General features: G+C 72.1%; 45 protein-coding genes (2 of these 45 cut by a window edge). 34 read left to right on the top strand and 11 right to left on the bottom strand.

Annotation, left to right across the window (positions count from 1 at the left end; genetic code table 11):
* Window positions 1-189 carry the 3' portion of an SDR family oxidoreductase gene (locus AB0947_RS02310; RefSeq protein WP_366748391.1) on the top strand. The gene continues 648 nt to the left of window position 1, outside the view, so only the last 189 of its 837 coding nucleotides appear in the window; its start codon lies off the left edge, out of view; it ends in the stop codon at window positions 187-189.
* Between the two features lie 199 nt (window positions 190-388).
* Here AB0947_RS02310 and AB0947_RS02305 read toward each other — a convergent pair whose 3' ends face one another.
* Window positions 389-1,537: an MAB_1171c family putative transporter gene (locus AB0947_RS02305; RefSeq protein WP_366748390.1), complete on the bottom strand. Its 1,149-nt coding sequence runs from the start codon at window positions 1,535-1,537 to the stop codon at window positions 389-391.
* Window positions 1,530-2,051 (bottom strand): regulator component, encoded by a 522-nt coding sequence (locus AB0947_RS02300; protein WP_366748389.1) that lies wholly within the window; start codon window positions 2,049-2,051, stop codon window positions 1,530-1,532. Before AB0947_RS02300 ends, AB0947_RS02305 begins: the two co-directional genes overlap by 8 nt.
* Window positions 2,052-2,359: 308 nt before the next feature.
* On the opposite strand from AB0947_RS02300, the gene miaB reads away from it, so the two are divergent.
* From miaB to AB0947_RS02285, 3 genes are all read left to right on the top strand, one after another.
* Entirely contained in the window at window positions 2,360-3,889 is a 1,530-nt protein-coding gene (gene miaB, locus AB0947_RS02295; protein ID WP_366748388.1) for a tRNA (N6-isopentenyl adenosine(37)-C2)-methylthiotransferase MiaB, read from the top strand.
* 74 nt (window positions 3,890-3,963) lie between these two features.
* Complete coding sequence (locus AB0947_RS02290) at window positions 3,964-4,233, top strand: hypothetical protein (protein ID WP_366748387.1); 270 nt, start codon at window positions 3,964-3,966, stop codon at window positions 4,231-4,233.
* 36 nt (window positions 4,234-4,269) lie between these two features.
* The gene (locus AB0947_RS02285; protein ID WP_366748386.1) at window positions 4,270-4,983 is read left to right on the top strand and encodes a class III extradiol dioxygenase subunit B-like domain-containing protein; all 714 of its coding nucleotides are present in this window, start codon (window positions 4,270-4,272) and stop codon (window positions 4,981-4,983) included.
* Window positions 4,984-5,121: 138 nt separating this feature from the next.
* On the opposite strand, the gene AB0947_RS02280 is transcribed toward AB0947_RS02285, so the two are convergent.
* Together AB0947_RS02280 and AB0947_RS02275 are read right to left on the bottom strand one after the other, a co-directional pair.
* The gene (locus AB0947_RS02280) at window positions 5,122-5,409 is read right to left on the bottom strand and encodes an antitoxin (RefSeq protein ID WP_366748385.1); all 288 of its coding nucleotides are present in this window, start codon (window positions 5,407-5,409) and stop codon (window positions 5,122-5,124) included.
* Window positions 5,410-5,433: 24 nt separating this feature from the next.
* Window positions 5,434-5,727, bottom strand: a complete 294-nt coding sequence (locus AB0947_RS02275; RefSeq protein WP_366748384.1) for a hypothetical protein — start codon at window positions 5,725-5,727, stop codon at window positions 5,434-5,436.
* 182 nt (window positions 5,728-5,909) lie between these two features.
* Here AB0947_RS02275 and miaA point away from each other — a divergent pair, with 182 nt between their 5' ends.
* From miaA to hflX, 6 genes are all read left to right on the top strand, one after another.
* Window positions 5,910-6,848, top strand: a complete 939-nt coding sequence (gene miaA, locus AB0947_RS02270; protein ID WP_366748383.1) for a tRNA (adenosine(37)-N6)-dimethylallyltransferase MiaA — start codon at window positions 5,910-5,912, stop codon at window positions 6,846-6,848.
* A 374-nt stretch (window positions 6,849-7,222) separates the two neighbouring features.
* A complete protein-coding gene (locus AB0947_RS02265) occupies window positions 7,223-7,657 on the top strand; it encodes a hypothetical protein (RefSeq protein WP_366748437.1) in 435 nt (144 codons plus the stop codon).
* Window positions 7,658-7,754: 97 nt separating this feature from the next.
* Entirely contained in the window at window positions 7,755-8,624 is an 870-nt protein-coding gene (gene dapF / locus AB0947_RS02260) for a diaminopimelate epimerase (RefSeq protein ID WP_366748382.1), read from the top strand.
* Window positions 8,625-8,810: 186 nt separating this feature from the next.
* Entirely contained in the window at window positions 8,811-11,246 is a 2,436-nt protein-coding gene (locus tag AB0947_RS02255) for an HD domain-containing protein (RefSeq protein WP_366748381.1), read from the top strand.
* 82 nt (window positions 11,247-11,328) lie between these two features.
* Window positions 11,329-12,852, top strand: a complete 1,524-nt coding sequence (locus tag AB0947_RS02250; protein WP_366748380.1) for a M1 family metallopeptidase — start codon at window positions 11,329-11,331, stop codon at window positions 12,850-12,852.
* A gap of 209 nt (window positions 12,853-13,061) precedes the next feature.
* Window positions 13,062-14,552 carry a GTPase HflX gene (gene hflX / locus AB0947_RS02245; RefSeq protein WP_366748379.1) on the top strand — a complete coding sequence of 497 codons (1,491 nt, stop codon included), beginning with the start codon at window positions 13,062-13,064 and terminating at the stop codon, window positions 14,550-14,552.
* Between the two features lie 64 nt (window positions 14,553-14,616).
* Here hflX and AB0947_RS02240 read toward each other — a convergent pair whose 3' ends face one another.
* Window positions 14,617-15,828 carry a hypothetical protein gene (locus AB0947_RS02240; RefSeq protein WP_366748378.1) on the bottom strand — a complete coding sequence of 404 codons (1,212 nt, stop codon included), beginning with the start codon at window positions 15,826-15,828 and terminating at the stop codon, window positions 14,617-14,619.
* Between the two features lie 460 nt (window positions 15,829-16,288).
* Here AB0947_RS02240 and AB0947_RS02235 point away from each other — a divergent pair, with 460 nt between their 5' ends.
* From AB0947_RS02235 to AB0947_RS02220, 4 genes are all read left to right on the top strand, one after another.
* Complete coding sequence (locus AB0947_RS02235) at window positions 16,289-17,785, top strand: diaminobutyrate--2-oxoglutarate transaminase family protein (protein ID WP_366748377.1); 1,497 nt, start codon at window positions 16,289-16,291, stop codon at window positions 17,783-17,785.
* Between the two features lie 217 nt (window positions 17,786-18,002).
* The gene (locus tag AB0947_RS02230) at window positions 18,003-20,099 is read left to right on the top strand and encodes an IucA/IucC family protein (RefSeq protein ID WP_366748376.1); all 2,097 of its coding nucleotides are present in this window, start codon (window positions 18,003-18,005) and stop codon (window positions 20,097-20,099) included.
* A gap of 106 nt (window positions 20,100-20,205) precedes the next feature.
* Window positions 20,206-20,976: a GNAT family N-acetyltransferase gene (locus AB0947_RS02225; RefSeq protein ID WP_366748375.1), complete on the top strand. Its 771-nt coding sequence runs from the start codon at window positions 20,206-20,208 to the stop codon at window positions 20,974-20,976.
* A gap of 376 nt (window positions 20,977-21,352) precedes the next feature.
* On the top strand, window positions 21,353-23,344 hold the full coding sequence (locus AB0947_RS02220) for an ATP-dependent DNA helicase (RefSeq protein ID WP_366748374.1): 1,992 nt from the start codon (window positions 21,353-21,355) through the stop codon (window positions 23,342-23,344).
* Between the two features lie 207 nt (window positions 23,345-23,551).
* On the opposite strand, the gene lexA is transcribed toward AB0947_RS02220, so the two are convergent.
* Entirely contained in the window at window positions 23,552-24,331 is a 780-nt protein-coding gene (lexA, locus tag AB0947_RS02215; protein WP_225808402.1) for a transcriptional repressor LexA, read from the bottom strand.
* Between the two features lie 563 nt (window positions 24,332-24,894).
* On the opposite strand from lexA, the gene nrdR reads away from it, so the two are divergent.
* Together nrdR and AB0947_RS02205 are read left to right on the top strand one after the other, a co-directional pair.
* Entirely contained in the window at window positions 24,895-25,446 is a 552-nt protein-coding gene (nrdR, locus tag AB0947_RS02210; protein ID WP_366748373.1) for a transcriptional regulator NrdR, read from the top strand.
* Between the two features lie 165 nt (window positions 25,447-25,611).
* Window positions 25,612-28,512 carry a vitamin B12-dependent ribonucleotide reductase gene (locus AB0947_RS02205; protein ID WP_366748372.1) on the top strand — a complete coding sequence of 967 codons (2,901 nt, stop codon included), beginning with the start codon at window positions 25,612-25,614 and terminating at the stop codon, window positions 28,510-28,512.
* Window positions 28,513-28,580: 68 nt separating this feature from the next.
* On the opposite strand, the gene AB0947_RS02200 is transcribed toward AB0947_RS02205, so the two are convergent.
* Window positions 28,581-29,114: a TerD family protein gene (locus AB0947_RS02200; RefSeq protein ID WP_366748371.1), complete on the bottom strand. Its 534-nt coding sequence runs from the start codon at window positions 29,112-29,114 to the stop codon at window positions 28,581-28,583.
* 155 nt (window positions 29,115-29,269) lie between these two features.
* Between AB0947_RS02200 and AB0947_RS02195 the strand changes: the two genes are divergently transcribed.
* From AB0947_RS02195 to AB0947_RS02185, 3 genes are all read left to right on the top strand, one after another.
* A complete protein-coding gene (locus AB0947_RS02195) occupies window positions 29,270-29,875 on the top strand; it encodes a YdbC family protein (protein WP_171152245.1) in 606 nt (201 codons plus the stop codon).
* Window positions 29,876-29,999: 124 nt separating this feature from the next.
* Complete coding sequence (locus AB0947_RS02190; protein ID WP_366748370.1) at window positions 30,000-30,659, top strand: histidine phosphatase family protein; 660 nt, start codon at window positions 30,000-30,002, stop codon at window positions 30,657-30,659.
* A gap of 12 nt (window positions 30,660-30,671) precedes the next feature.
* Entirely contained in the window at window positions 30,672-31,577 is a 906-nt protein-coding gene (locus AB0947_RS02185; RefSeq protein WP_366748369.1) for an ADP-ribosylglycohydrolase family protein, read from the top strand.
* Between the two features lie 399 nt (window positions 31,578-31,976).
* On the opposite strand, the gene AB0947_RS02180 is transcribed toward AB0947_RS02185, so the two are convergent.
* The gene (locus AB0947_RS02180) at window positions 31,977-33,485 is read right to left on the bottom strand and encodes an MFS transporter (protein ID WP_366748368.1); all 1,509 of its coding nucleotides are present in this window, start codon (window positions 33,483-33,485) and stop codon (window positions 31,977-31,979) included.
* A gap of 226 nt (window positions 33,486-33,711) precedes the next feature.
* On the opposite strand from AB0947_RS02180, the gene AB0947_RS02175 reads away from it, so the two are divergent.
* The 3 genes from AB0947_RS02175 (at window position 33,712) to AB0947_RS02165 (ending at window position 35,819) form a co-directional block, all read left to right on the top strand.
* The gene (locus AB0947_RS02175; RefSeq protein ID WP_366748367.1) at window positions 33,712-34,335 is read left to right on the top strand and encodes a TetR/AcrR family transcriptional regulator; all 624 of its coding nucleotides are present in this window, start codon (window positions 33,712-33,714) and stop codon (window positions 34,333-34,335) included.
* A gap of 81 nt (window positions 34,336-34,416) precedes the next feature.
* On the top strand, window positions 34,417-35,118 hold the full coding sequence (locus AB0947_RS02170; RefSeq protein ID WP_366748366.1) for a ribonuclease HII: 702 nt from the start codon (window positions 34,417-34,419) through the stop codon (window positions 35,116-35,118).
* A gap of 68 nt (window positions 35,119-35,186) precedes the next feature.
* Window positions 35,187-35,819, top strand: coding sequence for a hypothetical protein (locus AB0947_RS02165; protein ID WP_366748365.1), 633 nt, complete (start codon window positions 35,187-35,189; stop codon window positions 35,817-35,819).
* Window positions 35,820-36,337: 518 nt separating this feature from the next.
* Here AB0947_RS02165 and AB0947_RS02160 read toward each other — a convergent pair.
* Entirely contained in the window at window positions 36,338-36,958 is a 621-nt protein-coding gene (locus AB0947_RS02160; protein WP_366748364.1) for a hypothetical protein, read from the bottom strand.
* Between the two features lie 393 nt (window positions 36,959-37,351).
* The gene (locus AB0947_RS02155; protein WP_366748363.1) at window positions 37,352-39,517 is read right to left on the bottom strand and encodes a RecQ family ATP-dependent DNA helicase; all 2,166 of its coding nucleotides are present in this window, start codon (window positions 39,515-39,517) and stop codon (window positions 37,352-37,354) included.
* Between the two features lie 143 nt (window positions 39,518-39,660).
* Here AB0947_RS02155 and AB0947_RS02150 point away from each other — a divergent pair, with 143 nt between their 5' ends.
* From AB0947_RS02150 to AB0947_RS02120, 7 genes are all read left to right on the top strand, one after another.
* Window positions 39,661-41,223, top strand: coding sequence for a DUF4192 domain-containing protein (locus AB0947_RS02150; RefSeq protein ID WP_366748362.1), 1,563 nt, complete (start codon window positions 39,661-39,663; stop codon window positions 41,221-41,223).
* A 926-nt stretch (window positions 41,224-42,149) separates the two neighbouring features.
* Window positions 42,150-44,063 (top strand): glycogen debranching N-terminal domain-containing protein, encoded by a 1,914-nt coding sequence (locus AB0947_RS02145; RefSeq protein WP_366748436.1) that lies wholly within the window; start codon window positions 42,150-42,152, stop codon window positions 44,061-44,063.
* 152 nt (window positions 44,064-44,215) lie between these two features.
* Complete coding sequence (locus AB0947_RS02140) at window positions 44,216-44,974, top strand: NUDIX hydrolase (RefSeq protein WP_366748361.1); 759 nt, start codon at window positions 44,216-44,218, stop codon at window positions 44,972-44,974.
* A gap of 162 nt (window positions 44,975-45,136) precedes the next feature.
* Window positions 45,137-47,884: an ATP-binding cassette domain-containing protein gene (locus AB0947_RS02135; protein WP_366748360.1), complete on the top strand. Its 2,748-nt coding sequence runs from the start codon at window positions 45,137-45,139 to the stop codon at window positions 47,882-47,884.
* 165 nt (window positions 47,885-48,049) lie between these two features.
* Complete coding sequence (locus AB0947_RS02130; protein ID WP_366748359.1) at window positions 48,050-48,937, top strand: FadR/GntR family transcriptional regulator; 888 nt, start codon at window positions 48,050-48,052, stop codon at window positions 48,935-48,937.
* Window positions 48,938-49,370: 433 nt separating this feature from the next.
* Complete coding sequence (locus tag AB0947_RS02125) at window positions 49,371-50,912, top strand: RNA polymerase sigma factor (protein WP_366748358.1); 1,542 nt, start codon at window positions 49,371-49,373, stop codon at window positions 50,910-50,912.
* A gap of 121 nt (window positions 50,913-51,033) precedes the next feature.
* Entirely contained in the window at window positions 51,034-51,888 is an 855-nt protein-coding gene (locus AB0947_RS02120) for a serine protease (protein ID WP_366748357.1), read from the top strand.
* A 99-nt stretch (window positions 51,889-51,987) separates the two neighbouring features.
* Here the strand turns inward: AB0947_RS02120 and AB0947_RS02115 are convergent, their stop codons facing one another.
* The gene (locus tag AB0947_RS02115) at window positions 51,988-52,218 is read right to left on the bottom strand and encodes a hypothetical protein (RefSeq protein ID WP_366748356.1); all 231 of its coding nucleotides are present in this window, start codon (window positions 52,216-52,218) and stop codon (window positions 51,988-51,990) included.
* 442 nt (window positions 52,219-52,660) lie between these two features.
* Here AB0947_RS02115 and AB0947_RS02110 point away from each other — a divergent pair, with 442 nt between their 5' ends.
* The 5 genes from AB0947_RS02110 to AB0947_RS02090 all read left to right on the top strand — a co-directional run.
* Entirely contained in the window at window positions 52,661-54,784 is a 2,124-nt protein-coding gene (locus AB0947_RS02110) for a DNA topoisomerase IV subunit B (RefSeq protein ID WP_366748355.1), read from the top strand.
* Between the two features lie 315 nt (window positions 54,785-55,099).
* Window positions 55,100-55,666, top strand: a complete 567-nt coding sequence (locus AB0947_RS02105; RefSeq protein WP_366748354.1) for a DUF1453 domain-containing protein — start codon at window positions 55,100-55,102, stop codon at window positions 55,664-55,666.
* Window positions 55,663-56,814, top strand: coding sequence for a histidine kinase (locus AB0947_RS02100; RefSeq protein ID WP_366748353.1), 1,152 nt, complete (start codon window positions 55,663-55,665; stop codon window positions 56,812-56,814). Before AB0947_RS02105 ends, AB0947_RS02100 begins: the two co-directional genes overlap by 4 nt.
* On the top strand, window positions 56,811-57,506 hold the full coding sequence (locus AB0947_RS02095) for a response regulator transcription factor (protein WP_366748352.1): 696 nt from the start codon (window positions 56,811-56,813) through the stop codon (window positions 57,504-57,506). Before AB0947_RS02100 ends, AB0947_RS02095 begins: the two co-directional genes overlap by 4 nt.
* A gap of 69 nt (window positions 57,507-57,575) precedes the next feature.
* A protein-coding gene (locus AB0947_RS02090) for a DUF485 domain-containing protein (RefSeq protein WP_366748351.1) crosses the window boundary here: on the top strand, window positions 57,576-57,671 show its start. Its footprint extends 453 nt past the window's final position; 96 of the gene's 549 nt are visible here — the first part of the coding sequence; its start codon is at window positions 57,576-57,578; its stop codon lies beyond the right edge, outside the window.

Genomic DNA, 57,671 nt, shown 5'->3' with positions numbered 1-57,671 from the left:
GGGCGCCCGGGTGAGCCGCGCGAGGTGGCGGAGGCGATCGGCTGGCTGCTGTCCCCGGCGGCGTCGTACGTCAACGGCGCGGTGCTCACCGTGGACGGCGGCGCGACCGCCCTCGATCCGGGAACGCTCGCGTTCGACTACCGGATCACGCCCCGCGGCGGCGAGAACGACGCCGGGGCTGCCCGCTGAGCGGGCTCCAGCACGACGGGGTTTGTCGCTGCTGGGCGTCTTTCGGCGGGCTGTGGAGGCGTCGGTGCTGCCGGGCCGGTATGTCGGCGGGGCCGAGGGGCCTCGGCGCAGTCGGGCCGGCCTTCAGCAGGGCGGCCTGGCCCCGACGCCGCTCCGGCGTTCAGCATGGCCGGCCACGCTCCCGGCGGCCGGCCCGGCTTCAGCGCCGCTGGGCCGGCGGGGTCCGGTCGGGGCAGGGGAGCGCGCCGGTCATCGCGGGCCACATCCGGGCGATGCCGAGCAGTGTCCCGGTACTGCCGTGCGTCACCCCCGGCAGGGGCTGGGGATCGGCCGGTGGCACGCCCGCGAGGACGGCCCGCCGGGCCTGGTCCACGGCACCGGCGAGCGCGGCGGACGCCAGACGGTCGTCCGGTACCCCCGCCCGCCGGGCGTACCGGTACGCGCTCTCGTAGGCGTCCGGCCGCACGTACTGCTGGAGTGTCAGAAGGGCGTCGTACGTCTCGATGGTCTGCCGGTGTGCCTGCAGGGCTGGTGGGAGGCGCGGCCACAGCACCTCCTGGAGCCGGGACCGCCGCGGCCTGGCGAGGGCCACGTCGGGCACCGCCGTCACCAGGTCGCGCCACAGCGGCCACAGCCGCCAGACCGTCCGCAGCGCGCCGGCCGACCGGACGACGGCGCTCGCGCTGGGGACCAGCAGGGACGCCGCCCGCAGGAAGCCGTGCACACTCATGATCACGGTCAGGTAGGGGAGCAGGCGCGGGGCACGGTCGTAGAGGTGCCAGAGGTAGCCGGACCAGAAGGCGAGGGCGAGCACGCTGCCCGCCGCGAACAGACGCAGCGACCACACCAGATCGCGCTCGGCCGTCCGCAGGCTGTACCGCCAGCAGACCACGAGGGCGACGGCGTCACCGGCGAGATGGGCGGCGATGAGGATCAGCCAGTAGGCGGACGCGCCGGACGCGGGCCCCTGGGCGGACGCCGTCCCCCTTCCGACGTGCAGCAGGTCCAGGAGGAGCAACGAGACGAGGGCCGCCGTCATCCCCACCGCCACGTGGCGGCGCAGCCGCGGAGGACCGCTGGAGTCGACCACGAAGAGCAGGACCAGCCCCGCGCTGAGCACGCCGATCAGATTGCGGACGAGGGACACCGTGTGGACGTCGAGGCCGGCCGACGTGAGCGGGCCGACGATCCGGGGCTGGAAGAGGGTGATCGCGATGGTCGCCGCCAGCACGGTGAGCCAGAGTCCCCGCTGCTGGGAGTGGCGCAGTGCCGGCCGGGCCCGCCAGACGAGGGCGGACCACAGGGCGAGGACGCCGGCGAGTCCGGCCCTGGCCGCCAGCTCATCCACCGGCGTCGGCCGTCACCCCGAGGAACGCGCCGAGCCGGCCCACGGGCCCGGCGGCCCGGCCCGCGGTCCCGGCGCTCTGGATCAGGGTGGCGATCATCTCGGCTTCCTGTTCCTCGGTGTTCGTGTAGCTGGTCCTGGCCCTGAACCGGGTGACGCCATGCGGCTGGAGCCCGACCAGGAGGTCACCGGCCGGCTGCTCGCCGTCGTCCGTGAGGCTCCGGTGGTGGTCGCACAGCACGTGGCCGATCTCGTGGAGGATGATGTGCTCCCGGTGCAGCGGGGCGGTCCGGGCCTCGTAGAAGACGTAGTCGGCCTTGTCGGTGGCCATCCAGAGGCCGCAGGCCCCGGCGGCCGCCACCTCCTCGGGCAGCTCCCTCAGCACGAGGGGACGGCCCCGGAGTTCTTCCACCCGCTCGCGGACCGCGTCCAGGGACAGCGACCGGGGCACCCCGAGATCGCGCAGGATCGCGGTGCACCGGCGCCGTAGCGCGGTGTACTCGCCCGTTCTCCTCACCTGCCGTGTCACCCCGTTCGGGCGAGAAAGCACTTCCCTCACCAGCGGACAAACTGTGGCTCACACCTAAGCAGGTCGCGCGCCCTCTTGCACACGCCTGCCCGGAAAATCGGTCGCCCTTTGGCCTGAACCTTCTGCCGCGCCCGGCGGGTTCCCGGGCAGGCGGCCCCGCACACATGGGGTTTCTCCGGGACCGGCGCCGCGGGGACTCGGTGCGGACAGCCCGCCGGACCCCCGCGGGACCGGGCCCGGGACCGCCGGGCGGCAGGGCCGCCGTCGCCCCCTCCGGGACCGCCTACCCTTGACGCATGACCAGCAGCAGCGACCGGAGCCCGGCAGTGGACGTTCAAGGATCCAAGAGTTACGAAATCCGCACCTACGGGTGCCAGATGAACGTCCACGATTCCGAGCGATTGGCCGGGCTGCTCGAAGACGCCGGGTACGTGCGCGCCCCCGAGGGCTCGGACGGTGACGCCGACGTCGTCGTGTTCAACACCTGCGCGGTCCGGGAGAACGCCGACAACCGGCTCTACGGCAACCTCGGCCGGCTCGCGCCGAAGAAGGCCTCCCGCCCCGGCATGCAGATCGCGGTCGGCGGCTGTCTGGCGCAGAAGGACCGGGACACCATCGTGAAGAAGGCGCCCTGGGTGGACGTCGTCTTCGGCACGCACAACATCGGCAAGCTGCCCGTCCTGCTGGAGCGCGCCCGGGTCCAGGAGGAGGCGCAGGTCGAGATCGCCGAGTCCCTGGAGGCCTTCCCCTCCACGCTGCCGACCCGCCGCGAGAGCGCCTACGCGGCCTGGGTGTCGATCTCCGTCGGCTGCAACAACACGTGCACCTTCTGTATCGTCCCGGCCCTGCGCGGCAAGGAGAAGGACCGCCGCCCCGGCGACATCCTCGCCGAGATCGAGGCCCTGGTCGGCGAGGGCGTCTCCGAGATCACCCTGCTCGGCCAGAACGTCAACGCCTACGGCTCCGACATCGGCGACCGTGAGGCCTTCAGCAAGCTGTTGCGCGCCTGCGGGACCATCGAGGGCCTGGAGCGGGTCCGCTTCACCTCCCCCCACCCGCGCGACTTCACCGACGACGTCATCGCCGCCATGGCCGAGACGCCGAACGTGATGCCGCAGCTGCACATGCCGCTCCAGTCCGGCTCGGACACCGTCCTGAAGGCGATGCGCCGCTCGTACCGTCAGGACCGCTACCTGGGGATCATCGAGAAGGTGCGAGCGGCCATCCCGCACGCCGCGATCACCACCGACATCATCGTGGGCTTCCCCGGCGAGACCGAGGAGGACTTCGAGCAGACGCTGCACGTCGTCCGCGAGGCCCGCTTCGCGCAGGCCTTCACCTTCCAGTACTCCAAGCGCCCCGGCACGCCCGCCGCGACCATGGAGGGCCAGATCCCCAAGGAGGTCGTCCAGGCGCGCTACGAGCGGCTGGTCGCCCTCCAGGAAGAGATCTCCTGGGAGGAGAACAAGAAGCAGGTCGGCCGCACGCTGGAGCTGATGGTCGCGGAGGGCGAGGGCCGCAAGGACGGCGCCACCCACCGTCTCTCCGGCCGCGCCCCCGACAACCGCCTCGTCCACTTCACCAAGCCGGACCAGGAGGTGCGCCCCGGCGACGTCGTCACCGTCGAGGTCACGTACGCCGCCCCGCACCACCTCCTCGCCGAGGGCCCCGTCCTCGGGGTGCGCCGCACGCGCGCCGGGGACGCCTGGGAGAAGCGCACCGCCGCGGCGGCCGCCAAGCCGGCGGGCGTCATGCTCGGCCTGCCGAAGATCGGCGTCCCGGCGCCGATGCCGGCGGCCACGGCGAGCGCCTGCGGCTGCGACTGAGGTCCTGGCACACTGCGGGACGGGAGGGAGCGGCACGCTCCCGGCACACCGCGCGGGGCGGGAAGGAGCACCACGTGTTGCCGTACGGCGTCGAGTTCACCGAGCGGGCCGCCCGCGTGCGCGACAGCCTGCCCGCCGACCGGCGGGACGTGCTGGAGCGCGGACTGGCCATCCTGGTGTCCGACCCACGGCACAAGCTCTCCCACCCCGTCGGGGGTGACGAGGCGACGCGGGAGATCGCGCTCTCCCGCAACCTCTTCGTCGAGTACGTGATCAGCGACGGCAAGCTCGTGGTGCTGGTCCTGACGGTGATCGACCTGACGGACGTGCTGATCGAGGAGTGACACGCGCTCTCCGCTCGCGGGGTTACGCTGCCGATCATGCTTGTCGCCGCTGCAGCCTGCCCCTGCCCGCCCCTGCTCGTGCCCGAGGTCGCCGCGGGTGCCGCACCAGAACTGGACACCGCCCGCACCGCCTGCACGGACGCGCTCGGCGTGCTCGCCGCCGCCCGCCCCGACCTGCTGGTGGTCCTCGGCACCGCCGAGGAGGGCGGGCGCGGCCCGTTCCCGCAGGGCGCCCCGGGTACCTTCCGCGGTTTCGGGGTCGATCTGGACGTGCGCCTGGGGCCCGCCGGACACCCCGCCCCGGAGCGTCGCCTGCCGGTCTCCCTGGCCGTCGGCGCCTGGCTGCTGGAGCGGACCGGCTGGTCCGATGCCCCGATCGAGGGACTCGGTGTCGCGGACACGCTGGAGCCGGAGCGGTGCGCCGGGACCGGACGGGAGCTGGCCGGCCGGGCCGGACGGGTGGCCCTGCTGGTGATGGGGGACGGCAGCGCCTGCCGCTCGCTCAAGGCGCCGGGCTACCTGGACGAGCGGGCGGCACCCTTCGACGCGGAGGCCGCCCGGGCGCTCGGCGCGGCGGACCTGGCCGCCCTGCGCGCACTGGACCCGGCCCTGGCGCACGAACTGAAGGCCGCGGGCCGCGCCCCCTGGCAGATCCTGGCAGGCGCGGCCGAGGACGCGGACCTCACCGGGGCACTGCTGTACGAGGACGCGCCGTACGGCGTGGGGTACATGGTCGCGACCTGGTCCTGAGCTCGGGCCGAGGACCGGATCGCCGTACGCGCGCGTTAGGGAAGGCCGGCGCCCTCAAGAGGACAGCGCGCGCCCGGGGTGCCCCGCGGATCACGGGGCGCCCCGGGCGCGCGGTCACTCAGGACGACCGCCGGCTCGTCAGGAAGCCGGTGGCGGGCCCTCCGGGTGGGCCGGACGGGTCGGGGGCATGGTGTCGTGGGGCGCCGCCTCGGGGCCGCCCTTGTGCGCGAGGCGGTCCATCGCCTCCTTGGCCTTGCCCGTGCCCGCGTGGATCTTGTCGCTGTACTTGCCCTTGGTCCGTTCGTCGACGGCCTTCGCGGCCTTGTCGATCCCGTGCTGGACCTTGTCCCCGTGCTGCCGCGCGAGGTCCGACACCTTGTCCTTGGCCGGGCCCAGCTTGGCCTTCATGTTGTCCATCAGACCCATGGTCCACCTTCCCTCGCGGGACAATCACCTGTGGGCGCTGTCGCCGGCCTCGCTGTCGACGGCCCCGCCCGCGGACTGCTGCCAGGGGATCCCGGCGCCCTCGGACGCGTCGTCCGTGCCGGAGTCCCGGCGCGCGGTCCCGTCCTCCTGCTCGTCACCGGACGCGTCCTTCGCCTCCGCCGGCCCGGTTCCCGTCGCCTCGGCCGCCTCCGCCTGCTCCGCCTCGGCCCCTTCCGGCTCCGTGCCGGCGCCCGCCGCCGTGGCCGACGCCTCCGGAGCCGCCTTCGATCGGCCGAGAAGCCGTGCAAACACGCCCATGTCCACTCCATACGGTACTCGTGCGGGCGAATTCCCGCGTCACCCGGTGCGTAAGGTTGCGCCGCCCGGGTCACCGCCCCCAGCAGCCCGGCGGGCGGCACCTCGCACGGGCAACGACCCGGGACGTACGCCGTCACGTAACTCGTTCGAGACCTCACCGGGAGGTTTGCGAGACTGGTGCGGTGAGCAGTGCACCCCCCGCCCCCCGCGTCATCGCCGTCGTCGGTCCCACCGCGGCCGGAAAGTCCGATCTCGGCGTCTTCCTGGCCCAGCGGCTCGGCGGCGAGATCGTCAACGCCGACTCCATGCAGCTGTACCGAGGGATGGACATCGGTACCGCCAAGCTGACGCCCGAGGAACGCGGAGGCGTCCCGCACCACCTGCTGGACATCTGGGAGGTGACGGTCACCGCGTCGGTCGCCGAGTACCAGAGACTGGCCCGCGCGCGGATCGACGCACTGCTCGCCGAGGGCCGCTGGCCCATCCTGGTCGGCGGCTCCGGTCTGTACGTCCGTGGCGCCGTCGACAATCTGGAGTTCCCCGGCACCGACCCGGAGGTCCGGGCCCGCCTGGAGGAGGAGCTGGCGCTGCGCGGTTCGGGCGCGTTGCACGCCCGGCTGGCCGCCGCCGACCCGGAGGCCGCCCGCGCGATCCTGCCCGGCAACGGCCGCCGTATCGTCCGCGCCCTGGAAGTGATCGAGATCACCGGGCAGCCCTTCACGGCCAACCTGCCCGGTCACGACTCCGTCTACGACACCGTCCAGATCGGTGTCGACGTGGCTCGTCCGGAACTGGACGACCGCATCGCGCGGCGCGTCGACCGCATGTGGGAGGCGGGCCTCGTGGCGGAGGTGCGCGCACTGGAGGCGCAGGGCCTGCGCGAGGGGCGCACGGCGTCGCGCGCGCTCGGCTACCAGCAGGTGCTGGCGGCACTCGCCGGGGAGTGCACCGAAGCGGAAGCGCGGGCCGAGACCGTCCGTGCCACCAAGCGCTTCGCGCGCCGCCAGGATTCATGGTTCAGGCGCGATCCCCGGGTGCACTGGTTGAGTGGGGCCGCGGCGGACCGCCGGGAACTTCCGCAGCAGGCCCTGGCGTTGGTCGAACGACCGGTCACAGCCTGATCACGTCATGGCATCGGGATGCGCCGCCGGTCATCGCGGCCTCGGGCGCCGTGCCATCATCGAGCTTCGATCGACCAAGTGGAGCCTAGTTGGGAGGGCGCGTGGCGATGGAGGCCGGCCCTCGCGACACCGCACGAAGTGCCGAGCACGTCACCACAGAGAGTGACGAACCGGGCCGGAGCGGCCCCGACCCCGGTGAGGACCGTCCACGGGTGAACGGGCTTGCCGACGGACGGGCGTGCGACGGCGGCCTGCTCGACGCCGCCGCCTCCGACGACGGCCTCGGCGAGGGCTACCTGCGCGAGGACCACCTGACGGAGATCACCCTCTCCGACGACCGGCTTTCCGGGGCCGGTGGTCTCTCCGGCGACCGCCTGCCCGAGGACCCCCTGGCCGACGACGGGCCCGACGACACCGTGGGCGGGGTGACCGCCGACGGGCCGGCGCCCGAGGAGATGTACCCGGGCGGACCGGAGGTCGAGGTCGAGCTGCGCCCGCAGCGCCGGCTGCGCATCTGGCAGCTCGCCCCCATCGTGGGTCTGGCCGCCGTCGGCTCTCTGATGTTCGCCTTCCCGCTCGCCTTCGACTTCGGCGACAGCGGCGCGGTCATCGCCATGCTCGGGCTGCTGATCTGCTCCTGCGCGGCGGGCTGGGGCATGATGGCCGCCCGCCGGGTGGGCTACACCTGGCCCGGCCTGCCCCCGCGCGGCTCCGGCCACCGCCCCGACTGGCGGGTCGTGCTCGGGTACGTGCTCCTGGTGGTCGTGGTCGTCGTGCTCGCGGTGTGGCGGGTGGCGCGCCTGCGCTAGGGCCCGCGGGTGAAGCCGGGGCTGCCCGAAAGACCCCGCGGGTGAAGCCGGGCCCGCCCGAACGGGCGCTGTCGTACCCACCCCGTACGATCGAGGGATGAGCACACGGATCGCCTTCCTCAAGGGTCACGGCACCGAGAACGACTTTGTGATCGTCCCGGACCCCGAGAACGCCATCGAGCTGTCCCCGGCCGCCGTCGCCGCCCTGTGCGACCGCCGGGCGGGCCTCGGCGGCGACGGTGTGCTGCACGTCGTACGGTCCGCTGCTCACGCGGAGGCGCGGGGCATGGCCGCCGAGGCCGAGTGGTTCATGGACTACCGCAACGGCGACGGCTCGGTCGCCGAGATGTGCGGCAACGGCGTCCGTGTGTTCGCGCGCTACCTCCAGCACGCCGGACACGTCGCCGAAGGCGACCTCACCATCGCCACGCGCGCGGGCGTGAAGACCGTCCACATCGCGAAGGACGGCGACATCACCGTCGGCATGGGCCGCGCCCGCCTCCCCGAGGGAGACGTCACGGTCACCGTCGGTGAGCGCAGCTGGCCCGCGCGCAACGTGAACATGGGCAACCCGCACGCGGTGGCCTTCGTGGCCGACCTGGCGCACGCCGGCGACCTGTACACCGCGCCGCCGGTCAGCCCGGCGGCCGCCTACCCGGACGGCGTGAACGTCGAGTTCGTCGTCGACCGCGGCCCCCGCCACGTCGCCATGCGCGTGCACGAGCGCGGCTCCGGCGAGACCCGCTCGTGCGGCACGGGCGCGTGCGCCGTCGCCGTGGCCACCGCCCGGCGGGACGGCACCGACCCGGCCGTCACCGGCACCCCGGCGACGTACACCGTCGACGTGCCCGGGGGCCGCCTCGCCATCACCGAGCGGCCGGACGGCGAGATCGAGATGACCGGTCCCGCCGTGATCGTGGCCGAGGGCGAGATCGACGCCGAGTGGCTGGCTCACGCGTTCGGCTGACCCGCGACCCTAAACCTCGATTCCATCGCTCGAAAGGGTGATCCGTTTCACGCTCGGCGAGAGGCGGTCTGTCGCACGTGGTGGGCTCGGTAGCATCAAGCACCGGCACGGACGGGGGAACGTCGCCATCCCTGAGCCGCGTACGCCCTGGGGCCCCGTCCGCCGGTCCACGAGCCGGAGGTGCCCATGAGTGCGGAGGCCACGAATCCTGCGACCGCTGGCCCGGTAGCGCCCACAGCGCCACAAGCGCTCACAGCGTCCGTGGCGCCCGCGGCGGCGCGCAGGAAGTCCCGGCCCCGGATCGATCTGCGCCGACTGGGCCGGGCCGCGCTGCTCGGCCCCGCGGTCCGCGGCAAACTGCCCGACGCGATCAGCCATGTCGTGGAGGCGCACCGCGCCCACCATCCCGACGCCGACCTCGAACCCCTGCGCCGCGCCTACGTCCTGGCGGAGTCCTCGCACCGCGGCCAGATGCGCAAGAGCGGTGAGCCGTACATCACGCACCCGCTCGCCGTCACCCTGATCCTGGCCGAACTCGGTGCCGAGACCACCACGTTGACCGCGTCCCTGCTCCACGACACGGTCGAGGACACCGAGGTGACGCTGGATCAGGTGCGGGAACAGTTCGGGGAGGAGGTGCGTTACCTGGTCGACGGCGTCACGAAACTGGAGAAGGTCGACTACGGAGCCGCCGCCGAGCCGGAGACCTTCCGCAAGATGCTCGTCGCCACCGGCAACGACGTGCGCGTGATGTCGATCAAACTCGCCGACCGCCTGCACAACATGCGCACCCTCGGCGTGATGCGTCCCGAGAAGCAGGAGCGGATCGCCAAGGTCACCCGTGACGTCCTCATCCCGCTCGCCGAACGCCTCGGCGTACAGGCCCTGAAGACCGAGCTGGAGGACCTGGTCTTCGCCATCCTCCACCCCGGGGAGTACGAGCACACCAGAGAACTCATCGCGGAGAACGCCGCCCGCCCCGGCGACCCCCTCGCCGAGGTCGCCGACGAGGTGCGCGGGGTGCTGCGCGAGTCCGGCATCCCGGCCGAAGTCCTCATCCGTCCCCGGCACTTCGTCTCCGTCCACCGCGTGGCCCGCAAACGCGGACGGCTGCGCGGCGCCGACTTCGGCCGCCTGCTGGTGCTGGTGAACGAGGACGCGGACTGTTACGGCGTCCTCGGCGAACTCCACACGTGCATGACGCCGGTGGTGTCGGAGTTCAAGGACTTCATCGCCGTACCGAAGTTCAACCTCTACCAGTCCCTGCACACCGCCGTCGCCCGCCCAGACGGCCAGATGGTCGAAGTCCTCATCCGCACCCACCAGATGCACAAGGTGGCGGAGGCCGGTGTGGTGGCCCTCGGCAACCCGTACGCACCCGCCGCCGACCCTTCCGCGTCCGGCACTCCCGCGTCCGGCACCGCCCCGGCCGGCGCCCCGTCTTCGGGTGCCTCGTCTTCCGGCGTCCCGTCCTTTGGTGCCTCGGCCGACGGTGAGCGCGCCGATCCCACCCGCCCCGGCTGGCTCTCCCGCCTCCTCGACTGGCAGCGGGCCGCCCCCGACCCCGACACCTTCTGGTCCACCCTGCGCGAGGACCTCGCCCAGGACCGCGAGATCACCGTCTTCCGCCCCGACGGCGGCACGCTCGGCCTGCCCGAGGGCGCCACCTGCGTGGACGCCGCCTACGCGCAGTACGGCGAGGACGCGCACGCCTGCATCGGCGCCCGCGTCAACGGCCGGCTGGCCACCCTCAGCACGGTCCTGCGCGACGGTGACACGGTGCAGCTGCTGATGGGCCAGGACCCGGCCTCCGAACCCTCCCGCGAGTGGCTGGAGCACGCGCACACCCCGGCCGCCCGCATCGCCATCCAGCGCTGGCTGGCGACCCACCCCGCCGGCGGCACCGACCCGGCGGAGCCGGCCGGTCCGGGCGAGCCGGGCAGCACCCGCGCCGAGACCGCCCCCGAACCGGGCACGGCGCCGGCCCGGGCGGGGGAGACGTCTTCGACCGGCCCCGCAGCCACCACCGGCCGCCCAGACCCCTCCGCGGCCCACCGCGCCGAGCCGTCCGGCACCCGCGCCGCGGAACCCTCCGCCCGCCGCCCCGCAGCGGCTCCGGGGACCGCGCCGGCGCGCCCCGGCGACGGTGCCCCCGCCCCGCGCTTGCGGCGCGCCGACGTCCTCGTGGACCGGCCCGGTGCCGCGGCACGGCTCGCCGGGTGCTGCACACCCGTACCGCCGGACGAGATCACCGGGTTCGCGGTGCGCGGGGGAGTGGTGACCGTGCACCGCGTGGAGTGTGCGGCGGTGGCGCACATGAAGAGCCGGGGGCGCGCGGAGATCGGCGTGCGCTGGGGGGACACCGCCGAGTGCCGGGTCACCCTGGTCGCTGAATCGTTCGGCCGCCCCCATCTCCTCGCCGACCTCACCGAGGCGATCGCCTCGCAGGGCGTCGAGATCGTCTCCGCCACCGTCGAACCCCCCACCCAGCAGCAGGTGCGCCACACCTACACCCTCGAGTTGCCCGACGCGGCCCACCTGCCGGCCCTGATGCGCGCCATGCGGGACGTACCGGGGGTGTACGACGTGCGGAGGGCCCAGCACCAGCCGCGGGCGTCCTGACGACGGCGTCGGGCGCACCCGTTCGAGTGGGCCGGTCGCGCGTCGTCACCGTGGGGCGGGCGGCCACTGGTAGCGGTGGTCCATGCCGCTCACCCCCCGCTCCCGGCCCCGGACCGCCGTCACCCGGACCACGCCCAAGCCCTCCCGGCACCGGAAGGCGGCCCTGCTCGCCTCCGCCGTCTCCGTCTGCCTCCTGGCCGCCGCGGCGCCGCCCGAGCCGCTCGGCGTCGGCGACCGGCTCTTCCCCTACCTCGGCAACCCGGGCTACGACGTCGCCTCGTACGACCTGTCCCTCACCTACCCCGGCAGCAACGACAAGCCGCTCCAGGCCGTCACCACCATCGACGCCTGGACCACCGCCGACCTGCAGCGCCTCAACCTGGACTTCGCGCACGGCACCGTGCGGTCGGTCGAGGTCGACGGCCGCCCCGCGGACTTCACCAGCGCGGGCGAGGACCTGGTCGTCACCCCGGAGCACCCCCTGGCCGAGGGCAGCCGGACCCGGATCACCGTGCGCCACACCAGCGACCCCGTCTACGGCAAGGACCAGCAGGGCGGCTGGGTGCGCACCTCCGACGGCCTCGCCATGGCGAACCAGGCCGACGCCGCCCACCTGGTGTTCCCGTGCAACGACCACCCGTCCGACAAGGCGATGTTCACCTTCCGGATCACCGCTCCGAACGGCTACACCGCCGTCGCCAACGGCCTGCCCGCCGGCGCCGACCGGGTCGGCAACACCACCACCTGGACCTACCGCACCCAGCACCCCATGGCCACCGAACTCGCCCAGGTCTCGATCGGCCGCTCGGCCGTGCCGCGCCGCGAGGGCCCCCACGGCCTGCCCGTGCGTGACGTCGTACCCGCGAGCGACCGCAAGGTACTCGAACCGTGGCTCGCGAAGACGCCCGACCAGATCGCCTGGATGGAGAGCAAGGTCGGCCGCTACCCCTTCGAGACCTACGGCCTGCTCATGGCCCAGGCCTCCACGGGCTTCGAACTGGAGACACAGACCCTCTCGCTCTTCGAGAAGGACCTGTTCACCGAGCCCGCCTACCCCAAGTGGTACATCGAGTCGATCATGGTGCACGAGCTGTCCCACCAGTGGTTCGGGGACAGCGTCACCCCCCGCACCTGGTCCGACGTCTGGCTGAACGAGGGCCACGCCACCTGGTACGAGGCGCTGTACGCCGAGGAGACGGCGAACCGGCCGATGGAGGAGCGGATGAAGGCCGCCTACGGCGCCTCCGACCGCTGGCGCGAGGCCGGCGGCCCGCCCGCCCGGCCCAAGCCGCCCGCCCCGGGCCAGAAGATCAGCATCTTCCGGCCCAACATCTACGACGGCGCCGCCCTCGCCCTCTACGCCCTGCGCCAGGAGATCGGCCGGCCGGCCTTCGAGCGGCTGGAGCGGATCTGGGTCCGTGAGCACCAGGACGCCACCGCCACCACCGCCGACTTCGTCCGGCTGGCCTCGGCCATCGCGGGCCGCGACCTGAGCGGCTTCTTCAAGGCCTGGCTCTACGGCGAGAAGACCCCGCCGATGCCCGGCCACCCGGACTGGAAGCAGACGGCATCGGCCCGGCCCGACCCGCCGCGCGCCCGGCGGTGACCCGGTGACGCCCGGCGATAACCCGATGACGAGACGTGCCGTACCGTGCGACCATCTAGAGGTCGGCGCCGACGGGAGACGGGAATCCCCCGGGGTACCCGTGCGTTGTACCCACCGAGCGGCACGGGTGACCGTCCGCCGTACGGAGGCCGTCACGCCGACGCCGAGACGGCACTCCCACCGACGTATCTCATCGACGTAAGGATCCAATGACCTCCTCTTCTTCCCCTTCCCAGGACACCAAGCGCCTCGCGCACGCCTATCCCGAGGGTCTTCGGGCCGATGCCCTGATGGAAGAGGACGTCGCCTGGAGCCACGAGATCGACGGCGATCGGGACGGCGACCAGTTCGACCGCTCCGAGCGCGCGGCCCTGCGCCGCGTGGTGGGCCTGTCCACCGAGCTGGAGGACGTCACCGAGGTCGAGTACCGCCAGCTCCGCCTGGAGCGGGTCGTGCTCGTCGGCGTGTGGACCACCGGCACGGCGCAGGACGCCGACAACTCCCTCGCGGAGCTGGCCGCCCTCGCGGAGACCGCGGGCGCGCTCGTGCTCGACGGCGTGATCCAGCGCCGCGACAAGCCCGACGCGGCCACCTACATCGGTTCCGGCAAGGCCGCCGAGCTGCGTGACGTCGTCATCGAAACGGGCGCGGACACCGTCATCTGCGACGGTGAGCTGAGCCCCGGCCAGCTGATCCAGCTGGAGGACGTCGTCAAGGTCAAGGTCATCGACCGTACGGCCCTGATCCTGGACATCTTCGCCCAGCACGCCAAGTCCCGCGAGGGCAAGGCGCAGGTCGCGCTCGCGCAGATGCAGTACATGCTGCCGCGGCTGCGCGGCTGGGGTCAGTCGCTGTCCCGGCAGATGGGTGGCGGTCGCGGCGGTCTCGCCACGCGTGGCCCCGGTGAGACCAAGATCGAGACGGACCGGCGCCGGATCCGCGAGAAGATGGCCAAGATGCGCCGGGAGATCGCGGACATGAAGACCGGCCGCGAGATCAAGCGTCAGGAGCGCCGGCGGAACAAGGTGCCGTCGGTCGCCATCGCGGGCTACACCAACGCCGGCAAGTCCTCCCTGCTCAACCGCCTCACGGGCGCCGGCGTCCTGGTCGAGAACGCCCTGTTCGCGACCCTGGACCCGACCGTCCGCCGGGCGGAGACCCCGAGCGGCCGGCTCTACACCCTGGCGGACACCGTCGGCTTCGTCCGGCACCTGCCGCACCACCTGGTCGAGGCGTTCCGCTCCACCATGGAGGAGGTCGGCGACTCCGACCTGATCCTGCACGTGGTGGACGGCTCGCACCCGAACCCGGAGGAGCAGCTCGCCGCCGTACGCGAGGTGATCCGGGACGTCGGCGCCACCGACGTGCCCGAGATCGTCGTGGTCAACAAGGCGGACGCGGCCGACCCGCTGGTCCTCCAGCGGCTGCTGCGGGTCGAGAAGCGCTCGATCGCCGTCTCGGCACGCACCGGCCAGGGCATCGAGGAACTGCTCGGCCTGATCGACGACGAGCTGCCCCGCCCCTCGGTCGAGATCGAGGCGCTCGTGCCGTACACCCACGGCAAGCTGGTCGCCCGCGCCCACACCGAGGGCGAGGTGATCTCCGAGGAGCACACCGCGGAGGGCACCCTGCTCAAGGTCCGGGTGCACGAGGAGCTGGCGGCGGACCTCGCGCCGTACGTCCCGGTCTCCGCGGCCTGACCCAGCCCGTCACGAGGGCCCGCCACCCCCAGGGTGACGGGCCCTCGTCATGCCCGGCGCCAGATCACCGCCCGGCGAACTGCTTGCTCACCGACTCGTACACGCTCTTGGCCACCTCACCCAGCCGGGGACCGGCCAGCCAGCCGGAACGCACCGGGCCGATGGACGTGTTCGACACCAGCGCGGGCTTGCCGTCCGCGCCCGTCTCCACCCAGCCGCCACCGGAGGCGCCACCGGTCATCGTGCAGCCGATCCGGTACATCGTCGGGTCGGACTGCTCGATGGAGAGCCGGCCCGGCTTGTCCTGGCACTGGTACAGCAGCTGACCGTCGTACGGCGCCGCCGCCGGGTACCCGGACGCCGTGATGCTCGGCACCTGGGACACGGCCGGCGCGTCGAAGTCCACCGGCAGCGCCCCGCCGACGGTCTCCTCGAGCGACTTGCCGCCGCTGCCCTGCTCGGGCGTCACATGGATGACGGCGAAGTCGTACGACGCGCCGTCACCACCCGTCTCGCCCCCCTTGCTGATCCACTGCTGCGAGGTCTTCGCCGCGTCGGCCCACCACACGCCGTACGGCGCGATCTCGGAGCGGCTGGCGCCCTCCAGTTGGGCCGCCGACCTGCCCTGGTCGTTGTACGACGGCACGAAGGCGAGGTTGCGGTACCAGCCGCCCTTCTTGCCGGCGTGCACACAGTGACCCGCCGTCCAGACCAGGTTGGACTTGCCCGGGTGCGCCGGGTCCGTCACCACCGTCGCGGAACAGACCATGGTGCCCCCGGGGGCGTCGAACAGCAGCTTGCCCGAGGTGGCCGCACTGGTGTGATACGGCGGTGTGACCGTACGTGCCCGCACCGGCTGCGGCGTCGGGTCCGTCACGCCCTGGTCACCGGAGATGTCGTTGTCGTCGACGCCCCGGTCCGGGTCGTCGGCGCCACGCATCCGGTCCGGGTTCCACAGGCCCTTGATGATCGGGTTGACGAAGTCGTTGGCCTCGCGCAGCCAGTCGTCCCGGTTCCAGTTCTTCCAGGCGCCGTGCTTCCACTTGTCGATGTCGATCCCGTGTTCCTTGAGCCTCTGCTTCAGGTCGTCCGGAATCGTGATCTTGCCGTCGCGGCTGCTCGCCGCGGACGGCTTGCCGTCGGCGTTGTCCTCGCCGCCGCAGGCGGTGGCGGTCAGCGCCAGCACCGACGCGAGCGCGACCGCCGTCAGCGAGGTGGAGGTCCGGCGACCCCCCCTGCCTCGCCGAGCGGTGAACGACGGCCGTATGGATCGCATGTTCTTGACTCCCCTTGCTGTGAAAGGAATTCGGCGCTTCGGCCCCGACACCGGCGGCGAACTTACGGAAGGTTCATGCCGGTCTCACGACCTTCTGGGAACGGCATCACACACTATGCCGTCGCCATGGGGGAGTTCCGACGGGAGGGCAACGGTTCCGTCACAGGCCGCCTGAGCAGGGCGCGCACGTCGGCCGGTCCGAGGGCCGCCTCGTTGGCCGCGGTGATCGGTGCCGCTTGTCCGTGGTGATCCGTGCCGACTCATCGGCTGTCACCGACTCCCGGAGTGCCGGAGGGGCCCGGTCCCGTGCCGTCCGGCCAAGGATCTCCCGGCGAGCCCGTAACCGCCCGATCGGTGCGCTGTTGTAGCCGGTGGGGCCTGCTGCCAGTGTCCGGTCCCCGAGGATCAACTCGTCATCGAGCAGCGGGGAGGACAACGCGCCGTGGCCGTTACGGAGTCGATGGCTGGAGGCACGTCCGGGGAAGCGCGGGCCGCGCACGAGGGAATCCTCAGACGCCAGTCGGCGCGTGAGTCCTCGGCGCGCACCTATGCCCGGGCCCTGCCCATCGTGCCCGTCCGGGCCCGAGGACTCACCATCGAGGGCGCCGACGGCCGCCGTTACCTGGACTGCCTCTCCGGCGCCGGCGCCCTCGCCCTCGGCCACAACCACCCGGTCGTGCTGGAAGCCATCCGCCGGGTCCTCGACTCCGGCGCCCCCCTCTCCGTCCTCGATCTCGCGACCCCCGTCAAGGACGCCTTCGTCACCGAGCTGTTCCGCACACTCCCGCCCGGTCTCGCCGGCCGCTCGCGGGTCCAGTTCTGCGGGCCGGCCGGCACCGACGCCGTCGAGGCCGCCCTCAAACTGGTCAGGACCGCGACCGGCCGCACCGGCATCCTCGCCTTCACCGGCGCCTACCACGGCATGACCGCCGGCGCCCTGGCCGTCTCCGGGGGAGCCCCCGACGTCCAGGTGACCCGCCTGCCCTACCCGCAGGACTACCGTTGCCCCTTCGGCACCGGCGGCCCGCACGGCGCCGAACTCGCCGCCCGCTGGACCGAGTCCCTCCTCGACGACCCCAAGTCCGGCGTCCCGCTGCCGGCCGGGATGATCCTCGAACCGGTCCAGGGCGAAGGCGGAGTGATCCCCGCGCCGGACGACTGGCTGCGCCGCATGCGCCGGCTCACCGCGGACCGGTCCATCCCGCTGATCGCCGACGAGATCCAGACCGGAGTCGGCCGCACGGGCGCCTTCTGGGCCGTCGACCACAGCGGCGTCATCCCCGATGTCATGGTCCTGTCGAAGGCCATCGGCGGCAGCCTCCCACTGGCCGTGATCGTCTACCGCGACGACCTCGACGTCTGGCCACCCGGTGCCCACGCCGGCACCTTCCGCGGCAACCAGCTCGCCATGGCCGCGGGCACCGCCACCCTCGCCCACGTCCGCGAGAACGCCCTCGCCGAACGCGCAGCCGTCCTCGGCTCCCGCATGCTGCGCCAACTCACCGAACTCACCCACGCGTTCCCCTGCGTGGGAGACGTCCGAGGGCGCGGACTCATGATCGGGGTCGAACTGGTCAACCCGGACGCCGACCACACCGCTTCTCGCCCGGCGCCCCTCGCCGGTGACACCGGTGACGTCGCCGGCCTCGATGGTGGAGGCATGGGCGGTCTCAGCGGCGCGGCCGTCCGGCCGGAGCCCACCCGCACGCCGTCCCCGGCCGCCCCCGAGCTCGCCGCCGCCGTGCAGCGGGAGTGCCTCCAGCGCGGACTGATCGTCGAACTCGGCGGCCGGCACGCGTCCGTGGTCCGGCTGCTTCCGCCGCTCACGATCAGCGACGAACAGGCGACGGCCGTACTCGACCGGCTGACCGACGCGGTGGCCGCGGTCGCCCGTCACCACGAAACCCATGGCCCACACCAGCAACGCCAAGCCCGCCCGGCCCAGCACACGGGCTGACCACCAGCCGCGCCGGAGGCCCCAGGCGCCGGCCTGGGGGCGCACGCCGCTTCCCATCCCCGTTCAGCCCCCTTTCCGGGCATCGAGGCCGACGTCCACCGCCGACCGCAACCACTTGGCCATCCCGCCCCACCGACCACCGGCCCCGGAGGAACGGCGCCCTGAGCGGACGGCGGAACGAGCTCGCACCCCCTCACCCCAGGCCCAGAGGAGCGTCATGAACGCCACCCCTACCCCCGACGACCAGGGGAGCACCGGCGCCCCGTCCTCCGCCGCACCGCTCACCGAGTCGGTCCCGCAGCAGAAGAAGCGGGAGACCGATCCCGTCGAACGGCCGGCTCCCGAGGCCGGTGCGCCCGAGGGCCCCCACCCGCCGGAGGCTCACGATCCGCCGGGGGCTCCCGATCCGCTGGAGGACCCTGATCCGCTGGAGGACCCCGATCCCCACGCCGCGGCCCAGGCCGCCGCCGTCGAGAACCTCCTGCGGTGCTGGGCCCGCGAGACCGGCCTGACCGCTCCCACGGCGGGCAGCCTCCGCATCCCGCTGCCGGCCAGCGGCGCCACCCTGATCGCACCGGTCCACCACTGGTCCCCGACGGGCTGGCACCGCTTCGGCCTCCCGCGCCTGGCCGGCGCGTCCGACGTGGCGCCACCCGTCGACGCCGTCACTCTCGCGGCCCTCCTCGCGAGGGAACCCGCCCCCGAGCCGGCCGACACCACCACCACCTCGCCGCGCACCTCCTCTGACTCCGCTGACGGCACCGGTCCCAACGGCCCCGGCTCCGACGGCACTGGTCCCAACGGCCCCGGCCCGCGCTCCGACACCGGCGCCGGTGATCGAGCCGACGGCCCGGACCTCGTGGTCAGAGTCGCCGACTCCGTCCGCCGTACCGCGACCTTCATCCGGCACCGGCGGGAACACCCCGCCGACACCCCCGACCGCTTCCTCGCCGCCGAGCAGGCCCTCCTGCTCGGGCACCCGCTGCATCCGACCCCGAAGAGCCGGGAGGGCCTGACCGAAGCGGAAGCCGAGCGGTACTCACCGGAGCTGCGCGGCTCCTTCCCCCTGCACTGGCTGGCCGTCGCCCCCTCGCTCCTCGCGACCGACTCGGCCTGGACCGAGCGCGGCCGTCCCGTGGCCGCCGGTCACCTCGTCCGCCGCCTCGCCGGCACCGCACTGCCGCTGCCCGACGACCACACCGCCCTGCCACTGCACCCCTGGCAGGCCCGGGAGGTCCGGCACCGCGCGCCCGTCGCCGCGCTGCTCGACTCCGGGCTCCTCCGTGACCTCGGACCCCTGGGCGCCCCCTGGTCTCCCACCTCCTCCGTACGCACCGTGCACCGATCCGGCGCCCCCGCGATGCTCAAGCTCTCGCTGGCCCTGCGCATCACCAACTCCCGCCGGGAGAACCTCCGCAAGGAACTCCACCGCGGAGTCGAGGTGCACCGGCTCCTTCGCACCGGTCTCGCCCGCCAGTGGCACACCGCCCACCCCGGCTTCGACATCGTCCGCGACCCGGCCTGGCTCGCCGTGGACGGCCCGGACGGCCTGCCCCTGCCCGGACTCGACGTGGTGATCCGGCACAACCCGTTCACCCCGGCCGACGACGTCGGCTGCGTCGCCGGGCTCGTCGCCCCCCGCCCGTTCCCCGAGCCGCCCGCCGGCACCGCGCCGCACCACCCCGCTCGGCCGATGCGGTCCCGGCTGGCCCGAGTCGTCGCAGGTCTCGCCGCGCGTACCGGCCGACCGGTCGGCGCCGTCGCCGCCGAGTGGTTCCTGCGCTACCTGGAGGAGGTCGTCCGGCCCGTCCTCTGGCTGGACGGCGAGGCCGGCATCGCGCTCGAAGCGCACCAGCAGAACACGCTGGTCCTGCTGGACGGCGACGGCTGGCCCACCGGCGGCCGTTACCGCGACAACCAGGGGTACTACTTCCGCGAGTCCCGGCGAGCCGAACTGACCGCCCGGCTGCCCGGCATCGGCGAACACAGCGACACCTTCGTCCCGGACGAGGTCGCCGACGAGCGCTTCGCCTACTACCTCGCCGTCAACAACGTCCTCGGTCTGATCGGTGCCCTCGGCTCCCAGCACCTCGCCGACGAGCGGCTGCTGCTCGCGGCCTTCCGCCGCTTCCTCACCGGCCTCGCCTCGGGGCCCGCCCCGCTGCGCACCACCCTGCCCGGCCGCCTCCTCGACTCACCCGTCCTGCGCTGCAAGGCCAACCTGCTGACCCGGCTGCACGGTCTCGACGAACTCGTCGGCCCGGTCGACACCCAGTCCGTCTACGTCACCATCGCCAACCCCCTTCACGCATGAGCGAAGTACCTCTGCGCACCACCTGAGCGGACCCCCCTCAACGAACCGCGCACCGTCCCCCCGTCCGAGGAACATGACCCACCACGTCTCCTGAGAGGAGCGCACCGTGCCTCCCACCGACACCGGCGCCGGAACCGGCCCCGTCCCGGCCCAACCGGACAGCACCACTCGCCGCGCGGCCACCGAAGGGCCCCGGAACTCCCTCTTCGGACGGCTCACCGTCGAGGACGAGGACCCGGACAGCGAGGACACGCTGGAGCTGTGCCTGCCCGCGGAGTTCGCCGCCCTCCGCGCCGGGGCGACGACCGGTCTTCTGGGCCGACCGGCCACGTGGGGCTCGGCGGTGACCCCGGTCGGCTCCTTCCAGCTGACGCCCGTACGTCTTGATCGGGACCTCTCGCTCGTCCACCGCTGGATGAACGACCCCGCCGTCGCCGAGTTCTGGGAACTGGCCGGGCCCCGGACCCGGACGGAGGACCATCTGAGGGCGCAGCTCCACGGCGACGGGCGCAGTGTGCCGTGCCTCGGCGTACTCGACGGCACCCCGATGAGCTACTGGGAGATCTACCGTGCCGACCTGGATCCGCTGGCCCGTCACTACCCGGCGCGTCCGCACGACACCGGGATCCACCTCCTCCTCGGTGACGCCGCCGACCGGGGACGAGGGCTGGGCTCCGTTCTGCTCCGAGCCGTGGCCGACCTGATCCTCGACCGGCGTCCCTCGTGCGCACGTGTCGTGGCGGAACCCGATCTTCGCAACACCCCCTCCATCGCCGCGTTCCTGAGCGCGGGCTTCCGGTTCGCGGCGGAGGCCGACCTGCCCGGCAAGCGGGCCGCCCTCATGATCCGGGACCGAGTCCTGCGCGATGCCCTGTAGCGCCACGTGATCGGGCGCTCACACATAGATACGAACGGGGGTTCCGTGGTGTTCCCGCGTCCGGGAAAAAGTTCTCGGGCGATTCATCCGAGCCGGCACCGCCGCGACCCGGTGCCGGCCACCGGCCCGCACCTGCCCAGCCCGGCCAGCAGGCCGGGACCACCGCTGACCCACGGCGTAGCGCCGGCCGGCATGCCGGCCACGCAGTGCGCGTCGGCCATCGCGCCCGCCCCCCTCCGACGCACAGTCCCCGAACCCAGCGTCACCCCACCGCCACCACACCCCCAGCCCACCCAGGAGCCCCGCCCGTGAGCCCTCCCCCTGCCCCCGTAACGACCCCCCGTTTGTCAGTGCAGGGTCGTAGGGTGGTCAGGCTATGACGAAGCCCTCCCTCCCCGAACTCCTGCACGCCGCCGTCGCCGCCGTCGGCGGTGCGGAGCGCCCCGGCCAGGTGACCATGGCCGAAGCGGTCGCCGAGGCGATCGACGACGGATCCCACCTGCTGGTCCAGGCCGGCACCGGCACCGGAAAGTCGCTCGGCTATCTCGTGCCCGCGCTCGCGCACGGAGAACGGGTGGTGGTCGCGACGGCCACGCTCGCCCTGCAGCGCCAGCTCGTCGAGCGGGATCTGCCGCGCACCGTCGACGCCCTGCACCCGCTGCTGCGCCGACGCCCGGAGTTCGCGATGCTCAAGGGCAGGTCGAACTACCTGTGTCTGCACCGCTTGCACGAGGGCATGCCGCAGGACGAGGAGGAGGGGCTCTTCGACCAGTTCGAGGCCGCGGCGCCCACCAGCAAGCTGGGCCAGGACCTGCTGAGACTGCGGGACTGGGCCGACGAGACGGAGAACGGCGACCGGGACGATCTGACCCCGGGCGTCTCGGACCGTGCCTGGACCCAGGTCTCGGTGTCGTCGCGGGAGTGCCTGGGCGCGTCCAAGTGCGCGTACGGCGCCGAGTGCTTCGCGGAGATGGCCCGTGAACGGGCCAAGCTCGCCGAGGTCGTGGTCACGAATCACGCGCTCCTGGCCATCGACGCCATCGAGGGTGCCCCGGTGCTGCCCCAGCACGAGGTGCTGATCGTGGACGAGGCGCATGAACTCGTCTCCCGCGTCACGGGCGTCGCCACCGGCGAACTCACGCCCGGGCAGGTCAACCGCGCGGTGCGTCGTGCCGCCAAGCTGGTCAACGAGAAGGCCGCCGATCAGCTGCAGACCGCCGCCGAGGGCTTCGAGCGGCTCATGGAACTCGCGCTGCCGGGCCGCCTGGAGGAGATCCCGGAGGACCTCGGCTATGCCCTGATGGCGCTGCGGGACGCGGCCCGTACGGTGATCTCCGCGATCGGCGCGACGCGCGACAAGTCCGTCCAGGACGAGGACGCCGTCCGCAAGCAGGCGCTGGCCTCGGTGGAGACGGTGCACGACGTGGCGGAGCGGGTCGTGAACGGCTCGGAGTGGGACGTCGTCTGGTACGAGCGGCACGACCGCTTCGGCGCGTCCCTCCGGGTCGCCCCCATGTCGGTCTCGGGTCTGCTCAGGGAGAAGCTGTTCGCCGACCGGACCGTGGTCCTCACCTCGGCGACGCTCAAGCTGGGCGGTGACTTCAACGGCGTCGGCGCCTCTCTGGGGCTCGGCCCGGAAGGGGCGGAGGGCGAGGACCTGCCGAAGTGGAAGGGCATCGACGTCGGCTCGCCCTTCGACTACCGCAGGCAGGGCATCCTCTACGTCGCCAAGCACCTGGCGCGCCCCGCGCGCGACGGCGAGCGCTCCGACATGCTGGACGAGCTGACCGAGCTGATCCAGGCGGCCGGCGGGCGCACCCTCGGCCTCTTCTCGTCCATGCGGGCCGCTCAGCTCGCCGCGGAGGAGCTGCGATCCCGGATCCCGGAGTTCCCGATCCTGCTGCAGGGCGAGGAGACGCTCGGTGAACTGATCAAGAACTTCGCGGCCGACCCGAAGACGTGTCTCTTCGGCACGCTGTCGCTGTGGCAGGGCGTCGACGTCCCGGGCCCGAGCTGCCAGTTGGTCGTCATGGACAAGATCCCGTTCCCGCGGCCCGACGATCCGCTGATGAGCGCGCGCCAGAAGGCGGTGGAGGAGGCGGGAGGCAACGGTTTCATGGCGGTGGCCGCGACCCACGCGGCTCTGCTCATGGCACAGGGCGCCGGCCGTCTCGTCCGGGCGTCCGGCGACCGGGGTGTGGTCGCGGTACTGGACCAGCGGCTGGCCACCGCGCGCTACGGCGGCTATCTGAAGGCGTCCCTGCCGGACTTCTGGTACACCACGGACCGCAATCAGGTCCGCAAGTCGCTCGCGGCGATCGACGCGGTGGCCAAGCAGGCGGAGGCGGAGCCGGCGGCGGCGAAGTGATCGCGGGGTGGCCCGCCGGCGTCGGCCGGGCCACCCCCCGATGCGCCCGGGTTCCATGGCCGCCCAGGAACACAGGGCTGCCGGACACACCCGGGGCCCTCGACGGACGTACGCCGGGCGCCGGACACAGGCAGGGCCCCGGAACCGGCGCAGGGGTTCCGGGGCCCGGTCAGGGAGCGGGCGGGGTCGTCCCGCCCGCCGCGGCCGTCACACGCGCCGCAGTACCGCGACGACCTTGCCGAGGATGGTTGCGTCGTCGCCGGGGATCGGCTCGTAGGCCGCGTTGTGCGGGAGGAGCCATACGTGGCCGTCCTCGCGCTTGAAGCGCTTGACGGTGGCTTCGCCGTCGAGCATGGCGGCGACGATGTCGCCGTTCTCGGCGACCGGCTGGCGGCGGACGGTGACCCAGTCGCCGTCGCAGATCGCGGCCTCGATCATCGAGTCGCCGACGACCTTGAGGACGAACAGTTCACCGTCGCCGACGAGCTGGCGGGGGAGGGGGAAGACGTCCTCGACGGACTCCTCCGCGAGGATCGGGCCACCGGCGGCGATGCGGCCGACCAGCGGGACGTACGACGCGGCGGGCTTGCCTGCGGTGTCCGTGGGCTGCACGGTGACGGCCTGGTCGGATCCGCGCACCTCGTACGCGCGCGGGCGGTGCGGGTCGCGGCGCAGGAAGCCCTTGCGCTCCAGCGCCATGAGCTGGTGGGCGACCGAGGACGTGCTGGAGAGGCCGACGGCCTGGCCGATCTCCCGCATCGACGGCGGGTAACCGCGCCGCTGTACGGAGTCCCTGATGACCTCGATCACCCGGCGCTGCCGGTCGGTGAGGCCGGAGCTGTCCGCCCGGATGCCTGGAGGTCGGCCCGGCAGGGAGCGCTTGGGTCCCTCGGGATTCGTGGCTTCGTTCATCGCGTGTACCGGCTCGACTCGGCCCAGGGAGCGGTCCTGGGCGGTGATGGTGGCACTGTCTGCGGTGGTGGTCACGTCGGCCCCTCTCGATGGTCTCCCTGCTGGACAACGGTAGTTGCTTTCGAAAGGTTGCGCCAAACACACGTTCGAGTGAAAAAGTGCGTTTTGCCTGACGTGATCGCGTGCCTGGGTGTATCGCTAACGCAACGCATGGCGGACAAAAGCGCCCATTGTTGTACTCTTCACCGCCGGGGTGCGGCGGCCTCGTGGGCCGGGCCCCAGTCTGCCATCCGGAATCCCGCAGTCCGGGAGCCGGGGGTCTTTCTGCGCGGGAGTGCCACGCCTCCTCCCTGTGGCGCCCACCGTATCCCCGCAAGCGTCGCGGGAACACTGCCCGGCGCCCGCGTGTCCCCGCCGGTCGCCGGCGGCGCTCGGGGCCGCCCTTCCGGCGCGACACGCGTGCCTGCCTCGCCGTATGGGCCAATCCCTACATCTAGTGGTTGGATGGCTACCGCAGCCCAGAAGTTGTGGTCCCCCGGGTCCAAGACGCCTCGGCGATCGCCTATGCTTAGGGCTGCTTCGCGGGGCCTGTGGGTCCTGTGAGGCCCACGAGTCTGCTGTGAGGAGGGTTGGAGAACATGCACTGCCCCTTCTGCAGGCATCCCGACAGCCGTGTGGTCGACAGCCGTACGACCGACGACGGCACGTCCATCCGCAGGCGCCGCCAGTGCCCCGACTGCTCCCGTCGTTTCACGACCGTGGAGACGTGCTCGCTCATGGTGGTGAAGCGGTCCGGAGTCACCGAGCCCTTCAGTCGCACCAAGATCATCAATGGTGTGCGCAAGGCGTGCCAGGGACGGCCTGTCACCGAGGACGCGCTCGCCCAGCTCGGCCAGCGGGTCGAGGAGGCGGTGCGTGCGACCGGCAGCGCCGAGCTGACCACCCACGACGTGGGGCTGGCCATACTCGGCCCATTGCAGGAGCTCGACCTCGTCGCCTATCTGCGGTTCGCCTCCGTCTACCGGGCGTTCGACTCGCTCGACGACTTCGAGGCCGCCATCGCGGAGCTGAGGGAGGCGACGGGACGCCCCGCCGCGGACGGGGAAGACGCGGGAGCGGGGAGCCAGGAAGACGCGCGCGGGCCCGGCGGGACCACTCAGGTCCCCGTGCCCGCGCGCGCCGCCGACTGACCGGAGGGCCGGAAACCGGGAGGAGACACCGGTTCCGGCCGGGAGGCGGCGAACGAAGACCTGTTGCGGGTGGCAGCTGAGGGTGCCCGCAACGCACGACAGAAACACGTGCCCATCGGAACAAATGGGCACTTCAGGGCGTTTTTGCCCGTACAGGGAGGCGGCATGACAGAGACGGCGAGCGGTCCGGCACGAGGTTCCCGAGCCAAGGGCACCAAGGCCACCAAGGGACTGCGTATCGAGCGCATTCACACCACCCCCGGAGTGCACCCGTACGACGAGGTGTCGTGGGAGCGCCGTGACGTCGTCATGACCAACTGGCGCGACGGCTCGGTCAACTTCGAGCAGCGTGGCGTCGAGTTCCCCGACTTCTGGTCGGTGAACGCGGTCAACATCGTCACCAGCAAGTACTTCCGGGGGGCCGTCGGCACCCCGCAGCGCGAGACCAGCCTCAAGCAGCTGATCGACCGCATCGTGAAGACGTACCGGAAGGCCGGCGAGGACTACAGGTACTTTGCCTCGCCCGCCGACGCCGAGATCTTCGAGCACGAGCTGGCGTACGCCCTCCTGCACCAGATCTTCAGCTTCAACAGTCCCGTCTGGTTCAACGTCGGCACCCCGCAGCCCCAGCAGGTCTCCGCCTGCTTCATCCTGTCCGTCGACGACTCCATGGAGTCGATCCTCGACTGGTACAAGGAAGAGGGAATGATCTTCAAGGGCGGCTCCGGTGCCGGCCTGAACCTCTCCCGCATCCGCTCCTCCAAGGAGCTGCTCTCCTCCGGCGGCAACGCCTCCGGCCCGGTCTCCTTCATGCGCGGCGCCGACGCCTCCGCCGGCACCATCAAGTCCGGCGGTGCCACCCGCCGCGCCGCCAAGATGGTCGTGCTCGACGTCGACCACCCCGACATCGAGGACTTCATCGAGACCAAGGTCAAGGAGGAGGAGAAGATCCGCGTCCTGCGCGACGCGGGCTTCGACATGGACCTGGGCGGCGACGACATCACGTCCGTCCAGTACCAGAACGCCAACAACTCGGTCCGCGTGAACGACGAGTTCATGCAGGCGGTCGAGAACGGCGGCAAGTTCGGCCTGCGCGCCCGTATGACCGGTGAGGTCATCGAAGAGGTCGAGGCCAAGGCCCTGTTCCGCAAGATCGCCGAGGCCGCCTGGGCCTGCGCCGACCCGGGCATCCAGTACGACGACACCATCAACAACTGGCACACCTGCCCCGAGTCCGGCCGGATCACCGCGTCGAACCCGTGCAGCGAGTACATGCACCTGGACAACACGTCCTGCAACCTGGCCTCGCTGAACCTGATGAAGTTCCTGAAGGACGACGGCAAGGGCCACCAGTCCTTCGAGACCGAGCGCTTCCAGAAGGTCGTCGAGCTGGTCATCACCGCGATGGACATCTCGATCTGCTTCGCGGACTTCCCGACCCAGAAGATCGGCGAGAACACGCGCGCGTTCCGCCAGCTCGGCATCGGCTACGCCAACCTCGGCGCCCTGCTGATGGCCACCGGCCACGCCTACGACTCCGACGGCGGCCGCGCCCTGGCCGGCGCCATCACCTCCCTGATGACGGGTACGGCCTACCGCCGCTCCGCCGAGCTGGCCGCGGTCGTCGGCACCTATGACGGCTACGCCCGCAACGCCGACGCCCACAACCGCGTCATGAAGCAGCACGCCGACGCCAACGGCACGGCCGGCCGCATGGACGACCTGGACACCCCGGTGTGGGCCGCCGCCACGGAGGCCTGGCAGGACGTCCTGCGTCTGGGCGAGAAGAACGGTTTCCGTAACTCCCAGGCGTCCGTCCTCGCGCCGACCGGCACCATCGGTCTCGCGATGTCCTGCGACACCACCGGTGTCGAGCCCGACCTGGCGCTGGTGAAGTTCAAGAAGCTGGTCGGCGGCGGCTCGATGCAGATCGTCAACGGCACCGTCCCGCAGGCCCTGCGCCGCCTGGGCTACCAGGAGGAGCAGATCGAGGCGATCGTCGCCCACATCGCCGAGCACGGCAACGTGATCGACGCCCCCGGCCTCAAGCACGAGCACTACGAGGTGTTCGACTGCGCCATGGGCGAGCGCGCCATCTCCCCGATGGGTCACGTCCGCATGATGGCCGCGATCCAGCCGTGGATCTCCGGCGCCATCTCCAAGACGGTCAACATGCCGGAGACGGCGACCGTCGAGGAGGTCGAGGAGATCTACTTCGAGGCCTGGAAGCTGGGCGTCAAGGCGCTCGCGATCTACCGCGACAACTGCAAGGTCGGCCAGCCGCTCTCCGCGAAGACCAAGGAGAAGGAGAAGGCCGAGGTCACCGAGAAGGCCGAGGAGACCATCCGGGCCGCGGTCGAGAAGGTCGTCGAGTACCGCCCGGTCCGCAAGCGCCTCCCGAAGGGACGTCCCGGCATCACCACGTCCTTCACCGTCGGCGGCGCCGAGGGCTACATGACCGCCAACTCCTACCCGGACGACGGTCTCGGCGAGGTCTTCCTGAAGATGTCGAAGCAGGGCTCCACCCTCGCGGGCATGATGGACGCCTTCTCCATCGCCGTCTCCGTCGGTCTGCAGTACGGCGTGCCGCTGGAGACGTACGTCTCGAAGTTCACCAACATGCGCTTCGAGCCGGCCGGCATGACGGACGACCCGGACGTGCGGATGGCGCAGTCGATCGTCGACTACATCTTCCGCCGCCTGGCGCTGGACTTCCTGCCCTTCGAGACCCGCTCCGCGCTCGGCATCCACTCCGCCGAGGAGCGTCAGCGGCACCTGGAGACCGGTTCCTACGAGCAGTCCCTCGACGACGACGAGGTCGACGTCGAGGGCCTGGCCCAGTCGGCCCCGCGCGCCCAGGAGCTGAAGGCGGTCGCCACGCCGAAGGCCGAGGCCGAGGCGGCCAAGCCCGCGCCGCGGCAGGCGCACACCAGCGCCGAGCTGGTGGAGATGCAGCTGGGCATCCAGGCGGACGCCCCGCTGTGCTTCTCCTGCGGTACGAAGATGCAGCGGGCCGGTTCCTGCTACATCTGCGAGGGCTGCGGCTCGACCAGCGGCTGCAGCTGATGACACGCCGTTCCTGAAGTAAGGGGCGCCGGCCCAGGCCGGCGCCCCTTACGCGTACGGGTCGGCCCTCAGGACGACCGAGCCCTGCCCATGACCCGGGTGAAGTCGGCCGGGTCCTCGTCGAAGCCTCGTACACCCGGACGGAACGTCCACTCCTGCGCGTCGTCCCGGACGAACTCGGCGATCGTGGCGGCCGTCGACCCGAGGGCCGACGCGAAGCCGTCCTCGGCGAGCACGGTGTACCCCTCACGGATGCGTATGGCGGGATTCAGCACCTGGGCGAACGTCTTGTGCCCGGGCCGCTGCTGGATGACGACACCCACCACCACGCGCGCGTAGCGGTCGCTGAGGCGGTCCAGCTCCAGCGTCATGACCTCGTCCCAGCCGAACCCCTTGCCGTCCGTGCTGTCGCGGTTGAGGAGGATCGTGCCGTCCGGCGAGCGGCTGTCGAAGTGCACCAGATAGGCGGGATCCCCGTACGGGGCACCCGACAGGAACGTCGCGGCGACGATGTCCAGATCCGTCGGCGGCTGACCCGCGGGACTGGGGTCCCACTTGAGCGCGACCTCGACCTTGCGGATTCCCTTGCTGAAGCCGGTCACCAGGCCTTCCCTTCCCCCTGCGGCTCGCTCGACCCCAACTCCCCATCGGCCGGGGTTCCTTGCCGTCCATCGTCCCACGTGCGCGGGGGCGCGTGCGCAGGCGATCTCCGCCGGAGCGTGACCGGCGCCACGCCCGGTGGCCTTACGATGGCGCGGTGCTGGTCAAGTGGATTCGCTGCACCGTGGTGGACCGCCGGGGGTTCGAGCGGGGACAGCGAAAATGGGCGGGGCTTCCGGGGGAGCCGGGATTTCGGGGACAGGGCGGGGGCTGGAGCCGGCAGCGGGCGGGCGTGGCGCACATCTTCACCTTCTGGGAGAGCCGTGCCTTCTACGACTCCTTCATGGCCCGCTCCCACGACCGCCTGGCCGCCGCCCAGTCCGGCACGTTCAAGGACGCGCAGGTGAAGTTGTTCGAGTACCGCTTCGACGTGAAGACGGGCTTCGAACCGCGGTTCACCGACGCCGATCTGATCCGCGTGGCCCTGTGCCGGGTCCACGAGGAGCGAGTGGAGCACTTCACGCTCATGCAGGAGAAGGTCTGGAATCCCGCGATGGCGGGTTCGCCCGGCATGATCCGCGGCATGTTCGCGGAGGCTCCCGAGCAGGAGTTCCTGATCCTGTCGATGTGGCGGTCGGCGGCCGAACACGGGAAGTACCGCACGGAGCGTGTGGAACGCCTCGCCCTGCGTGCGCAGACCGAGGCGGACATCGCGGCGCTCTCCGGCGACATCGTGGACCTGGAGCCGTCCTGGACGGTCTGACCTGTCGGTACGGCGAACCATCGGGCTCCCGGGGGAGGGGCTCCGGAGGCGGCACGGGTGTGACATATGCCGTACAAGCCCCTTTGAGTGCTCGACTCTACGGAGTCCGAACTAGGGTTTTGGCATGGCACGACCACGGCGCATCGTCCTTGTCCGGCACGGCGAGTCCACGGGCAACGTCGACGACTCCGTGTACGAGCGCGAGCCCGACCACGCCCTCGCGCTGACCGAGCGGGGCTGGAGGCAGGCCGAGGAGACCGGCAAGCGGCTCCGCGAGGTCTTCGGCCGGGAACGCGTGAGCGTGTACGTCTCCCCCTACCGCCGCACCCACGAGACGCTCCGCGCCTTCCACCTCGACCCCGACCTCATACGCGTCCGGGAGGAACCCAGACTGCGCGAGCAGGACTGGGGCAACTGGCAGGACCGCGACGACGTCCGCCTGCAGAAGGCCTACCGCGACGCGTACGGCCACTTCTTCTTCCGGTTCCCGCAGGGCGAGTCCGGCGCCGACGTGTACGACCGGGTCGGCGGCTTCCTGGAGAGCCTCTTCCGCAGCTTCGAGGCCCCCGACCACCCGCCGAACGTCCTCCTGGTGACGCACGGGCTGGCGATGCGGCTGTTCTGCATGCGCTGGTTCCACTGGACGGTCGCGGAATTCGAGTCGCTGTCCAACCCCGGGAACGCCGAGATGCGGATGCTCGTTCTGGGAGAGGACGGCAAGTACACACTCGACCGGCCCTTCGAGCGCTGGCGGAAACCGCTGCCGTACTGGGTGAACGGATAGAGTGGCAGGGCGATGACCGCTGACTCCTCTTCCCTCGTACGCCTGGAACGCGCCCTGGCGAGCTTGCGCGGACTGGCCGTGGGGGACGCGCTGGGCTCCCAGTTCTTCGTTCCCGTGAACCACCCCCTGCTGAAGCGCCGCGAGCTGCCCGCAGGCCCCTGGCAGTGGACGGACGACACCGAGATGGCCTGCTCGGTGGTCGCCGTTCTCGCCACCCACCACCGCATCGACCAGGACGCGCTCGCCCGCTCCTTCGCCGAGCACCACGACTTCGACCGTGGCTACGGCCCCGCGGTCAACCGGCTGTTGCGCCTCGTCCGGGAGGGCGAGGACTGGCGCCGGCTGGCCGCCGGGCTCTTCAACGGCCAGGGGTCGTGGGGCAACGGCGCGGCGATGCGGATCGCGCCCCTGGGCACGTGGTACGCGGACGACCCCGAGCAGGCGACCCACCAGGCGGAGATCTCCGCCTACACCACGCACCAGCACCGGGAGGCCGTGGTCGGAGCCATGGCCGTGGCCGCGGCGGCAGCCATGGTGGGCTCGCCCGACGGCCCGCCCGCCGCGGAGGCACTGCTCGACGGCGTCATCGCACTCGTCCCCAAGAGCGCGGTCGGCCAGGGGCTGCGCCGCGCCCGCGACATGCTCGACTACGCCGACGCCGCCACCGTCGCCGCCGTCCTGGGCTGCGGGCGCCGCACGACGGCCCATGACACCGTTCCCTTCGCCCTGTGGTCCGCCGCGCGTTCCCTCGGTGACTACGCCTCCGCGTTCTGGACGACCGCGCAGGTCGGCGGGGACGTCGACACGACCTGCGCGATCGTGGGAGGCGTGCTGGCCGCGGGCAAGGCCGGGGCGCCGCCCGCCGAGTGGGTGCGGCACACCGAGGAACTGCCGGGCTGGGTCACCACCGGAGGCTGACGCCTCCGCCCGGCGCCGACGGCCTGGCGGCTCTCGCCGGTTTCGTGGCCGCTTTCGGAAACTCTGCGTGCGCACCGGGAACTGTGCGTGACCGCCGTCCGTTCTCCCGGTATCCGCCGTCCGCCGCCCGCCTCGTTCGTGGTCGGTTCGGCGGGTGATGCCGTGGCCGTGACGACGAGGGACGGAGGGTGGGAGATGGCGTTCGCCGTGCCGGTGCCGGTGCCGGTGCCGGTGCCGGTGCCTGTGCCTGTGCCGAAGGTGGTGCAGGCCCTGTCCTGCCTGGTCCTCGGCTTGTGCGGGGTGCTGGTGGCCGTGATGCGGCCGACCGGATCGTCGCGTCCGCCGTCGGTCCCCTGGCGACGATCCGGTCGGCCGCGGCACCGCGCGGCCCGGCCCGGATCAGCCGAGGTGCGGTCCCGCCGTCCCCGCGAGGGAGTCGAGGTCGCCCTTGCGGACCCTGAGCACCAGCCAAGCGGTGAGGAAGGCGAGCACGGCCATCGCCGCGGCCGGTATGAAGGCCGTGGAGATGCCGTGGGCGAGCACGTCGTGCCCCCAGGGCGCGGGCAGTTGGTGCGTCTTGGCGAACTCCGCCTTCTGCTCCGGCGAGGCGTCGGCGAGGAACTTCGGCAGCTGCTTCTCCGCCTCGTCGGTGCTGGCCGATCCGAAGACGGTCGTCAGGATGGACAGCCCGAGCGAACCGCCGACCTGCTGCATGGCGTTGAGGAGCCCGGAAGCCGCTCCCGCCTCGTGCGGGGCGACACCCGACACGGCGGTGACGGTGGCCGTCACGAAGTTCAGGCCCATGCCGAAGCCGAACACCAGCATGGGACCCAGCACCCCGCCCGCGTACGTGCTCTCGGGCCGGATGAACGTCTGCCAGACCAGCCCGACGACCACCAACGCGGAACCGCCCATCATGAACGGCTTGGGGCCCAGCACCGGCAGGAGGCGCTGGGACAGGCCCGCCCCGACGGCGATCGCGGCGGTCACGGGAAGGAAGGCGAGGCCGGCCCTGATGGCGCTGTAGCCGAGCACGTTCTGCACGAACAGCACGATGTAGAAGAACATGCCGAACATCGCCGCGGCCAGGCTCAGCATGATCACGTACGTGCCCCAGCGGTTCCGGTCGGCGAACATCCTGAGCGGGGTGATCGGCTCCTTCGCCCGCATCTCGGTGAAGACGAAGGCGGACAGGAGGACCACGGCCGCGCCGAAGGAGCCCAGGGTGAGGCCGTCCCGCCAGCCGTCCTCGGCGGCACGTATGAACCCGTACACCAGCGACGCCATGCCGACCGTGGAGGTCAGCGCACCGGTGAGGTCGAAGCGTCCGGGGTGCCGCTCGGACTCGTTGATGTACAGCGGTGCGATCGAGGCGATCAGCACACCGATGGGCACGTTGACGAACAGCACCCACCGCCAGTCGAGCCAGTCGGTGAGCATGCCACCCGCGAGCAGGCCGATGGCACCACCGCCCGCGGAGACGGCGGCGAAGACTCCGAAGGCCCGGTTGCGTTCCGGGCCCTCGGGGAACGTCGTGGTGATCAACGCCAGCGACGTGGGCGAAGCGATCGCACCACCCACGCCCTGCAGGGCCCGTGCGGCCAGCAACTGCCAGGGTTCCTGGGACAGGCCGCCCAGCAGCGACGCGAAGGTGAACAGCAGGATGCCGGCCATGAACACCCTGCGGCGGCCGAGGATGTCACCGGCTCGTGCGCCGAGCAGCAGCAGACCACCGAACGTGAGCGTGTAGGCGCTGACCACCCACGTCAGGTCGGTGGTGCTGAACTTGAGGGCCTCTTGAATGTGCGGGAGCGCGATATTCACAATCGTCGCGTCGAGTACCACCATGAGTTGGCAAGCCGCGATGACGGTGAGTGCGATGCCGGGATGCCCCTCCCGGCGGGCCATGCCCGGTTTCTGATCGTCTCTGAGCAGCTGAGAGGTCGTCACTATGGGTCCCCCAAAAGGCTCTAGTGAACGCTCGCGTTCACTTTCGAGTCCACGGTAGTGAGTCCCCGACAGTGAACGCAAGCGTTCACTTAATCGGGCGTCGCGTCCCGCGTCCCCCTGTTGCTGCGGCACGGCGCCCAGCCCCCCGGAACCCCCGCTTCCCTTGCATGTTGGAGAAACTCAGATGGTTACCTCGCGCTGGACGGCCGCCCCTGACCGGACGGCTTCCCCTCGTCGGCGCGGTGCGGTGCTGGAGCGAGCGATCCTGGACGCCACTTTGGAGCAGCTCAGCACGGTCGGCTGGAAGGGGCTGACCATGGAGGGCGTCGCGGCCGGCGCCCAGACCGGCAAGGCCGCGGTCTACCGTCGCTGGCCCTCCAAGGAGGATTTGGTCGCCGACGCCCTGGTGTCCGGACTGCCCCGGGTCGAGAAGGCCCCGGACCTCGGAAGCGTGCGCGAGGACCTGCTCACCCTGTGCCGGCAGGTGCGGCGGATCATGTACTCGCGGCCGGGGGTCGCGCTGCGTTCGGTGATTCACGAGTGCGACCATGTGCAGGTGGAGCGCTTCGAGCGAGTGATCGTCGGCACCGTGGTCGAGCCGACCGTCAACCTGCTTCGAGAGGTCACCACCCGCGGAATAGAGCGAGGAGAGGTCCGCTCGGACGCGGCCAACGGGTACGTCTTCGACGCCATCCCGGCCATGATGATGTACCGGTCGAAGATGTGCGGCAGCGAATGGAGCGACCAGGATCTGGAAGAGATGATCGACCAGTTGATGCTCCCGCTGCTGCGGCCCTACGAGACCTGACCCGCCGCGTCCGCACTCCCGGTGCCGGCCGGACGACCGGGGTGTCGCAAGGCGATCCAGGCGGCGTACGCTAAGGGCGCCATGCCGTACGAACCACCTACTCACACCGTCGAGCGCTCCCTGCGCGCCACGACCGGAGCGAAGGTCATTGCCGGTGTCGACGAGGTGGGGCGCGGCGCCTGGGCCGGGCCCGTCACCGTCTGCGCGGCGATCACCGGACTCCGCCGCCCGCCCGAGGGGCTGACCGACTCCAAGCTGCTGACGGTCAGGCGCCGTACGGAACTCGCTCCGATACTGCAGTCATGGGTGACGGCCTACGCACTGGGGCATGCTTCCCCGGAGGAGATCGACGACCTGGGGATGACGGCCGCGCTGCGGCTCGCCGCGGTCCGCGCTCTGGACGCGCTGCCGGTCCGCCCCGACGCCGTGATCCTCGACGGGAAGCACGACTACCTCGGCGACCCCTGGCAGGTGCGCACGGTGATCAAGGGTGATCGGTCGTGTGTGGCCGTCGCGGCGGCGTCGGTGATCGCCAAGGTTCAGCGCGACAAAATGATGGCCGAACTGGGTAGCGACCATGCAGACTTCGGATTCGCGGACAACGCCGGGTATCCGTCGCCCGTGCACAAGGCCGCACTGGAGGAGTGGGGGCCCACCCCGCACCACCGATTGTCGTGGGCGTATCTTGATGCGTTGCCTCAGTGGCGGCACCTCAAGAAGGTCCGCAGCTGGGCGGACGGAAGCGTTCCGGAAATCGAGGGTCAGCTCGTTCTCGACTTCTGACGGTTCCGCTCGCACTGATGTGCCACCCGGTCATCCGCGCCGCACCAACGTTTGATAAATATCAGCTCATGCCTCTCATTCCCGAGGAGCCTCAGATTCACGAGAGTGCCCAGGGTCCCCGCGCCACGCCGGCCAGCGGCCGTACCGCGCCGACCCCCCGCCCCGTACCCGGCCCCCGTCCCGCGGCTCCGTCCCGCCCCGGTCGTCCCGGCCCTCTGCGGCCCACGCCGCCGGTGCAGCGCACGCCGCGTGACGTGGCTCCGGCCAAGCCTGGCCCCTCCGGCCCGGCCGTTCCCACCGCCACCACGGCGAGCCCGCAGATCCAGCTGATCCCGGCTTCGGCCGAGGGCGCGCTCGACGCCGCCGAGGAGGCCGTGGACCTGCTTCTGGACTCGGGCCGCGCCCCCGGCGACGTGCTCGTGATCACCACCGGTGCCCAGCACCCGTGGGCCGAGCACGAGCTGTCCTTCGGCGAGACGTCCTACTGGGCGCAGCATGACGCCGGTGACGACGTCTTCTACGCCGATGCCGCCGTCGCCTCACGCGCCGCCACCCGCCCGGTGGTCGTCGTGGCCGTCAACGGAGGACCCGCCTCCGCCGCTGTCACCGCCCTCCCGCTGGCCCACTCCCGGGCCGGTGCCCTGCTGATCGTCTGCGGCGACCCGCAGCAGATCAACTCGGTGCTGGGCGCCGGCGTCTGAGCCGCGTCCGGCACCCCGGGTCACCGGGGTGCCGAGGGGGCCGCTCCGGCGGAATCCGCACGGTGCGGCTTTTGGCGTGCCCGCGTACGGGCGGCGACAGCCCCCGGAAGGGGCGTGCCGCATGGGCGCCCGGTTGCCTGGGCCGAGGCCGAGGCGACCGCGCCGGGTTGCTCTCGGAGTTCGGCCTGCCGGGGTGGATTTCGTGTGTCCGGACCAGCACGTGAGCCCGCGTGTGTCCTCGGTGCCCCTCGCGACGGACGACGGTTCGGCTCGGGCACCAGGGCTCGGCTCGGGCATCGCGCGCTGGTGCCGACTACCGGTTGGTCACGTTCGGTCGGCCACGCGTTCGTGCCCTTCGGCCGGCCGTCGGTTCGTGCGGCCCGGCTGCTCCCGATGCGCGGGCGGGGCCGGTCGGTCGCGGCGATCGGGCCCTCCGGCCGTCGTACCGGGCGTGGCGTTCGTGGACCCGGTCGGCGGCACGAACCGTCATGCCGCCGGCGGCGCGCCACCAGGCCGGCTCAGCGAGCCGCAGCCCGGCGCAGCACCTCGGAGACCGGGCCACCGGTGCGCGGTACGAGCGGCGGAGCCTCCGCCGTGGCGAAAGGCTCGGGAGCCGAGTGCGCGTTGGGCCGGCGTCCGCCGCGTCCCTCACCGAGCACTTGCCAGCCGTCATGCGTCAGCGTGATGTACGCCCCGCAGCGCAGCCCGTGCAGCGTGCAGGCATCGCGCAGTCCCCACATCCAGGCGCCGTCCTCCTCGGTCCAACGCGCGTCGCCCTCGCGGCAGTAGAGCAGGACAGCCGTGCGCACGGGGGTGCGGCGGCGGAGGTCGTGCGGAATCACCCGGCGCAGTTGGGCCAGCAGCGTGTTGCGGAACATCCAGCCGTCGGCGGCAGCCGGACGGCGTGTGAACGAGGCGCTGGCCCGCAGCCGTTCGTCCGGGTCGAGAACCGCCACGATCGCCGTGAGCGGCTTCGGGTGATGGCGGGTGTGCAGCCCGCTGACGACCTCACGGGGGTTGCGCAGCAGGGGGATTCCGGCAGCGGCCCATTCGGCCGGCTCGAGCAGGCGACTGGCGGAAGCGGCGGACGTGGACGTCGACAACGAGGCCGCCGAGGACGAGGCGAATCCGAAGGTCACGTTCCTCCCTTCGGCTACGCGCCCATACTGCGGGCGAGGTCGGATTCGGGGGAGCGCGCACCGCAGCGGAGCCCAACCGGATCACGGACGCACCGTGCGGGGAGCGGACCTCAATTCTTCCTGTCGAACTTGGCTGCGGCAACGAGCAATTGGCACCGCCGACTGTTATCTGGTGGTGCGTGGCTTATATCCCTACCCAAAGGTTCGGCTGACGACGCCTGAGGTGCCCGATCACCGCCTGCCGGGTCACCGTGCGTAGCTGCGCGGTCATCCCTGAGCCGCGCAGCCTTGCGGCAACACGCAGCTCGGCCCGGCCAGGCGAGGACGGGCGGCGGCACGCCGGTCATCCTCGGGTCATCCTTGAGCGGCAAGGAGCGGTCCACGGCACGTCTGTCAGCCCTGCACGGCGAGGACCAGCGGCAGCACTCCGCGCGCCCCGGACTTCCGCAGCAGCCGTGTCGCGACAGCGAGCGTCCAGCCCGTCTCCGTGAAGTCGTCCACCAGCAGCACGGGACCATTCGCCTCGGCGAGCGCCGACGCCAGTTCGGGCGGCACCGTCAACGCGCCGTCGAGGGTCTTCAGCCGCTGCGCGCTGTTGCTGCGTGGCGAGCGGGAAGCGTCCCCGGCGTACTCCACCGAGCCGAGCAGGGGCAGTCTGCCGACATCGGCGATCCGGGCGCCCAGGGAGTGGATCAGCCGGGGCCGGCTGCGCGAGGCCACGGTGACGACGCCCACCGGCCGGGGCGGGGCGTCGGACGCACCGGAGGCCCAGCCGCCGGGACCCCGGGCCCAGTCGGCAAGGACGTCCACCACGGCTCGCGCCACGTCGTCGGGCACGGCGGCGTCCGGCGTCTGGGGCGCGAGCAGCGGGCGCAGGCGGTTGCCCCAGCCGATGTCCGACAGGCGCCCCAGCGCCCGCCCGGGCGAGGCCTGTTCCCCGGCCGGGATGCGTCCCTTGAGGTCGATGCCGATGGCCGGCAGGCCGGTCGGCCACATGCGGCGGGGCTCCACTTCCACTCCGGCGCGGCCCAGGTCGCTCCGCGCGGCGTCGAGGGCCGCCGGGGACAGACCGGAGGTGAAGCGCGGTCCGGCGCAGTTGTCGCAGCGGCCGCAGGGTTTGGCGCCCTCGTCGTCCAGCTGGCGCTGAAGGAACTCCATCCGGCACCCGGTGGTGGTCGCGTACTCGCGCATCGCCTGCTGTTCGGCCGCGCGCTGCCGGGCCACCCACGCGTAACGGTCGGAGTCGTAGGACCACGGCTGCCCGGTCGCGATCCAGCCGCCCTTGACGCGGCGCACCGCTCCGTCCACGTCGAGGACCTTCAGCATGGTCTCCAGGCGTGAGCGCCGCAGCTCCACGAGCGGTTCCAGGGCGGGCAGTGACAGGGGCCCGTCGGCCCGGGCCAGGACGTCCAGGGTGCGCCGGACGAGATCCTCGGAGGGGAAGGCCAGCGAGGCGAAGTACTGCCAGATCGCCTCGTCCTCCTTGCCGGGCAGCAGCAGCACCTCCGCGTGGTCGACACCACGGCCGGCCCTGCCGACCTGCTGGTAGTAGGCGATGGGGGAGGAGGGCGAGCCGAGATGGATTACGAAGCCGAGATCCGGTTTGTCGAAGCCCATGCCGAGCGCGGAGGTGGCGACCAGGGCCTTCACGCGGTTGGCGAGCAGGTCGTCCTCGGCCTGCTGACGTTCGGCGTTCTCCGTCTTGCCCGTGTACGAGGCGACGGCGTGCCCGCGCTGCCGCAGGAAGGCGGTGACCTCCTCGGCGGCGGACACGGTCAGTGTGTACACGATGCCGGAGCCCGGCAGGTCGTCGAGATGGTCGGCGAGCCAGGCCATCCGGTGCGCGGCGTCCGGGAGCCGCAGCACGCCGAGGCTCAGACTCTCCCGGTCCAGCGGCCCGCGCAGGACGAGCGCGTCGGACGCGCCCCCCGTACCGAGCTGCTCGGCGACGTCCGCGGTCACTCGCGCGTTGGCCGTGGCGGTGGTGGCCAGTACGGGAACCCCGGGCGGGAGGTCGGCCAGCATGGTGCGCAGCCGGCGGTAGTCGGGGCGGAAATCATGGCCCCAGTCGGAGATGCAGTGGGCCTCGTCCACGACGAGCAGGCCGGTGGCCGCGGACAGCTTGGGCAGGACCTGGTCCCGGAAGTCCGGGTTGTTCAGCCGCTCCGGCGAGACGAGCAACACGTCGACGTCGCCCGCCGCGATCTCGGCCTGGACGGCCTCCCACTCCTCGGTGTTGGCGGAGTTGATGGTCCGGGCGTGGATACCGGCCCGGCCGGCCGCGTCCACCTGGTTCCGCATGAGCGCGAGCAGCGGCGAGACGATCACCGTGGGCCCGCTTCCCGCGGCCCGCAACAGCGAGGTCGCCACGAAGTACACCGCGGACTTGCCCCATCCCGTGCGCTGCACGACCAGGGCCCGGCGCCGGTCCGCGACCAGTGCCTCGATCGCCCGCCACTGGTCCTCGCGCAGCCGGGCCGTGCCCGTGGCGTCCCCGACGAGCCGGGCGAGGACGGCGTCCGCCCGTGCCCGGAGATCCGCGTTGCTCGTGTGCTCCATGCCTCCCATACAACAGGACGGGACCGACAAACGGGCGGGCACGGGCCGAGGCTGTGGACAACGCGGCACGGCGTTGTCGTGTCCCTGATTCGACTTATCCACAGGCTCAACCGGAATCTCAAGATCCGCGAGATCGTCGGCGCATGACGAATCACAGCGAAGCCAGCGGACCCTTCGGAAGCGACGACATCCCGGCACAGGAGCCGCCGACCGGGCCGGCCGACCACGCCACGCAGGTCACGCTGCGCACCCCGGCCGAGCTGGCCGACGCCCTGCCCTACCTCCTCGGCTACCGCCCGGAGGACAGCATGGTGCTCGTAGCGCTGCACGACCACGCGGGCCGCCGCGGCAGGTTCGGCGGCCGGGCCCGGCTCGGCATCCCCGCGGCCGAGGAGGACTGGGAGGCCGCCGCCCGGCAACTGGCCCGCGGTCTGGTCACCGGCAGCGAGCGGCGCGGCTCCCGGCCCGAGCGGATGGTGGCCTACGTCTGCCAGGAACCGGGTCCGGGAGAGTCCGGCCGGGACGTCAAACGACGGCTGGAGAGGCTGGCCCACCTGATGCGGACCGAATGCGGCAACCTCGACGTGCCGGTCATCGAGGCCCTGTGCATCTCCGACGGCCGTTTCTGGTCGTACTGCTGCCCGGTCGAGGGCTGCTGCCCCGAGGACGGTTCGCCGATGGGCCTCCCCGGTACGTCGGTACTCGCCGCGGCGGCCACCTACGCCGGCATCCAGGTGCGCGGCACCCTGCGGGAACTGCGCGCCAGGTTGCAGCCGTGGGAGACCGGCGCGGCGCTGGAACAGGAGATCGCCCTGGACGCCGCCGGCATGAGCCTGGTGCCCCGCATCCTGGACGAGACGGCCCGTCAGAAGGTGGCCGAGGAAACCCTGGACCTTGCCGAGCGGATCATTCGCCGTTACGGCACAGCGGCCCCGGTCTCCGGCAGCCATCCGGCGGACGCGCGCGACGACAACCTCCTCACCAACGACGAGGCGGCCACCCTGATCCTCGGGCTCCAGGACCGTACGACCCGCGACAGGGCCGCAGCCTGGATGGAAGGGGCCGAGGCCGGGCCGGCGCTCCGGCTCTGGCGCGCCCTGGCCCGCCGCTGCGTCGGGCCCTACGGCGAGCACGCCGCCGCACCGCTGACCCTCGCGGGCTGGGTCGCCTGGTCCATGGGGGATGAACTGGAGGCGCGGGAAGCGTTGGCCATGGCCCTGGCCGCCGATCCCGACTACCTCTTCGCCCGCCTGCTGCACCAGGCCTGCAACGAAGGTCTCGACCCGGAGGCGGTCCGCCGCTGCCTGCGCGCGGACGGCGCACGGCGCACAACGGCGGGGACCACGGAGCGAACGGACCCGGCATCCCAGAACGCTCTCACCGAACCCCCGCAGGCCCCGGCACCGGCACCCGCCCCCGGCATCCAGGCGGACGGCCGGAGCACCGAGCCCGGCTCCCGGACGGGCAGGCAACGACGGCGCCGGGCGCGCAACGCGGACGGCGACGACGGCCGTCAGACGGCGCACGCGAAGGGAGGCCGACGGAGGCCGGCCGACACCCGCCCCCGGGCGTCCGCCACCGAGTCCTCCGGGCCCGGCACCCGTGGCCCCATCAGCACGCGCACGCGTGGGGCGGGTCCAGGCGACGCCACGACCGGTGGCGCCCGTTCGGACACCGGGCGTCCGCAGCCAGAGGAGAACGGATGAGCGCCGGCGAGTGTCAGGCGCCGCCCTGCACGCGCACGACCGCCGAGCCACCGGGCCTGAGTAGAGGCACCTCCGGACACGCCGGGCGCGCACAGTCGGCGAGGCGCCTCGGCCGATCGGCACCGGGTGCCCTGACGGTCGCCCTCCGCCGGCCGGTCGTGTCATCGCCGGGGGTCCGGGTGCCTGCCTCTTGCTGGTCGGTCGTGTCATCGCCGGGTGCTCGGGTGCCCGCCTCTCGCTGGCCGGTCGTGCCACCGCCGCATGTCCGGGTGCCTGCCTCTCTCTGGCCGGTCGTGCCACCACCGGTTGCCCGGAAGCCCGCCTCTCGCCGACCGGTCCCGCCATCACCGGGTGCCCGGACGCCCACCCTCCGCCAGCTGGTCATGCCACTCCCGGGTGTCCAGCCGTCCACCCCGAGCCGACCGGTCCAGCCACCACCAAGCGGCCTGACACCCACCCTCCGCCACCCCGCCAGGCCACCATCGGTCGGCTTCATGGGGGCGAGCCGTGACCCGGAGGAGTCCGCTGCCGTTCACCTGAGTGGCGGAAAGCCTCGACGGGCCCGGCCGCCGTACCTCCCCTGTCCTCCGGGACGGCCCACCGGCCGCCCAGCACGTCCGAGGCACACCAAGCGCAGAAGGAGCCAGCCCATGCACCAGCAGCCGACTCCGCCCTCCGCCGCCGGCGAACGTCCGCCCCGGAGCAAGTCCGAGCCGTTCCTGACGGACGTCACAGGCCCCACACCGAAGGCAGCCGGGTTTCGACCGACCTCCCGTGCGGACGTCCGTCCCTTCGCCCCGGCCGCCCAGGGCAGCCCTCTGCCGGCCGTCACGGCCCGGTCCCGGGGACCCGCCGCGGCCGCGCCGCTCCGCACACCTCCGGTCAGCCGCCCGGTGCCGGAGTTGCCGCCCACGCACACCGCCCTGATGTGCGTGGCCCTGCCCGGCCTCGCCGTCTCCGGCGAGTCGGGGCAGTTGGCCGGACGGGGACTGGACGGGTTCTACCGGGGCGGCAGGCGGCTGCTGTCCCGGTGCCAGGTCCGCGTGGCCGGACGTGAACCGCTGCCGGTGCGGGCCTGGATGACCGGAGCCGACAGCGCCCGCTTCGTGGGGACGCTGCGCACTGCTGCGGCCACCGGCCCCGATCCCGACGTCGTCGTGGAACGGACCCGCCACGCCGACGGAACCGAACGGATCACCTTGCGCAGCGCGGCCCCGCGTCCGCTGCGCCTGCCCGTCGAGGTGGCCCTCGGCACCGACCTCGCGGAACTCGCCGCCATCGCCGCCGGGGCGGCAGGCCCCGAACTCCCGGCCAGCGTCCACGACTCGGGTCTGCGCTGGGCCAAGGACGACGCCGCCGCCTGCGTCACCCCGGACCCGCCGCCCGCCGACGCCCTGGCGTCCGCCGGACTGCTGCGCTGGGAGCTGGAACTGGCACCGGGCGGGACGGCAACCGTGGAACTGCGGGTACGGCCCGAGGGCACCGGCCCTCTGCGGGCTGCGGGACACGCCGCCGGCCCTCTTGCCCCTGCCCGGGCGGCCGGCGACGACCACCGAGTGGGCCCGCTGCTGCACTCCGCCGTCGCCGATCTGCGGGCACTGCTCCTGCGGGACCCCGCGCACCCCGCCGACACCTACCTCGCGGCGGGCGCCCCCTGGCGCTGCGGAATGGCCCCGGCCGAAGCGCTCACCGCCGCCCGCATGGCGCTGCCCCTGGGTACCCGGCTCGCCGCGGGCACCCTGCGCGCCCTGGCCCGTACCCAGCTCAAGGGTCCGGGCCCCCGGGCCGGCATGATCCCCGGCCCCCGTCGCGACGCCGGCCCGCATCTCCCACCGAGTTGCACCGGAACGGAGGCCACACTGCTCTTCCCCGTCCTGCTCGCCGAGGCCCGCCGCTGGGGGCTGCCCGATCAGGAGACACGGCACCTGCTCCCTGCGGCCGAGCGCTGCCTGACCTGGCTGCGGACCACCGTGCGTGACGGCACGTACCTCCGCGATCCCCATCCCACCGGACCGGCCCGCTGCGAGACCCAGGCCCACGCGCACCGTGCCGCCCTGCTCGGTGCCGACCTTCTCGACGCCTACGGCAGACCGGGCGCCACGGAATTGCGCCAGTGGGCCCAGACGCTGCGGTCGGCCTTCCGGGCCGACTTCTGGATGGAGGACCGCGGAGGCGGACGTCCGGCCATGGCCCTGACAGCGGATGGCCGGCCCGTGCCCCACCTGGCCGCCACCACCGTCCACCTCCTCGACACCGGACTGCTCGGCGGCGGCATACTGGCCCCGGGCCTGCTCGACAAGGTGCACACCGCACACCTCGCCCGGCTGCTCGGTGCCCCCGCCATGGACGCGGGCTGGGGACTGCGCGGCCTCGGCACCAAGGAGGCGGGCCACAATCCGTTCGGCCACCGGACCGGAGCCGTGCGCGTCCAGGAGACGGCACTCGCGGTCGCCGGGCTCGCGGCGGCCGGATACGAGAAGGAGGCGGCCGGACTGCTGAACGGGCTGCTGGACGCGGCGGAACACTTCGGTCACCGCCTGCCCGAGATGTTCGCCGGCGAACAGCGCTTCGCCGGCACCTCGCCCCTCCCGCACCCCGCCGCCTGTCGTCCGGCCGCCACCGCAGCGGCCTCCGTGGTCCTGCTGCTCACCGCCCTCGCCGGCATCCGACCCGACGCCCCCGCCCGCACGGTGACCCTGCGCCCCGTCCGCAGCGTCCCGCTCGGCGAAGTCGGACTCCACGGCCTCCGCGTCGCGGGGGCCCCTTTCGCCGTACGGATCAGCCGCCTGGGACTGGCCATGGTGGAGGAGGCGGCGGACGGCCTGCAACTGGGAGCGTGACATCCGTGGAACTGGCCGTGACCTCGTACGACAGCACTGCTTGGACGGACGGAGAAGCGGTTCGGCGCCCGGTACGGGAGAGAAGCGGAATCACCCCCCGTGCGACTGGCGAAGGGAGTGTTTATCGTCAGGCAGACGACTATGATCGCGGCATGCCCTACGACCCGTCAGCCTTTCCGCCCTTCGCCGTCACCGTGGATCTCGTCGTGCTGACCGTGCGCCGCCATTCCCTGTGCGCGCTGGCGGTACGCAGGGGTGAGCCCCCGTTCCAGGGGCGCTGGGCGCTGCCCGGCGGCTTCGTACGGGCCGACGAGGATCTGTCCCAGGCGGCGGCCCGCGAGCTGGCCGAGGAGACCGGGCTGTGCGCTCACGATCCCTCGGTCCCGGCCCAGGACAACGGAGCCCACCTGGAGCAGCTCGCCACCTACGGTGATCCCAAGCGGGACCCGCGCATGCGTGTGGTCAGCGTCGCGCACCTCGCGCTCGCACCCGACCTGCCCGCGCCACGCGCCGGCGGCGACGCCAGCAACGCGCGCTGGGCCCCGGTCGAGGAACTGCTCCAGCAGGGTGGCTACGGCCGCGACGGTGAACCTATGGCACCGCTCGCCTTCGACCACGCGCAGATCCTCGCCGACGGAGTGGAACGAGCCCGCTCCAAGATCGAGTACTCGTCGCTGGCCACCGCCTTCTGCCCGCCCGAGTTCACCGTCGGAGAGCTGCGCCGGGTGTACGAGGCGGTGTGGGGCGTGGCCCTCGACCCGCGCAACTTCCACCGCAAGGTCACCGGAACACCCGGGTTCCTCGTCCCCACCGGGGGTACGACCACGCGCCAGGGCGGCAGGCCGGCCCAGCTCTTCCGAGCCGGCGGTGCCACGTTGCTCAACCCGCCGATGCTGCGCCCCGAGGTGTGAGACCAGAGGGGCGGTCCCGGCTGGACGCCCGGCGCACCGGGCTGCCGTACCGGACCCCGGGTCCATCGAACGGCGGACAAGATCGGGCCTAGACCACACGGCATGTTTCCGCAAGTCCGCTTATACCGGGAAAACCGGACATGTAGCGCTATCTTGCTGCAGGTGATCCAGGCCTTCGGACTGACCAGCAACCCCCGCAAGGCGCATCCGCCGGCTGTCGACGACGTTTCCTTCGAAGCGCGCGCCGGGCATGTCACCGCGCTCCTCGGGGCCGCCGGTGCGGGCAAGACGACGGCGCTCAGACTCATGCTTGAGCTCCAACCCGGGCGCGGCATCACGTACTTCAAGGGGCGTCCCCTGCACTGCATCGCGCATCCGGCACAGGAAGTCGGCGTACTCCTCGGCGACGTGCCGGGTCACCCGTCCCGCACGGTCCGCGGCCATCTGCGCATGCTGTGCGCGGCGGCGGGAGTTCCCGCGCGGCGGGCCGACGAAGTCCTCGAAGCGGTCGGTCTCGTCAGCCTCCGCGAGGAGCGCCTCGGCACGCTGTCGCGCGGCATGGACCGCAGACTCGGCCTGGCCTGCGCCCTGCTGCCCGACCCGCACACGCTCGTCCTCGACGAACCCGCCGACGGTCTCCCGGCCCGTGAGGCCCAGTGGCTGCACAGCATGCTGCGGGCCCACGCCGCCCAGGGCGGCACGGTGCTCTTCACCACGGCCGACACCAAGGAGGCCGCGCGGAGCGCCGACCGGGTCGTCACGCTCGACGCCGGGAGGGTCGTCGCGGACCAGGAGGGAAGGGCGTTCGCCCGCACTCGGCTACGCCCCCGCGTGGCCGTCCGCAGTCCCCACGCCGTACGCCTCGCGGCCCTGCTCACCAAAGACGCGCGCACCACTCGCCGCTCCGTCGAGGTCGTGCGCGAGGGCGGCAACCGCCTGTCCGTGTACGGCACCACGACCGCCGACGTCGGTGAGATCGCGTTCCGCCACGGCATCCTCGTCCACCAACTGGCCGACGAGGTGGGCGACATGGGGCCGGGAGCCGGTGCCGAGAGCGATGCGGGGGTGTGTTCCACCGAGCCCCTCCCGGTGGTCCCGGACTCGGCGCCGGCAGACCGGGAGGCCCGGCAGGACCACAGCCCGGCGGAATCGCGCCCGGCGGCACCCGGCACCCCGTCCGAGGAACCGGGGCAGACCTGGGCGGGCCCTTCGTGGGCGCGTCGCCGGCGTACCGTGTCGGGCTGCCCGGCGCCGGAGTCCGCCCGGCACTCCCCGCCGGAACCCGGCTCCGCCGCGCTCGGCGACGCACCGCAGGGCGCGAGCGGCACCGCGGACGAGCCGTCGACGACGCCGGAACGCGCGAAGCCGGTGTCCGAGGAGACCGCGGCCCCCGCCCTCCACGCCGCGGACTCGTGCCGCATGCGGCCGCCGGGGGAGTCACGCGCTTCGATGACCGGTGCGGCAGCGGCCGAATCCCGCGCGAAGACCCCGGACCGGTCCGCGCCCGGGCCGGACGCCGCCGCGCCGGGGCACTCCCCGGTCGACACGGCCGTCGCCGGGCAGCTCTCGGAGCAGCCCGAGCACACCCTCGACTCCTCCGCACCTGAGCCTGAGCGGGCCGCGGGCGGCTTCTCCCCGACAGGCGAAGACCGACTGGCGCCCGGGCTCGCGGCGCGGGAACGCGGGCGGACCGCCGGCGGTGAGCGGACCGCGCCGGGCCACGATCGTGACCAAGACCGCGCGGCGGAGGGTCCGCTGACCGCCCCCGGGGCTACGACGCACGCCGCGCCGGCGGCCGGTACAGCCGTCGAGGGTGGCCACGGCCACCGCGAAGCCACCGCATCCGGCGAGACGAAGACGGCCGGTGCCGACGCCGGTGCTGCGCCCGCAAGGGCCACCGGCGGCCGGTCCGCAGAGCCGGCGCCCACCCCGGACCCGGGCCCCGGCGGAGTCGCCACGGCTTCCGAACCGCAGCCCGGAAGCACCCGCACACCCACAGCCATCCTCGCCGGCACCCGTGCCCTCCTGCCCGGGGCCAGGAATCCGGGCGCCCGGCAGCAGACCGGCCGCACCGCCCGGCCCGACGGTGCGCGCCCCGTCCCCGCCCCTTCCCCTCTCCCACCCCCCATCTCCGTCCGCCCCGCCCGCAGCCCTCTCCGCCCCCTGCGCTACGAGATCCGGCGCGCCGGCGGAATCGGCACCGGTTTCCTCGTCTGCGGTGCCGTACTGGTGATGTCCGCGCTCACCGCCGTACTCCTGGCGCGGCTCGGTCACACCCCGCAGGCGCGGCTGTTCGCGGCGTGGCCGCGGGAGCTGCCGCTGCCGCCCGCGGCGCTCGCGGCGGGACTGCTCGGCGCGCTGGCCTACGGGGACGAGTTCCGCCACCCCGCCCTGGCGGCGGACCGCGGCACCGTCCCCCGCCGGCTGGGGCTGCTCACCGCGAAACTGCTCGTCTCCGGAGCCACCGCGGTGCTGCTCGCCTTCCTCACCGTGGGCTGCGACGCCGAAGCGCTCTACATCGTCTACGGACGGGAACTGGCACGAGTTCCCGCGGACTGGCTTTCGCTGACCGCGAGTTGGTTCGGGCTGGTCGTCGGTTGCGCCTGGGCCGGCGTACTGGCGGCCGGGGTGTTCCGGTCCACGACGGCCGGACTGGCCGCCGTCCTCGCCGTGCCCGTCCTCGTCGTGCCCCTCGTGCACGAAGCGCTGCGGGGTCCGGCCGTACGGATGGCGGCAGGCTTCCCGGTGCGGATGCGCGAGGTCTTCCTGCTGCAGTGGCCCTTCGGCGGAGAGCGGTACCTGGCCGCGGCCGCGCGGGTCCTCGCCCAACCCGTCGGGGGCGCGCTGGCGTTGTCGCTGGCGGCACTGCTCTGCGCGTACCTGTTCACCGCGCTGCGCACCCGGTTCTGATGACAACTGTCCGTACGCTTCCGTTCTCGGTGTGTGCACAACTCCCCGAAGTGAGCCCATTTCTTTTCGATAAGGCGTCAATTGCGACGCCGTGAGCGATCACCCTTTCGTGTGCTTTTCACCAAAGACCTCAAGGGAGTTGAAAACGGCGCCGACAAAGGATCCGTGAGTACCCTTGCGCACACCATGATGACCGCCGCCCGCTCCGCAGACTCAGGTCTGGCCGGCCCGGGCGAACTCGACCGCTACCCCTACGCCGAGGCCCCGGTGACCGACCGCGTCGGCGTGCCTGCCTGGGACGGCGGGGACCCCGAGCTGGGCCGTGTCGGCAGGCGGGGCTCGGGCAGCCGCGGACGCGGACTGCACGGCCAACTCGTCCAACAGCTGGGACAGATGATCGTCTCCGGCGACCTGGGCGCCGACCGCCCGCTGGTGCCGGAGGAGATCGGCCAGCGCTTCGAGGTCTCCCGCACCGTCGTCCGCGAGTCCCTCCGGGTCCTGGAGGCCAAGGGCCTGGTCAGCGCCCGCCCCAACGTCGGCACGCGGGTGCGTCCCGTCAGCGACTGGAACCTTCTCGACCCGGACATCATCGAGTGGCGGGCCTTCGGGCCGCAGCGCGACGACCAGCGCCGGGAACTGAGCGAGCTGCGGTGGACGATCGAGCCGCTCGCCGCCCGTCTCGCCGCCGGGCACGGGCGCGAGGAGGTGCAGCAGCGCCTCTGCGACATGGTGGAGATCATGAGCCACGCGCTGGCCCAGGGCGACGCGCTCACCTACTCGCGCGCCGACACGGAGTTCCACACGCTGCTGATCCAGATCGCGGGCAACCGCATGCTGGAGCACCTGTCCGGCATCGTCTCGGCGGCGCTCCAGGTCTCCGGCGGCCCGGTCACCGGCTGTGACCGGCCGAACGAGGCGTCCCTCGCGCAGCACGCGCGGATCGTCGACGCGCTCGGCACCGGCGACGGTACGGCGGCGGAGAGCGCCATGCGCCAGCTCCTCACCGTCCACCCCGAAGTGGAGCGCGTGGTTCCCGCCCCGCGCGAGCACTGACCTCGCGAGGAACGCGGTGCGGTCGCGGTGTGCGGCGCTCTCGTGGTACTCGTGGCGGCACCAGGCCCGGGTACCGGCCGCCGCCGGACCCCGCCGGACCATCCGGGGTCCGGCCGGGTCCGGCGGTGGCGGGAAGCCCCGGTCGTGGGTGCGGCCGGTCAAAGGCCAAGGGAGATCTCTTTTGTACGCGTCTGACCGCCTTTGACCGCTTACGGTGTGTGACTCGGGCCACGCAGATTGGGCGTAACGCTCGTGGAGACAGCGCGATGACCTAAGAGGTGACAGCCGCGGAGGGAATACGGACGCCGAACCAGGCGCTGTGAATCCTCCCGGCTCCCGCCCGCGCCGTCGGCCCATCCCCAGGCCGGTGGTCGGCTCCTGTCCTCAGTGGACGGTGCCGGAAGCCGTTTTCCAACGTTCCGAGAGGTTGTTCGTGTCGGCCAGCACATCCCGTACGCTCCCGCCGGAGATCGCCGAGTCCGTCTCTGTCATGGCGCTCATTGAGCGGGGAAAGGCTGAGGGGCAGATCGCCGGCGACGATGTGCGTCGGGCCTTCGAAGCTGACCAGATTCCGGCCACTCAGTGGAAGAACGTACTGCGCAGCCTCAACCAGATCCTTGAGGAAGAGGGTGTGACGCTGATGGTCAGTGCCGCAGAGCCCAAGCGCACCCGCAAGAGCGTCGCAGCGAAGAGCCCCGCCAAGCGCACCGCCACCAAGACGGTCGCGGCGAAGACGGTGACCACCCGCAAGGCCACCGCGCCCACGGCCGGGCCCGCGGCGCCCGCCGCTCCGGCCGCAGCCGATTCCGCCGATGAGGCCGCACCCGCCAAGAAGGCCGCCGCCAAGAAGGTGACCGCCAAGAAGACGGTCGCGAAGAAGGCCGTCGGCAAGAAGACGGCCGCCAAGAAGACCACGGCCAAGAAGGACGACGTCGAGCTTCTCGAGGAAGAGGTCCTCGAGGACACCAAGGTCGCCGACGAGCCCGAGGGTGCCGAGAGCGCCGGCTTCGTCCTGTCCGACGAGGACGAGGACGACGCGCCCGCGCAGCAGGTCGCCGCGGCCGGTGCCACCGCGGACCCGGTCAAGGACTACCTGAAGCAGATCGGCAAGGTCCCCCTGCTCAACGCCGAGCAGGAAGTCGAGCTGGCCAAGCGCATCGAGGCCGGCCTGTTCGCCGAGGACAAGCTGGCGAACGCCGACAAGCTCGCCCCGAAGCTCAAGCGCGAGCTGGAGATCATCGCCGAGGACGGCCGCCGCGCCAAGAACCACCTCCTGGAGGCCAACCTCCGTCTGGTGGTCTCCCTGGCCAAGCGTTACACCGGCCGCGGCATGCTCTTCCTGGACCTCATCCAGGAGGGCAACCTCGGTCTGATCCGCGCGGTCGAGAAGTTCGACTACACCAAGGGCTACAAGTTCTCCACGTACGCCACCTGGTGGATCCGGCAGGCGATCACCCGCGCCATGGCCGACCAGGCCCGTACCATCCGCATCCCGGTGCACATGGTCGAGGTCATCAACAAGCTCGCGCGCGTGCAGCGCCAGATGCTCCAGGACCTGGGCCGCGAGCCCACCCCGGAGGAGCTGGCCAAGGAGCTCGACATGACCCCGGAGAAGGTCATCGAGGTCCAGAAGTACGGGCGTGAGCCCATCTCGCTGCACACCCCGCTGGGCGAGGACGGCGACAGCGAGTTCGGTGACCTCATCGAGGACTCCGAGGCCGTCGTCCCGGCCGACGCGGTCAGCTTCACGCTCCTTCAGGAGCAGCTGCACTCCGTCCTGGACACCCTGTCCGAGCGCGAGGCGGGCGTCGTCTCCATGCGCTTCGGTCTCACCGACGGTCAGCCGAAGACCCTCGACGAGATCGGCAAGGTGTACGGCGTGACGCGTGAGCGCATCCGCCAGATCGAGTCCAAGACCATGTCGAAGCTGCGCCACCCGTCGCGTTCCCAGGTGCTGCGCGACTACCTCGACTAGGTCGCGGTCGTACGACGGCGAAGGCCCGGTTCCCCTCGCGGGAGCCGGGCCTTCGTGCTGCGCGCTCGCATGGCGTGGATGACTCTGGGTGTCCCAGCAGGACCCAGAGTGAGGAGCATGCATGCGCCGTTCCGTTGTCCGGGCACTGATCCGGCCGCTGGCCCTGGCGGCCACCGTGACCGCGATACCCCTGATGAGCGCGGCTCCCGCCGGCGCCGACAGCGTAGTGGTCGGGGGGTTCCCGATCGACGTCTCCCAGGCTCCGTGGACGGTGGCGCTGGCCAGCCGTGACCGGTTCGGGGGTACCCGGGCGGGCCAGTTCTGCGGCGCTGTGGCCGTCGGGCGCACCACCGTGGTCACCGCGGCCCACTGTCTGTCCGAGGAGGCCCTCGGGTCACCGCCGAACCGGCTGCGCGACCTCAAGGTCATCGCGGGCCGTACCGACCTGCTGTCGCGGCAGGGCGACGAGATCGCCGTGCGGGAGATCCGGCTCAATCCCGCGTACGACGCCAGGACCCATTCCGGGGACTTCGCGGTCCTCGGGCTCGCCGGACCGCTGCCGCGGAGCGCGGTCGTCGCCATGGCGGGCACGGACGACCCGGCCTACGCACCGGGCACGCAGGCCCTGGTGTCCGGGTGGGGGGACACGACCGGCGCGGGGGCCTACCCGCACCGGCTCCATGCCGCACGCGTGCGCGTACTGCCCGACGAGATGTGTGCCCGCGCCTTTCCGGGCGGCCCAGACGGCTCCTACCGGGCCGCGACCATGCTCTGCGCCGGTGAGCCCGCCGGAGGCCCCGACGCCTGCCAGGGGGACAGCGGCGGCCCTCTGGTGGCCCGGGGACGGCTGATCGGCCTCGTGTCATGGGGGAGCGGCTGCGGACGGCCGGGGCTTCCCGGCGTCTACACGCGCGTCTCCGAGATCGTACGAGCGCTGCGGCCGGCCGACGGGTCCCCGCCTTCCGGGCGCTCGTGAGCGCGCGTCGACGGGCATGAGCACGGGCGGCCGCCCCTGGTGAGGAGCGGCCGCCCGTTCACCGGCCTGTGCCGGGGCTGGCTCGTCGTGGTGCGAGATTCAGCGCTCTTCCTCGGAAGGAGTGTTCGGAACGGAGGTCAGCCGCTCCGTCTCGTCCTGTATCTCAGCGGCGATCTTCTTGAGTTCCGGCTCGAACTTGCGCCCGTGGTGGGCGCAGAAGAGCAGTTCTCCGCCGCTGAGCAGGACGACGCGCAGGTATGCCTGGGCGCCGCAGCGGTCGCAGCGATCGGCGGCCGTCAACGGGCTCGCGGGGGTCAGAACAGTAGTCACGTCGCCTCTTCTCTAGCTCGACGAGCTGTCGTACCAGGGTCAACATCCAACCAGCCCGTAAACGTTCCCGCTCGTGGCTTTTCCTCGAAAAAATCTTTCCGGGGCGGCTGTCTGCTGCCGGTTGGCGGCGAATGTGCCGTATTGCGTCTCTTGTATGCGTACGGGTTCGCGCTGTCTTGCTGTCTCGGTCCTCCCGGCCGGGTTGCCGGTTGTTCATGAGGACGTGCCCGGAGCCTAAATGGTTCATGCCTCGAATGGAACGTGATGTGTGCTTCACTCCTACGAGGGATCGAACAGGTATGCGAGTCTGGACTAGTGTGAGTTGACCGACGAGGGTGGCGTTACACCGGCTCTACCAGGGCTCGGTACCCTCTGTGCGGCGACCGAAGCCGCCCCCTTACCCAAAAGGGGGCCACCTGAAATTCAGCGAGGAGCGAACCGCGTGACCGCCGATACGTCCGTGCCGTCCACAGCGCTGCTGGCAGGAGCAGACCGGGACGGTTCCAACTACACCGCGCGGCACCTGCTCGTCCTCGAGGGTCTTGAGGCCGTGCGGAAGCGCCCCGGCATGTACATCGGCTCGACCGACAGCCGCGGTCTGATGCACTGCCTGTGGGAGATCATCGACAACTCCGTGGACGAGGCCCTCGGTGGCTACTGCGACCACATCGAGGTGATCCTCCACGACGACGGTTCCGTCGAGGTGCGCGACAACGGCCGCGGCATCCCCGTGGACGTGGAACCGAAGACCGGCCTGTCCGGCGTCGAGGTCGTCATGACCAAGCTGCACGCCGGCGGCAAGTTCGGGGGCGGCTCCTACGCGGCCTCCGGCGGTCTGCACGGCGTCGGCGCCTCCGTGGTCAACGCCCTCTCCGCCCGCCTCGACGTCGAGGTGGACCGCGGCGGCCACACGCACGCCATCAGCTTCCGGCGCGGCGTGCCGGGAGCCTTCGCCGCCGAGGGTGCCGACGCGAAGTTCGAGGCCAAGAGCGGTCTGCGCAAGGCCAAGAAGATCCCCAAGACGCGCACCGGCACGCGCGTGCGTTACTGGGCCGACCGGCAGATCTTCCTCAAGGACGCCAAGCTGTCCCTGGAGAACCTGCACCAGCGTGCCCGGCAGACCGCCTTCCTGGTGCCCGGCCTGACCATCGTCGTCCGTGACGAGTTCGGCCTCGGCGAGGGCGGCAGCAAGGGCGAGGAGTCGTTCCGCTTCGACGGCGGTATCAGCGAGTTCTGCGAGTACCTGGCCAACGACAAGGCGATCTGCGACGTCCTCCGCTTCTCGGGCAGGGGCACCTTCAAGGAGACCGTCCCGGTTCTGGACGACCACGGTCAGATGACCCCCACCGAGGTCACCCGTGAGCTGGGCGTGGACGTCGCGCTGCGCTGGGGCACGGGCTACGACGCGACCGTCAGGTCGTTCGTCAACATCATCGCCACCCCCAAGGGCGGCACCCACGTCGCCGGGTTCGAACAGGCCCTCACCCAGACGCTGAACGACGTGCTGCGCGCCAAGAAGCTGCTGCGCGTGGCCGAGGACAACATCGTCAAGGACGACGCCCTGGAGGGCCTCACCGCCGTCGTCACCGTGCGGCTCGCCGAGCCGCAGTTCGAGGGGCAGACCAAGGAGGTCCTCGGCACCTCGGCGGCCCGCCGCATCGTGAACAGCGTGATCAGCAAGGAACTGAAGGCGTTCCTCACGGCCACCAAGCGCGACGCCGCCGCCCAGGCCCGGGTGGTCATGGAGAAGGTGGTCGCGGCCGCCCGCACCCGGGTCGCGGCCCGCCAGCACAAGGACGCCCAGCGCCGGAAGACGGCCCTGGAGTCCTCCTCCCTGCCGGCCAAGCTCGCCGACTGCCGCAGCGACGACGTCGACCGCAGCGAGCTGTTCATCGTCGAGGGTGACTCCGCGCTCGGCACGGCCAAGCTGGCGCGGAACTCCGAGTTCCAGGCCCTGCTGCCGATCCGCGGCAAGATCCTCAACGTGCAGCGGTCGTCGGTCACCGACATGCTCAAGAACGCCGAGTGCGGTGCGATCATCCAGGTCATAGGAGCGGGCTCGGGCCGCACCTTCGATATCGACCAGGCCCGCTACGGCAAGATCATCATGATGACCGACGCCGATGTGGACGGTTCGCACATCCGCTGCCTGCTGCTCACGCTGTTCCAGCGCTACATGCGGCCGATGGTCGAGGCCGGCCGGGTCTTCGCCGCCGTGCCGCCGCTGCACCGCATCGAGCTGATCCAGCCGAAGAAGGGGCAGGAGAAGTACGTCTACACGTACTCCGACCGCGAGCTGCGCGACAAGCTCATGGAGTTCCAGAGCAAGGGCATCCGGTACAAGGACTCCATCCAGCGCTACAAGGGCCTGGGCGAGATGGACGCGGACCAGCTGGCCGAGACCACGATGGACCCGCGCCACCGCACCCTGCGCCGCATCAACCTCTCCGACCTGGAGGCCGCCGAACAGGTCTTCGACCTGCTGATGGGCAACGACGTCGCACCCCGCAAGGAGTTCATCTCCAGCTCGGCGGCGACGCTGGACCGGTCACGCATCGACGCGTAGCCGCTGCGCTGGGCTTCGGCGGACGGGGCGGGGGCCCGGCCGACGGGGGCGCCGCCCGGGGGTGAGGGCTTCTTCGGGGGTGGGGCGTTCGGTGTGTTGCGGGCGACCCTGATCACCGACGCTCACCCCCGCCCACCCCTGACAGCCCCCCCGTCCGCCCCCAGGGCCTCTCCACCCCTGGGTGGAGGCGGGCCGGTTCCGGGTTCCACCCGTGATCCACCCCGGCTCCGATCCCCTGGCCTGCGGACTTCCGTAGCTTCGAAGGCGTCGGCAGCACTCGCTTCCGGCACCGCCCTCTCGCTCACGGAGGTCCAGATGCCCGGGCTCGTCAACGTGCTGGTGATCGTCGCCGTGGTCGCCCTAGTGATCGCGCGGCAGTTCCGCGCCCGGCCCATCGGCACGGACCGGCGCTGGTGGCTGCTACCCGTGATCCTCGCCGTCGTCTCACTGCGCGAGCCCGGCGTCCTCGATGCCCACCACCGGGCCGAATCCGCCGTACTGCTCGTGGTGGAGCTGTTCATCGGCCTGGTCACCGGCGTCGGCTGGGGCTGGACCACCCGTATCTGGACCGCGCCGGACGGCGTCGTGTGGACAAGGAGCAGCAAGGCGAGCGGCGCCGTATGGATCGTGGGCATAGCCCTGCGCGCCGGGGTCTTCGCCCTCGGCTCCGCTCTCGGCGTGCACCAGGACAGCTCCGCGCTGATGCTCGGCCTCGCCGGCACCCTGCTGGTCCGCGGCGCAATCCTGGCCTGGCGGGCGCAGTCCCTCGGCGCCCCGAGCCACCCCGCCCCCAGCCACCCCGCCCCGAGCCGTCCCGCTCCGAGCCGTCCGGCTCCGGCGTACGGTGACGACGAGCGGTCGGCGTGGAAGGAGCGCGTGTGACGGAGAACGCTTGGACACGCTGGCCGTCACGAGAAGCGCTCGGCCGCTCGGGAACCACCCGTCCCCGGCGCATGCTCGCGTGGGCCGTCCGACTGCTCGTGCTGGCCGTGCTCCTGTGGGGCGCCTTCAGCCAGAGGCACGTCGGGCTCTGGGAAGCACTCGCGGCAGCGGCGGCGATCCTCCTCGTCGCCCTCGTCTCCTGGGCCTTCTTCCGGACCACCTACGCGCACCGGCTGGTGCCCTCCCTCGTGCTCATGGGCGTGCTCCTGGTCATCGCGGTCGCGGCGGAGGCCACGGGATTCACCGGGCCGGCCCTCGTAATCTGGTGCGGCTGTGGAGTCGGCGCGCTGGAGCGGCTGCCGCTGGGGGCCGCGGTCCCGGTCGCGTCGGTGGCGCTGGCCTCGTACTCCGCGTTCACCAGCGACGTCTGGCTGACCACGGCCGCCACCGTGACCGGCATGGCCCTCGCCGGGTACGTGCTACGGCTGGACGCGGAAGCCCGCGGCAGTGCGCAGCGGCTCCTCGCCCAGGAGCGCGCCGCCCGCGCGGCCGAGGCCGAGTCCGCAGCACTGGCCGAGCGTGCCCGCATCGCACGGGAGATCCACGACGTGCTGGCGCACAGTCTTTCCGCCCAGCTCGTGCACCTGGAGGCGGCGCGGCTGCTGATCGAGAGCGGCGCGGATCGCGAGCGGATCCTGGAGCGGGTGGTGGCCGCCCGGGGCATGGCCCGCGACGGCCTCGCCGAGACCCGGCAGGCCCTGTCCGCGCTGCGGGGCGAGCTGACCCCGCTGGAGGACTTCCTGGCCGAACTCGTCAGCACGGCAGGAGGTGCCCAGGTCACCGTCACAGGTGAACGCAGACCCGTCCCGGCCGAGGCGTCCCAGGCCGTGCGGCGCGCTGCCCAGGAAGCCCTGACGAACGTCCGCAAGCACGCGCAGGGCGCCAGGGTGACCGTGCGGCTCGACTACGGCGAGCACGAAGTGACGCTGGACGTCCGGGACTCGGGCGGCGAAGCGGGGGAACTGAACGGTTCCGGGGGCGGGTACGGTCTGCTGGGCATGCGTGAGCGCGCCGAACTGCTCGGCGGTTCGCTGGACGCGGGACCGGGTGAGGAGGGGTTCGTGGTGACGCTGAAGGTGCCCGTATGACGCGGACGGAAGGGGAGCGGAAGCCCGCGCGGGTGGTGGTGGCCGACGATCAGACCGTGGTCCGCGAAGGCATCGCGATGCTGCTCGGGCTGCTGCCCGGCGTGGAGGTCGTCGGGGCGGCGGGAGACGGGGAGGAGGCGGTGCGACTGGTCGGGGAACTGGCCCCGGACGTCGTGCTGATGGACCTCAGGATGCCCCGCTGCGACGGCGTGGAGGCCACCCGGCGAATCCGGGAGCAGTACCCGGGCACGCAGGTCGTGGTGCTCACCACCTACGCGGACGACGATTCGCTGTTCCCCGCGCTCAAGGCCGGTGCCCGGGGTTACCTGACCAAGGACGCGGGCGGGGACGAGATCGTCCGTGCCGTGCACAGCGTGCTCTCGGGGGACGCGGGGCTGTCGCCGAGTGTCCAGCGGCGGTTGCTGGAGAGACTGTCGCAGCCCGAGCCCGAGCCCGTGCCGGTGCCCGCGGCCGGTGAGGCGCCCGACGGGCTGACCGCACGCGAGACCGAGGTCCTGGTGCTGATCGGCGAAGGGCTCACCAATCAGGAGATCGCCCGCCGGCTGCATGTGTCGACCGCGACCGTGAAGACCCACATCAACAACCTCTTCGCCAAGACGGGGCTCAAGGACCGGGCGCAGGCCGTGCGGTACGCCTACAGCAAGGGGCTGGTGCGACCACCGACCGGGTGAATCACCTGATGGGGTGAAGAGCCGGAGGAAGAAGAGTCAGGGATCTATCCGTTCTGTCCATCCTTGGGCATGCAGTCAAGCAACGGTCGCCCCCGCGGAGTCGGGGACGGTCCCGAGAGATCGGCCGGGAACCAGGAAGACGACGGCGCGTCCTCCCGTGACGTG

The organism is Streptomyces sp. NPDC047841, from assembly GCF_040704085.1.
GTDB lineage: Bacteria > Actinomycetota > Actinomycetes > Streptomycetales > Streptomycetaceae > Streptomyces > Streptomyces argyrophylli.
Note: the sequence above shows the minus strand (reverse complement) of the source record. Positions and strands in the feature narration are given on the sequence as shown.

Bases quoted from the DNA above. Each gene is read 5' to 3' on its own strand.
- miaB (WP_366748388.1), top strand. From the start codon at position 2,360: ATGACCAGCAGCAGCGACCGGAGCCCGGCAGTGGACGTTCAAGGATCC.
- AB0947_RS02120 (WP_366748357.1), top strand. From the start codon at position 51,034: ATGCGCCGTTCCGTTGTCCGGGCACTGATCCGGCCGCTGGCCCTGGCG.
- dapF (WP_366748382.1), top strand. From the start codon at position 7,755: ATGAGCACACGGATCGCCTTCCTCAAGGGTCACGGCACCGAGAACGAC.
- AB0947_RS02235 (WP_366748377.1), top strand. From the start codon at position 16,289: ATGGCTGGAGGCACGTCCGGGGAAGCGCGGGCCGCGCACGAGGGAATC.
- AB0947_RS02275 (WP_366748384.1), bottom strand. From the start codon at position 5,727: ATGGGCGTGTTTGCACGGCTTCTCGGCCGATCGAAGGCGGCTCCGGAG.
- AB0947_RS02175 (WP_366748367.1), top strand. From the start codon at position 33,712: ATGGTTACCTCGCGCTGGACGGCCGCCCCTGACCGGACGGCTTCCCCT.
- AB0947_RS02170 (WP_366748366.1), top strand. From the start codon at position 34,417: ATGCCGTACGAACCACCTACTCACACCGTCGAGCGCTCCCTGCGCGCC.
- AB0947_RS02145 (WP_366748436.1), top strand. From the start codon at position 42,150: ATGTGCGTGGCCCTGCCCGGCCTCGCCGTCTCCGGCGAGTCGGGGCAG.
- AB0947_RS02155 (WP_366748363.1), bottom strand. From the start codon at position 39,517: ATGGAGCACACGAGCAACGCGGATCTCCGGGCACGGGCGGACGCCGTC.
- AB0947_RS02220 (WP_366748374.1), top strand. From the start codon at position 21,353: ATGACGAAGCCCTCCCTCCCCGAACTCCTGCACGCCGCCGTCGCCGCC.
- nrdR (WP_366748373.1), top strand. From the start codon at position 24,895: ATGCACTGCCCCTTCTGCAGGCATCCCGACAGCCGTGTGGTCGACAGC.
- AB0947_RS02250 (WP_366748380.1), top strand. From the start codon at position 11,329: ATGCCGCTCACCCCCCGCTCCCGGCCCCGGACCGCCGTCACCCGGACC.
- AB0947_RS02190 (WP_366748370.1), top strand. From the start codon at position 30,000: ATGGCACGACCACGGCGCATCGTCCTTGTCCGGCACGGCGAGTCCACG.
- AB0947_RS02180 (WP_366748368.1), bottom strand. From the start codon at position 33,485: ATGGCCCGCCGGGAGGGGCATCCCGGCATCGCACTCACCGTCATCGCG.
- AB0947_RS02150 (WP_366748362.1), top strand. From the start codon at position 39,661: ATGACGAATCACAGCGAAGCCAGCGGACCCTTCGGAAGCGACGACATC.
- AB0947_RS02185 (WP_366748369.1), top strand. From the start codon at position 30,672: ATGACCGCTGACTCCTCTTCCCTCGTACGCCTGGAACGCGCCCTGGCG.
- hflX (WP_366748379.1), top strand. From the start codon at position 13,062: ATGACCTCCTCTTCTTCCCCTTCCCAGGACACCAAGCGCCTCGCGCAC.
- AB0947_RS02205 (WP_366748372.1), top strand. From the start codon at position 25,612: ATGACAGAGACGGCGAGCGGTCCGGCACGAGGTTCCCGAGCCAAGGGC.
- AB0947_RS02280 (WP_366748385.1), bottom strand. From the start codon at position 5,409: ATGGGTCTGATGGACAACATGAAGGCCAAGCTGGGCCCGGCCAAGGAC.
- AB0947_RS02230 (WP_366748376.1), top strand. From the start codon at position 18,003: ATGAACGCCACCCCTACCCCCGACGACCAGGGGAGCACCGGCGCCCCG.
- AB0947_RS02140 (WP_366748361.1), top strand. From the start codon at position 44,216: ATGCCCTACGACCCGTCAGCCTTTCCGCCCTTCGCCGTCACCGTGGAT.
- AB0947_RS02255 (WP_366748381.1), top strand. From the start codon at position 8,811: ATGAGTGCGGAGGCCACGAATCCTGCGACCGCTGGCCCGGTAGCGCCC.
- AB0947_RS02285 (WP_366748386.1), top strand. From the start codon at position 4,270: ATGCTTGTCGCCGCTGCAGCCTGCCCCTGCCCGCCCCTGCTCGTGCCC.
- AB0947_RS02240 (WP_366748378.1), bottom strand. From the start codon at position 15,828: ATGCGATCCATACGGCCGTCGTTCACCGCTCGGCGAGGCAGGGGGGGT.
- AB0947_RS02095 (WP_366748352.1), top strand. From the start codon at position 56,811: ATGACGCGGACGGAAGGGGAGCGGAAGCCCGCGCGGGTGGTGGTGGCC.
- AB0947_RS02165 (WP_366748365.1), top strand. From the start codon at position 35,187: ATGCCTCTCATTCCCGAGGAGCCTCAGATTCACGAGAGTGCCCAGGGT.
- AB0947_RS02105 (WP_366748354.1), top strand. From the start codon at position 55,100: ATGCCCGGGCTCGTCAACGTGCTGGTGATCGTCGCCGTGGTCGCCCTA.